We start from the raw sequence: 56,414 nt of genomic DNA on the forward strand, positions 1-56,414 counted from the left end.
GCGGCCGTCGTCGTCCTTGGTCATCACGTACGTCGGGACGCCCTCGTCCCCGGGGCCGTCGGCCGGGTGGTAGAGCTGGCTGACCTTGACCGCGGCCACGTCCGGACGGAGGAACTGGAGGTGGGTGACGGTGTAGCTGACCCGGCCGTCCCAGCTCGCGCCGGGGAGTACCGCGCGGGTGAACTCGGAGATGGCGTCCAGGCCGATGAGGACCTTGCCGCCGCCGGTCGTCCACAGGGCGTCGGGATGGAAGAGGGAGAGGAAGGCGTCGGGGTCCTTGGCCTGCTGCGAGGCCTCGACGGCGGCCACCACCTGGTCGATGGCCTCGATGTCGGCGGTCCGGGCTGCGTTTTCGGTCGTCATGTGGATCATCATCGAACGTCAAGGGCAGTTGAGGTCAAGGCCCGGCTCATAGGCCGGTACGGACCCTGCCGTGGCCCTGCCGGCGCTCTGCCGTCACGCGGGGACGATCTCGGCGCGGTCCTCGACCGGGGTGTAACCCAGGCGCAGGTAGACGCCGTTGCTGGTGGGGTTGGCCAGGTCCGTGAAGAGCAGGACCTCGGTGGCGCCGGCCGCGTACGCCGCTTCGCTCACCGCGTGCGTGACCCCGGCGGCGTAGCCGCGGCCGCGGTGCTCGGGCGGGGTGTAGACGGGGCCGACGCGGGAGACCCGGCCGATCGGGCGGGAGAAGCCGGCCAGCGAGACGGGAGTCCCGGCGTGCTCCCACAGCCGGATCCCGCCGTAGGAGATCCGGTCGCGCAGCACGTCCTCGGAGACGCTGCCCGGAACGCCCGCCTCCGCCCTGAAGGCCGTGATCCACTCCAGCAGCAGCGGGAGGTCCGCCCCGGTGGCGGGCCGGGCCCGCCCGGCCGGGGCGGGATCCGGGGCGACCAGGCCGGCCAGCCGGTACAGGCGCAGCTCCTCGGCGATCCGGGTGGGCCGCCCCCAGGCCTCGGCCAGCGCTTCCGCGTCCGGGCGGCGGGCGTTGAACCCGTGCGCCCCGGCGAGCAGCGGTTCGCCGGCGAGCGCGGCCCCGAGCGCCCGGACCGCTTCCCGGGGCAGCACGCCGAGCACGACCGGGAACGGCGGGGTGCACAGCAGGCCGCCGGCGACGGCGCCGTCGGGCCCCGTCCACCAGCCGAAGAAGGGGGTGCCGTCACCGTAGGCCCCGGCCCCGCGGCGCCGCAGCCCGTCGGCCACGGTCAGAAGAAGGGTGTTGGAGACGGGCCGCGCGGCCGCGGCCGGGCCCGCCGCGGCCAGATAGGCCGTCAGGTCCGTGCTGAAGGTCCAGGTCATGGCCCATCGTGGCGCGGCGCGCGGCCCGCCCGCACCCGGATTTCTCACGCGGGCAGCCACCCCGGCCACCACGGCGGCACGTTGTCGGGCCCGCACTCGGCCAGGTTTCCGGGATAGCCGCCGAGGGTGCCGCGCACGGCGAAGTACATGACCGTCAGCACGGCCAGTACGAACAGGACGGTGCCCAGTTGCAGCACCACGGGCTGCTGTTCGAGCAGGTGGGCCACGAACAGGGCGATCACCGCGAAGGCCACGGCCAGCGGGAGCAGCGTGAAGTTCAGCTCCATGAGGCCGCCCGGGCCCGCTCCGGCGTCGCAGTACCTCTGGGCGTGGGCGGCCAGCGAGATGGCGGTGCAACCGGACGCGAGTCCGGCGAGCGCTGCCGGGCCGAGCGTGAGGAGACGTCTCCTCGGGGAGGGGCGCGCAGCAGGTGTCGTCATGTGTGCCTACGACGTCCCCCCGGCCGGTCACGGTTGCGCGAAGCGCTCCCCGGCATCACGCAGCCGCTCGTGCAGCTCGGTGAAGACCGCCGCCGCCCGGTCGCCCGGCCAGTCCGCCGGGAGCAGTTCCCGCGGCAGGCCCGGGTCGGCGTACGGGAGGCGCCGCCAGGTGTCCAGGGCGAGGAGGTAGCTCCGGTAGGCCTCCTCCGGGGTCGGCTCCGGGCCCGGCCGGAGCGCGCGCAGGACGGGTTCGTGCAGGTCGAGGAATTCCTCGTGCTGCTTGGCCAGGGCCGCCAGGTCCCACCAGCGGGCCACCGCCTCGGCGGTCGGGGCGAAACCGAGGTGGGCGCCGCGGAAGAGTTCCACGTACGGGGTCAGGTGCAGCCGCTCCAGGGTGTGCGCGGTCTCCTCGGCCAGCCGGGCCGGGGCGATCCACACGCCCGGCGCCACCGCGCCGAAACCGAGCCGGGCCAGCCGCGAGCGCAGCAGATGCCGCTTGTTCCGCTCCTGCTCCGGGACCGAGAACACCGCCACCAGCCACTCCTGCGACAGCCGCGGGCTGCCGTAGATCCGGCGGTCGCCGTCGTCCAGCAGCTGCCGCGCCTCCTCGGAGAGCCCGTACGCCGCCGAGCCGTCCGCCGCCCGCTCGGGCAGCAGGAAGCCGCGCCGCTTCAGCCGGGACACCGACGAGCGGACCGACGGGGCGTCCACGCCGGCCGCGCCCAGCAGGCGGATCAGCGCGGCCACCGGGACCGGGCCCTCGAAGGCCCGCCCGTAGGCTCCGTAGAACGTGACGATCAGGGATCGCGGAGTGTGCTGCTCGACCACGGGTTCACTCTAGGGGGTGTCTTGCCTATCAGGCCGGATCAGGGAGCGGGGTCCGGTGCCGCACATCGCAAGACGACCGAGGACAACGCGGCGAGGCGCGGCACCGGGCACCGCGAGCCCGGCCTGATCGGCAAGACACCCCTAGATCCTGTCGGGCGGATCGGGCCGGGCGCCGGGATCGCGCAGCCGGAAGCGCTGCAGTTTGCCCGTCGCGGTACGGGGGAGGGCGGGGAGGAAGACGAAGGAGCGCGGGCACTTGTGCGGGGCCAGTTCCGCCCGCATGAAGGTGCGCAGGACCTCCTCCGTCAGCACCGCGCCGTCGCGTGCCACGGTGTACGCCACCACGATCTGCCCGCGCCGCTCGTCCGGGAGTCCCACCACCGCCGCCTCCACCACGTCCGGGTGGCGCAGCAGGGCTTCCTCCACCTCGGGGCCGGCGATGTTGTAGCCCGCCGAGACGATCATGTCGTCCGCCCGGGCGACGTAGCGGAAGTAGCCCTCCGGATCGCGGACGTAGGTGTCACCGGTCAGGTTCCACCCGCCCTGTACGTACTCTCCCTGCCGGGGATCGGCCAGGTAGCGGCAGCCCACCGGGCCGCGCACGGCCAGCAGCCCCGGCTCGTTGTCCGGGACCGGGCGGCCGGCCCGGTCCACCACCCGGGCCTCCCAGCCCGGGACCACCCGGCCCGTCGTCCCGGGCCGGATGTCCTCGTCGGCGGCGGAGATGAAGATGTGCAGCAGCTCGGTCGCCCCGATGCCGTTGATGATCCGCAGGCCGGTGCGCTCGTACCAGGCCTGCCAGGTGGCGGCGGGCAGGTTCTCCCCGGCCGAGACGCAGCGCCGCAGCGCCGACAGGTCGTACATGCCCACGTCGTACGGGCCCAGCGCGTCCAGCATCGTCCGGTACGCGGTGGGCGCGGTGAACAGCACCGTCACCCGGTGCTCCGCGAGCGCGGGCAGCAGCCTGCGCGGCACCGCCTCCTCCAGCAGCAGCGCCGAGGCCCCGGCCCGCAGCGGGAAGACCACCAGTCCGCCGAGGCCGAAGGTGAAGCCGAGCGGCGGGCTGCCCGCGAAGACGTCGTCCGGGCGGGGCCGCAGCACGCTGCGGGAGAAGGTGTCGGCGACGGCGAGCAGGTCACGGTGGAAGTGCATGCAGCCCTTGGGCCGCCCGGTGGTCCCGGAGGTGAAGGCGATCAGGGCGACGTCGTCCGCCGAGGTCGGGGCGGCCGGGAACGGGTCGGGGTGTCTCTCGGCCAGCCGGAGCAGATCGTCCGGGGCGGCGCCCCCGTACACGGTGATCCGCAGCCCCGGCACCTCCGCCTTGACCAGGTCGTCCAGCACGTCCGCGTGGCACAGGGCGTGCCCCACCCGAGCCATCGCGCACACCGTGGCCAGCTCCTGCGCGCGCTGCTGGGGCAGTACGGTGACGGCCACCGCGCCCGCCTTCATCACCGCGAGCCAGCAGGCCGCGAGCCAGGGGCCGGTGGGCCCGCGCAGGAGCACCCGGTTGCCGGGGACCACGCCGAGGTCGGCGGTCAGGGTGTGGGCCAGGCGGTCCACCCGCTCGCGCAGACCGCCGTACGTCCACACCTCGCCCGTGGAGCTGCGGAAGGCCGGGCGGTCGGCGCCCGCCGGACCGAACCGGGCGATGGTGGCGTCGAGCAGCTCGGCCCCGCAGTTCAGGCGGTCCGGGTAGGCCAGTTCGGGCAGATCGAAGAGGAGCTCCGGCCAGGTGTCCGCGGGTGGCAGATGGTCACGGGCGAAGGTGTCGGTGTGAGCGGAAGGCTTGAGGTCCAAGGCGGGTCGCCCCCCTTGCAGCGGTCCGGGGTGGGGTGGAGCCGGCCGTGCGGTGGTTCCTCCGGCCACAGCCGGAAGGTCCTTCCAGGAGCGTATCGTGATGGTGACGGCAGTCAACAGGACGCGATAGATGCGGGGATATTCGGATGACCGGATTCGCGCTCGGGGTGGACCAGGAGGAATGGTGCGGGCAGTTGCGCGCACTGGCGGTGCAGCGGTTGCGGCCACTGGCCGAGAAGGGGGAACCGGGGCGGGTCAACCGGCCGCTGCTGGCGGCACTGGGGGAGCTGGGCCTGCTGGAGCGGGTGTTCGCCTCGGGCGCGCTGGAACTGTGCCTGCTGCGGGAATCCCTCGCCTACGGTTGCACGGAGGCCGAGACGGCGCTCGCCCTGCAGGGGCTCGGGGCCTACCCGGTCCTGCGGGCGGGGAGCGAGGAGCAGCGGGAGCGCTGGCTGCCGCAGGTGCGCGCCGGGCGGGCGGTGGCCGCCTTCGCGCTGAGCGAGCCGGGGGCGGGCTCGGACGCGGCGGCGCTGGCGCTGGCGGCGACGCCCGGTCCGGCCGGCGGGGGAGGCTGGCGGCTCAGCGGTGAGAAGTGCTGGATCTCCAACGCCCCCGAGGCGGATTTCTACACCGTGTTCGCCCGAACGGGCGAGGGGCCGGGGGCGAAGGGGGTCTCGGCCTTCCTGGTCCCGGCCGACCGCCCCGGACTCTCCGGCGCACCCCTGGACATGCTCTCCCCGCACCCCATCGGCTCCCTCGCGTTCGACGGGGTACCGGTCGGCCCGCGGGACCTGCTCGGCGAACCCGGGCGGGGTTTCCGCGTCGCGATGGACACCCTGAACCTCTTCCGGCCGAGCGTCGGCGCCTTCGCGGTGGGCATGGCCCGGGCCGCGCTGGACGCGACGCTCGCGTACACGGCGGACCGGACCGCGTTCGGCGGAACGCTGAGCGATCTGCAGGCGGTGGCGCACCGGGTGGCCGAGATGGCCACCCGCACGGAGGCGGCCCGGCTGCTGGTGTACGCGGCGGCCGGGGCCTACGACCGGGGGGCCGGGGACGTCCCGCGCCGGGCGGCGATGGCGAAACTGCTGGCCACGGAGACGGCCCAGTACGTGGTCGACCACGCGGTCCAACTGCACGGCGCGGTCGCCCTCCAGCGCGGCCACCTGCTCGAACACCTCTACCGGGAGGTACGGGCACCGCGGATCTACGAGGGGGCGAGCGAGGTGCAGCGCACGATCATCGCGAAGGAGCTGTACGGGGCGGTGGCGCCGCGATGAGCCTGGAGCGGATCAACCCGGCGGAGCTGTCGCCCGCGACGGGTTTCTCGCACGCGGTCGCGGCGACCGGCACCCGGCTGGTGTTCCTGGCGGGCCAGACCGCCCTGGACGGCGGGGGCAAGGTGGTCGGCGAGAGCCTGCCGGAGCAGTTCGAGGTCGCCCTCGCCAACCTCCTGACGGCCCTCGCCGCGGCGGGCGGCACCCCGGCGGACCTGGCCCGGGTGACGGTGTACGCGGTGGACGTGGCGGCGTACCGGACCCACGCGGCCGAACTGGGCCGCATCTGGCGGCGGTCGGCCGGCCGCGACTATCCGGCGATGGCCGTCATCGGCGTGGTCCGCCTCTGGGACGACCAGGCCCTGGTGGAACTCGACGGCGTGGCGGTCCTCCCGTAACGGTGGGGCGGCCTGGCCGTGCCGTGCCGTGGTCCGGGCGGCGGGACGGCCGGGGCCGCCGGAGGCGTGGACGCGCGCTCGTCCTGCGGGGACACTCCGCCGTGTCCGCCCTGGACCCCAGGGGCATTGCATGTTCGAGATCGGTCCGGTTCGCCGGTCTTGTGATGTGATGTCATGTCTCGTTCTGGGGATGGTTGTTCCCCGGAACGCAGTGCAGGCACGGCGCCGGTGATCATGTGGTTGTCGAGACCCATGAGAACCGAGCGAGACCGTGCCTGCCCGAACAGCATCGCCCATGCCCGCCGGGCTGGGACACCTGACCCTCCAGAATCGCGCTGTCACCCGACAGGATGCCGCTGACCTGCGGCGCTTCCTGATCTGGGTGCCCGACCCACGCAGTCGGCGGGGGCGGCGGTATCCGATGCTCCCCCTGTTGTGCGCGGCAGCTTCGGCCGTGCTGGCCGGTGCCCGTTCCCTCATCGCGATCGGGGAGTGGATAACGGACGCCCCGCAGTCGGCCCTGGAGGTCCTCGACTTCCCGGCCGAGCCGCTCACCGGTGTCCATCCCGTCCCTCACCCGGCGACCGTCCGGCGCCTGCTCCAGCGGCTGGACGCCGACGCTCTGGACGCTGCCATCGGAGCATTCCTACAGGCCAGAGGAGTACACCCGAGCGAGTCCGAGCGATCGGCGAAGCCGGTGCCGCGGGCGATCGCGGTCGACGGCAAGACGGTCCGCGGCTCGCGCACCGTCACAAGCACCGCGATCCAGCTGCTGGCCGCAATGGACCACCACGGCGTGGTCCTGGCCCAGCGGCAGGTCGCCTCCAGAAGCAACGAGATCCCCGCCTTCGCCCCGCTGCTGGACAGCATCGACCTGAGCGACAACGTGATCACCAGCGATGCCCTGCACACCCAGCACGCCCACGGCACGTACCTCCGCGAGCGCGGCGCCCACTACCTGGCCATCGTGAAAAAGAACCACCCCGGGCTGTATGCCCAGGTCAAAACGCTGCCCTGGGCGGACATCCCGCTGGACCACCGCACCCGCGACCGGGCCCACCACCGCGACGAGATCCGCCGACTCAAGACCGCCGCCTTCCACCACCTCGACTATCCCGGCGCCCGCCAGGCGATCCAGATCGTCCGATGGCGCCGCGACCGCTCGACCGGGAAGCTCACCATCGAACGGGTCTACCTGATCACTAGCCTGGACACCTACGACGCCACCGCCGTCCAGCTCGCCACCTGGATCAGGGGCCACTGGGGCATCGAGAACCTCCTGCACCACGTCCGAGACCGGACCTTCCGCGAGGACGACTCCAAAGTCCGCACCGGCCACCTGCCCCGCACCATGGCCGGCCTGCGCAACCTCGCCATCGGCATCTTCCGCCAGAACGGCCACACCAACATCGCCGCTGCCCTCCGCCACACCGGCCGCGACCACACCCGACCCCTGCGAATCCTCGGCCTCACGTGATCAATCCGGACAGACCGCAACCATGCAATGCCCCTGAGATACATACGGCGTTCCCTCAGCGGCCATTCATGATCCCTAAGCTCACGCCTCGTGAAGAACGTGAAGAGGACGATCGTGTTGCTCGCCTTGATAATGAGCTACTTCCCGCTGACCCCGACGGCGTTCGCGGCGGCCAAGTCGCCCGCGCAGGTAGCCGAGGACTGCGCCGACCCGAGGCCCACGCAGGCCGGGGACATCATCTACTGGGACCCCGAGTGCTACCTCACCTTCAAAAGCAGCAAGCAAGTATGGGGCGAGGCCACCATGCCCGACAAGCTCGGCAGTGGGAAGAGCCCCATCGCCTACGGCTGCACCAGTAGCGGCAGCGTGAGCGTCGCCGGAACCAAGAGCTCCTCCACCAGCTTCTCCTTCGGCCTCGACATCGGCGGGAAGAAGAAGTTCGGTGACTGGGAGGCCTCCGTCGGGCCCAAGCTCGGTTGGAGCTGGACCTGGAGCACCAGCGACACCCATACGCACACCGCCGCGGTCCCCCTGGGCAGCGTCGGCTGGATCGAGGTCAAGGAGCCGCTGATCGAGGCGGTCGTCGACATCGATGCCCGCTACGACGGCAACAAGAACGAGCTCGTCAAGAACGCGGTCGTCCGGGTGCCGGACACCAGCCGGTCCTTCGCCTGGTTGTATCAGAGCCGCAAGATGACCGACACGGAGCTGAGGGACATCTGCGGGCAGGACCCGCCGACCACCAAGACCTACGACATGTGGTCGGCCGGCGGCAAGGCTCCCTACAAGAACCTGCTGAGCGGCAAGTGCCTGGCCATCGGCCCCACCGTCCCCAACGGCGGGCTCGTGGTGCAGCGCACCTGCGACGGCGGGGCCGCGCAGAAATGGAACGCCGTCAAGGCGAGCAACGGCTATTTCACCATCCGCAACAACAACGGCTACTGCCTCACAGTCCCCTACAACAACGGCACCCCGCCCGGCCAGAACACCCAGCTCATGTGGTGGGGCTGCGAGACCCGCTGGGACTCGGGCAACCAGCTCTGGTCGGTCAACCCGACCAAGATCAGCGGTACCTACACCTTCACCAACCAGTGGACGGGGCTCTGTCTCGCGCCGCACTCCAGTGAGATGACCAAGAACGGCGGCCGGGTGACCATCCGCAAGTGCGCGTAGCGGGATCGGTTTACCCCTCCTATGGAGTCCTCTGCGGAGTGGAGAAGACTCCGTAGGAGGGGCCCTATGGACTCTTCTGCAGGAGCGGACCGGACTCCACTGGAGTCTATTCCGAAGCGGACTCCAGTGGAGTGGAGTCCGCAGTGGAGCGGCTCGGCTGGGAAGTCGAGGACCTCCAGGGCCGACTGCGGGGCGTCCGTTATCCACTCCCCGATCGCGATGAGGGAACGGGCACCGGCCAGCACGGCCGAAGCTGCCGCGCACAACAGGGGGAGCATCGGATACCGCCGCCCCCGCCGACTGCGTGGGTCGGGCACCCAGATCAGGAAGCGCCGCAGGTCAGCGGCATCCTGTCGGGTGACAGCGCGATTCTGGAGGGTCAGGTGTCCCAGCCCGGCGGGCATGGGCGATGATGTTCGGGCAGGCACGGTCTCGCTCGGTTCTCATGGGTCTCGACAACCACATGATCACCGGCGCCGTGCCTGCACTGCGTTCCGGGGAACAACCATCCCCAGAACGAGACATGGCATCACATCACAAGACCGGCGAACCGGACCGATCTCGAACATGCAATGCCCCTGCCCTGGACCCCGCCTGGAAAGGACCTAGTGCTGTGGCCGGAAAGGTTTGCCGGGTTGCGGCGTCAGGTGCGGTGCATCGCAAGGCGGAGGGCCGCGGCTCGTACCGGACGTACTTGCGCGGTCCGACAACGCAGCGAGGTGCCGTGCCGGGCGTCGCAACCCGGTGAACCTTGCCGGTCACAGCACTAGTTCCGTGCGCGGATACGGCGGTACTCGTCCGTCCGGACGCCGCCCACGCCCCAGTCCTCCAGCTCCACCTCGTCGATGAGGACGAAGGTGGTGGCCGGGTCCTTGTCGAGGACCTGGACCAGCAGGTCGGTCACACCGGCGATGATCTCGGCCTTCTGGGCGGCGGTGGCGCCTTCACGGGTGATCCTGACGTTGACGTACGGCATGGTGAGGGATGTCCTTCCGGTGCGGGTGGGTGGGTCCGGGATCAGGCGCGGCCGGTGACGTGGCCGCCGTCCACGCGCAGGGCGTGGCCGGTGACGAAGGTGGCGCCCGCGAGGTAGAGCACCGCCTCGGAGATCTCCGTGACCTCGCCGACCCGGTTCAGCAGGGCGAGCCCGCCGAAGGAGTCCACGTCGGATCCCGCGTGCAGCGGGGTGCGGATGATGCCGGGGGACACGAGGTTCACGCGGATGCCGTCGGCGGCGAGTTCGGCGGCCAGGCTGGTCGTCAGCGCGTGCACCCCCGCCTTGCTCACCACCGGCGCGGAGGACGGGAAGCCCGCCAGCGCGTGGTCCACCAGGACGGTGCCGATGTTGACGATGCTGCCGCCCCGGCCCTGCGCGCGCAGCGCCCGTACCACGGCCTGGGTGGTGAGGTAGGTGCCCTTGAGGTTGCCGGTCAGGAAGCCGTCGAGGTCTTCCTCGGTGACCTCGGTGAAGGGCTTGGGGGCGAAGGTGCCCGCGTTGTTGACCAGGACGTCGATGCGGCCGAATCGGTCCAGGGCGGTACGGACGAGGGCCTCGCCCGTCGTCGGATCGGCGATGGCGCCCGCGACCCACGCGGTCCGCCCGGGGTGACCGAGGGTGGCCGCGGCCTTGGCGAGGCGGTCGGCGTCCCGGCCGTTCAGGACGACGTTGGCGCCGCTCGCAAGGAAGGCGCGGGCGATGTCCAGGCCGATGCCGCTGGAGGAGCCGGTGACCAGAGCGGTGGTGGTGGTGTCGTTGATGTCCGTGTGCGTGTCGGTCATGGCGCTGTGCCTTTCGTCGGTGTCGTCCGTCGGGGTCCCGACCGGCTGACACCACGAACCTAGGAGCGCCCAACTCATAACACCACGACGAAGATTGGAGCGTGTGATAATCCCTGGTTATGGATGTGGATCTGCGTGACCTGGAGCTCCTGGCCGCCACCGCCGAGGCCGGCTCGCTGACCGCGGCCGCCGAGCGGCTCTACGTGAGCCAGCCCGCCCTCAGCCAGCGGCTCACCCGGCTGGAGGCCCGCCTGGGCATGGCCCTCTTCGACCGCAAGGGCCGCCGCCTGGTCCCCAACGCCGCCGGCCGCCGGCTGCTGGTCGCGGCCCGCCACGTCCTCGGCGAACTGGACTCGGCGGCCCGGGACCTGCGCGAGATCCGTGACGGACGCGACCGGCGGGTCCGCTTCACCGCGCAGTGCAGTACGACCTTCCCGTGGCTGCCGCCGGTGCTCCGCGCCTTCCGCGAGCGCGCTCCGGACATCGACGTGCGCATCGAGACCGTCGCCGACGACGCGCCGATCCCGGCCCTGCTCGCCGACCTCGTCGACGTCGCGCTGGTCACCAAGCCGGACCTGCAGATGGACCGGGTCTCGCTGACCAGACTGTTCGAGGACGAGATGGTGGCGGTGGTGCCCGCCGGCCACCCGTGGGCCTCGCGCGCGCACCTGACCGCCCGTGACTTCGACGGCGCCGACCTCGTCCTCTACGACTTCTACGACCAGAAGCGGATCCCGTCGATGCCGCTGCCGATCCCCGTCGGGGCCCGGCCGGCCCGGATCACCACCATGCCGGTGGTGACCGACCTGGTGATCGAGATGGTGGCCGGCGGCCAGGGCGTGACCGTGCTGCCCAACTGGGTGGCCGCCCCCTACGCGGCCTCGCACGGCCTCGCCCTCGCCGGCATCGGCGCGCGGCCACTGACCCGTACCTGGTTCTGCGCCACCCGCACCGGACCGCGCCCACCCCACGTGGAGGCCTTCGTCGAGGAGCTGACCGCCCGGCTCACCACCCCGCACAGCGTCTAGTGCTGTGCAGTCTCCAGGAGCCGGCCCATCCACTCCTCGATGCCGGACACCGTGCGCGGCAGCGCACCCGACATCAGGCGCGCGCCGTTCGCCGTGATGACCAGGTCGTCCTCGATGCGGACGCCGATGCCCCGCAGCTCCGCCGGGAGGGTCTCGTCGTCGGGCTGGAGGTACAGGCCCGGCTCCACCGTCAGGACCTGCCCCTCCTCCAGCACGCCGTCCAGATAGGTCTCCGCCCGGGCCTTCGCGCAGTCGTGCACGTCGAGCCCCAGCATGTGGCCGCTGCTGCACAGCGTGTACCGCCGGTGCAGGTCGCCCTCCGCGTCCTTCAGGACGCCCCACTCCGCCAGGCCCTCCGCGATCACCCGCATCCCGGCCCGGTGGAAGTCCCCGAAGCTCGCCCCCGGGCGCAGCGCCGCGATGCCCGCCTCCTGGGCGGCCAGGACCAGCTCGTACACCTGGCGCTGGACGGGGGAGAAGCGGCCCGACAGCGGCAGGGTGCGGGTGATGTCGGCCGTGTAGAGGGTGTCCGTCTCCACGCCCGCGTCCAGGAGCAGCAGTTCCGCCCCGTTCAGCCGGCCGTCGTTGCGGATCCAGTGCAGGGTGCAGGCGTGGGCGCCGGACGCCGCGATCGTCTCGTACCCGGTGCCGTTGCCCTCCGCCCGGGCGCGCAGGCCGAAGACCCCCTCGATCCACCGCTCCCCGCGCGGATGCGCCAGCGCGCGCGGCAGGGCCCGTACGACGTCCTCGAAGCCCGCCGCCGTGTGGTCGACGGCCAGTTGGAGCTGCCCGACCTCCCACGCGTCCTTCACCAGGCGCAGCTCCGAGAGCGCGGAGGCGAGTTCGGCGTCGCAGGACGCGGTGCGGCCGGCCGGTGAGCCGAGCCCGTCCAGGTGCGCGCAGCGGATGCCCGTGAGGCGCTCGGCCTCCGCGAGGTCCGGCCGGCGGCCCACCCAGAACTCCCCGTACCGGCGGTCCCGGTAGAACTCCCCGTCCCCGTCCGCCCGCGGCGAGCGCGGCCGCAGGTACAGCACGGCTTCGTGGGCGTGCGGGCCCGACGGCTCCATGACCAGGACGTGGCCCGCCTGGTCCTCGCCGGTGAGGCCGGTCAGCCAGGCGTACGCGCTGTGCGGGCGGAAGCGGTGGTCGCAGTCGTTGGAGCGGACCTTCAGCTCCCCGGCCGGGACGATCAGCCGCTCGCCCGGGAAGCGGGCCGAGAGCCGCGCCCGGCGGGCCGGGGTGACGGCGTGGCCGGGGACCCGGTCGGAGTCGGGCAGCGGGGTCGAGGCCCAGTTGCCCGTCATGTACCGGGACAACTCCGGGGACACCGGGCGGTCGTGACTGCCCGTGTTGAGGCGGGCGGACGCGTCGGTCACGAGGACTCCCTCAAGAAAGATGCGAACTGGTGGGCGCACAGGTCTTGTCAGTGCAATTTCACATTACTATGTTACAGCTCACATCGCGGCACGTTAACCCCCGTCAAACGCCGTGTGACGCAGGGCAGTTCACGCACCACCCCCCACCTCACCTCTCCAATCAGGAGTTCTCGGTGCTCAAGCACAGAGCTGTGCGCTCTTCCCTTCTCGCCTCCGCCGTAGCCGTGACCCTCCTCGCCACCGCGGGACAGGCCACCACGCAGGCCGCCGGGTTCACGGCCCCGGCCACCTTCACCGGCGCACAGGCCGCCCCCGCCGCCCCCGCCCCCGGCCCCACGGGGAACCCGTTCGACGAGGTCGACCGCCTGGCCGACGCGAAGGACAACACCCCGGCCCCGGCGCCGGCCCCCGGCGGGCAGAACATCGCCGGGCAGGTCCCCGGCGCGGCCACGCCCGCCTCCGCGCCCGCCGACGACCTGCAGAAGCGCGGCAAGGCGGTCAAGGCGGCCCCCACCGCGAAGAGCGTCGCCGCGGGCGTCCCCTGCACCCTCGACGGGATCACCGGTCTCACCCCGGAGCAGTTCGCCGACTTCCTCGGCGACCAGGCCGTCCTCGCCGACGGCTGTCTGCGCGGGCTCATCTGGACCTGGGACGCCCGCCTGGCCCCGGTCATGTCGGACGCGCACGTCCAGGCCGTCTCCCGCCGGATATCCGGCCTGGCCGCCGCCCACGACGGCCGTAACTCCTCGCACCTGGAGGAGATGTTCACGTACCTGCACGCGGTCGCCTACCACGACTACTCGCGCACCGAGATCGACGTCACCGACGCCCCCACCGTCGACGCCATGCGCCGCGCCATCGCCGACTTCGGCGCCGCCGCCCACACCTTCGACGCGACCCCCGCCAACGCCCGCACCCTGCGCGAGGCCCTCTACGCCGGCAGCGCGCCCGGCCTGCGCCAGCACCAGCTCGGCCTCATCAAGAAGGTCCTGGCCACCATGGACCCGGCCCACCCGGCCACCCACCTCGACGCCGGCTGGGGCGGCGCCGCCCTCGCCGCCCTGTCCGTCTCCTACCTGGGCGTCTACCCGGGCAACCAGGACGCCGCCTTCCACTCCGCGGTGGCCGCCGACGCCTCCTACCGCGACGCCTTCAAGGCCTTCTCCACCTACACGCACCTCAAGGACACCGGCAACGCCTGGGTGGTGCGCGACGCGCTGAGCGAGTACGCCCGCTTCGGTCAGGTCGAGGGCCTGCGGGACCGGGTCGTCGCCGACCTCGGCGCGATGCTCGGGCCCGTCCGGACCGCCTTCGGCGACGGCAGCGAGCCGTGGGCCAAGCTCGTCTCCTGGCTCAACGTCTTCGAGGCCTGCAAGCCGTACGGGGTGTGCAAGGAGGACATCGAGAAGCAGCTCTTCCCCTACACCTACACCTACGACAACGGCGCCATCAAGGTCCGCACCGCCCTGGACCGGGCCACCGTCGACCAGCTGTACTACGCGAGCAAGCAGGTGAAGTCCCAGTACCACCGCGTGCTCGGCACCGACCAGCCGCTCGCCGGCGACCCCAACACCACGCTGAACATCGTGCTCTACGCCTCCCGCGCCGACTACGTGAACTACCACCCGATCCTGACCGGCTACGGCACCAACAACGGCGGCATCTACATCGAGAACGGCGCCACCTTCTACACCTACCAGCGCCGCGTCCCGCAGGACTCCTCCCTCACCCTTGAGGAGCTCTTCCGCCACGAGTACACGCACTACCTCAACGGCCGCTTCGCCGTCCCCGGCTTCTTCGGCCAGGGCCCCTGGTACGAGAGCGACCGGACGACCGCCATGGACGAGGGCACGGCCGAGTTCTTCGACGGCGCCACCCGCGACAACGGCATCGCCGTCCGCAAGTCCCTCGTCAAGAGCGTCATCAGCGACACGGCCGGCGGCGGCCCGCGCATGAGCGTCGAGCAGCTCCTGAACGCCACCTACGACGGCGACGGCTTTCGCTTCTACAGCTACGCGGGCACCTTCTTCGAATTCCTGTGGACCGAGAAGCCCACGTTGCTGCGCGAGATGTACACCCACCTGCGGGCCGACGACGTGGCGGCGTACGACGCCTGGCGCCACCGCATGGGGGCGGACACCTACCTCCAGCGCGACTACGACCGCTTCCTGGACGCGCAGATCGCCAAGGTCGACCAGCTCTACGTGCCGAACACCTCCTTCACCCCGAACGACCGGCTGCGCGACGCGGCGCTCGCCTCGGTGAAGTCCTCCTTCGCCACGGCCACGTACAACACGCCGGACTGCGTGGAGAACGGCGACCCGGGCAAGCGCCGCTTCACCTGTACCGGGCGGATCACCGCGAACCTGAAGAGCTGGCGCAACGACGACCAGAACTTCAAGGACATGTCGGAGACGGTCGACTACTTCATCCTCGACCGGGCGGGCGCGGCCTCCAACAACCTCGCCGACATGAACTGTTCCTTCGGCCCGGTGGAGATCTGGACCAACAAGGTCGCGGGCAGCTCCAGTTACAGCTGTGAGGGCCCCCTCCGCAGCTGACCGGCACCTGCCCGGCGCCGGACCGGTCCCGCAGCCGAGGGGGGTGCGGGACCGGTCCGGGCATCTGGGCAGGCCCTAAAGAATGTGACATATTACTGCCGTGCTCAAGAGACACTCCCTGGACGCCGTGATCATCGGCGCCGGCGTCGTCGGGGCGGCCTGCGCCTACTACGCGGCCCGCGCCGGACTCTCCGTGGCCGTGGTCGACCGGGGCCCCGTGGCGGGCGGCACCACCGGTGCCGGCGAAGGCAACCTGCTCGTCTCCGACAAGGAGGCGGGACCCGAACTCGACCTCGCCCTGCTGTCCACCCGCCTGTGGACCGAACTCGCCGCGGTCCTCCCGCCGGACATCGAGTACGAGCCCAAGGGCGGGCTCGTCGTCGCCCCCGACGAGCGGACCGTGAAGGCCCTGCGGCACTTCGCGGAGGGCCAGCGCGCGGCCGGCGCCGACGCGGTCGAGGTGGCGGCGGACGCCCTGCACGACCTGGAGCCGCACCTGGCCCCGGGCCTGGCGGGCGGCTTCCACTACCCGCAGGACGCCCAGGTCCAGCCCGCCCAGGCGGCGGCCCGGCTCCTGGCCGCGGCGCGCGCCCCGGGTGCGGCCGGAGCCCCGGCCGCCGAGGTGTACCTCGGCGAGGAGGTGACGGAGATCCTGCTGGACCGGGGCGCCGTACGCGGGGTGCGCACGCGGCGCCGCGAACTCCTGGCCCCGGCCGTGGTGAACGCGGCCGGCACCTGGGGCGGCCACATCGCCTCGCTGGCCGGGGTCACCCTGCCCGTCCTCCCGCGCCGCGGCTTCGTCCTGGTGACCGAACCCCTGCCGAGGGTGGTCCGGCACAAGGTCTACGCCGCCGACTACATCGCGGACGTCGCCAGCGGCTCCGCCGCCCTGCAGTCCTCGGCGGTGGTCGAGGGCACCCCGTCCGGCCCGGTCCTCATCGGCGCCACCCGGGAGCGGGTCGGCTTCGACCGCACCCTCTCCACGGAGGCCCTGCGCCGCCTGGCCGCCCAGGCCGCAGCGCTCTTCCCCGTCCTGGCCGACGTCCGGGTGATGCGCGCCTACCACGGCTTCCGCCCCTACCTGCCCGACCACCTCCCGGCGATCGGCCCGGACCCGCGGCGCCCCGGGCTGCTGCACGCCTGCGGCCACGAGGGCGCGGGCATCGGCCTGGCGCCCGCCACCGGAGCGCTGATCGCCGCCGCCCTGACGGGGGCCGAACCGCCGCTCCCCGCACACCCGTTCCGCCCGGACCGCTTCGCCGCGGACCCGGCCGCCACCGACACCCCCGAGGAGCAGCACTGATGCGCAGCCCCCGCTCGCTCGTCGGCGGCAGCCCGGCAGCCGCGCACGAGATCACCTTCGACGGCCGGGAACTGCCCGCCCTGCCCGGCCAGAGCATCGCCGCCGTGCTCTGGGGCGCGGGCATCCTCGCCTGGCGGACCACCCGGGAGGGCGGCGCCCCGCGCGGCGCGTTCTGCGGGATCGGCAGTTGCTACGACTGCCTCGTCACCGTCAACGGCCGCTCCAACCAGCGCGCCTGCCTGGTCCCGGCCCGGCCGGGGGACACCGTCACCACCCAGGAGGGAACCGGCCATGCCGACCTCGCCGTCTGAGCCCGCCGGTCGCGCGGGCCGCGCGGATCCCACGGGTCTGGCGGATCCCGTCGCCGCGCCTGCAGCCGCGCCCGCGCCGGGCCCTGTTGCGGCCCCCGCGCCGAAGTCGCCCGCCGGGTCTGCGGATGCCGTTGCCGCTCCCGCGCCGACGTCCGGTGCCGCTTCCGGGCCTGCTTCCCGGCCCGCGGCCGGGCCGGCGGCGGCGTCGCCCGCCGGGCACGCGTCCGGCGCCGTGCCGGTGCCTGCCGCCGTGCCCGCGTCCGGGCCGGCCCGCGTCGCCGATCTCGCGATCGTCGGGGCCGGTCCGGCCGGACTGGCCGCCGCAGTCACCGCCGCCCGCCTCGGGCTGCGGGTCACGCTCCTCGACGCGGGCGACCGCCCCGGCGGGCAGTTCTACCGCCACCCCGCCCCGGGCCTGGGCGCGGCCCGCCCCGAGGCGCTCCACCACGGCTGGGCGGAGTTCGCGACCCGCGAAGCCGCCCTGCGCGCCCACGAGTCGGCCGGCCGGATCACGTACCTCCCGCTCCACCACGTGTGGGCGGTCGTCCCGGGCGGGGCGGCCGAGGCGGCCAAGGCGCGTGGCGGGCCTGCCGCGCCCGCCACGGAGTGGATCCTGCACGCCGTCGCAGGTCACGCCCCCGAGGAGCGGGCAACCGCCGTCACCGCCCGGGCCGTGCTCATCGCCACCGGCGCCTACGAGCGGCAACTGCCCTTCCCCGGCTGGACCCTGCCGGGAGTGGTCGGGGCCGGCGGGGCGCAGGCCATGCTCAAGAGCGGGCTGGTCCTGCCGGGCAAGCGGGTGGTCGTCGCCGGGAGCGGGCCGCTGCTGCTGGCCGTGGCCGGGTCGCTCGCCGCCGCCGGAGCGGCCGTGCCCGCCGTGGTGGAGGCCGCCGCCTACACCGCGTACGCGGGCCAGGCCCCCGCGCTGCTGCGCAACCCCGGCAAGCTCGTCGAGGCCGCCGTCCACGGCGGGGCGCTGGCCCGCCACCACGTCCGGCTCCTCACCCGGCACGCCGTCACCGAGGCGCACGGCACCGACCGGGTCGAGGCCGTCACCGTGGCCCGGCTCGACCGCACCTGGCGACCGCTGCCCGGCACCGCCCGCCGGATCCCCTGCGACGCCCTGGCCGTCGGCCACGGACTGGTGCCCCAGCTGGAGCTGGCCACCGGCCTCGGCTGCGCGACCCGCCCCGGCCCGGACGGCGCCGTCGCCCTCGTCCTCGACGCCGAGCAGCGGACCTCCGTCCCCGGCATCTGGTCGGCGGGCGAGACCGGCGGTATCGGCGGGGCCCAACTGGCCATGACCGAGGGCGAACTGGCCGCACACTCCATCGCGGGTACGCCGCCCGGAGCCCGCCTCACCCGCCGCCGCGCCCGGCTGCGCGCCTTCGCCGACGCGATGGCCGCCGCCCACCGCCCCGGCGAGGGGTGGACCGGCTGGCTCCGCGACGACACCGTCGTCTGCCGCTGCGAGGAGGTGCCGGCCGGACGGATCCGCGAGGCCGCGGGCGATCTCGGCGCGCGGGACGCCCGTACGGTCAAACTCCTCACCCGGGCCGGTATGGGCTGGTGCCAGGGCCGGATGTGCGGCCCGGCCGTCGCGGCCCTGGCCGGGGAGGAGCCCGCGCCCGACCGGCGGCCGCTGTCCTGTCCGGTTCCGCTGCGCCACCTCGCCGAACTTCCGCCCGCCGGGCACTGATCGGCGCGCAGGGGCCCTTGTGGCCACACCGCACCCGCTAGTAAAATGTCACACATCACTCTAGGGAGCTCTCACATGACCCACGCGCACACCCCCGCGCCCCGCACCCGCCCCTGGCACGGAATCATGGTCGCCACCGCGCTCCCGCTGCGCGAGGACCTCACCGTCGACCACGACGCGTACGCCGAGCACGTGGCCTGGCTGATCGCCAACGGCTGCGACGGCGTGGTCCCCAACGGCTCCCTCGGGGAGTACCAGACCCTCACCGACGAGGAGCGGGCGCGCGTCGTGCGGACCGCCGTCGAAGCGGCTGGCGACGGCGCCCGCGTGATGCCCGGCGTCGCCGCCTACGGCAGCGCCGAGGCCCGCCGCTGGGCCGACCAGGCCGCCGAGGCCGGGGCCGGCTCCGTACTCCTGCTGCCCCCCAACGCCTTCCGGGCCGACGAGGACGCCGTACGCGCCCACTACGCCGAGGTCGCCCGCGCCGGGCTGCCCGTCGTCGCGTACAACAACCCCATCGACACCAAGGTGGACCTGACCCCGGACCTGCTCGCCCGGCTGTACGCCGACGGCTCCATCGTCGCCGTCAAGGAGTTCAGCGGCGACGTGCGCCGCGCCTACGAGATCGCCGAGCTCGCCCCCGGCCTCGACCTGCTCATCGGCGCCGACGACGTCCTCCTCGAACTCGCCCTCGCGGGCGCCGTCGGCTGGATCGCCGGCTACCCCAACGCCCTGCCGCGCTCCTGCGCCCAGCTCTACCGGGCCGCCGTCGCCGGGGACCTCGACACCGCCCTGCCGCTCTACAAGTCCCTGCACTCGCTGCTGCGCTGGGACTCCAAGACCGAGTTCGTCCAGGCCATCAAGCTCTCCATGGACCTGGCCGGGCGCCCCGGCGGCGCCACCCGCCCGCCGCGCTTCCCGCTCACCGGCGAGACCGAGGCCGCCGTCCGCGCCGCCACCGAGAAGGCCCTCGCCGAGGGCCTCAACTAGTCGTCCGGGGGACCGCACATGCGTACGCGCCACGTCTACCACGCGGTGGACTCGCACACCGAGGGCATGCCGACCCGGGTCATCACCGGGGGAGTCGGGGTGATCCCCGGCGCCACCATGGCCGAGAAGCGGCTCCACTTCATCGAACACATGGACCACGTCCGGACCCTGCTCATGTACGAGCCGCGCGGACACTCCGCGATGAGCGGCGCCATCCTGCAGCCCCCGACCCGCCCGGACGCCGACTACGGCGTCCTCTACATCGAGGTGTCGGGCCTGCTCCCCATGTGCGGGCACGGCACCATCGGGGTCGCCACCGTCCTCGTCGAGACCGGCATGGTTCCGGTCGTCGAGCCGGTCACCACCGTCCGGCTCGACACCCCGGCCGGGCTGGTGAGCGTCGACGTCCGGGTCGAGGACGGGGCGGCCACCGCCGTCACCCTCACCAACGTGCCCTCCTTCAGCGTCGGCCTCGACCTCAAGGCCGAGGTCCCCGGCTTCGGCACCCTCACCTACGACCTGGCCTACGGCGGCAACTTCTACGCCTTCGTCGAACTCGACGCCCTCGGCCTGCCCTTCGACCGCGCCCGCGGCGACGACCTGATCGCCGCCGGGCTCGCGGTGATGGACGCGATCAACGCCGGCCCGGACCGGCCCGTCCACCCCGAGAACCCCTCCATCGCCGGCGTCAAGCACGTCTACCTCGCCGCCCCCGGCTCCGACGCCCACCGCTCCCGGCACGCCATGGCCATCCACCCCGGCTGGTTCGACCGCTCGCCCTGCGGTACGGGGACCAGCGCGCGGATGGCCCAGCTGCACGCCCGCGGCCTGCTGGAGCTCGGCACGGACTTCGTCAACGAGTCCTTCATCGGCACCGAGTTCACCGGCCGGCTGGTCGGGGAGACCACTGTCGGCGGCCTCCCGGCCGTGGTCCCGACCGTCACCGGCCGGGCCTGGATCACCGGCACCGCCCAGTACTTCCTCGACCCGACCGACCCCTTCCCCGGAGGGTTTTTGCTGTGATCACCGTCCGCACGGTGGACTACCACACCGCCGGCGAGCCCTTCCGGATCGCCGACTGCGCCCTGGAAGGGATGCCTCCGGTCCCCGGGGACACCGTCGCCGAGCGCTGCGCCACCGTCATCGGCCCGGGAGGCTCCGGGACCGCCCCGCGCCGGGGCGCGCTGGACGACGTACGGCGCCTGCTCGTGCAGGAGCCGCGCGGGCACGCCGGGATGTACGGCGGGTTCGTGGTCCCGGCCGACGACGACGGGGCCCACTTCGGTGTGCTGTTCTGGCACAAGGACGGCTACTCCACCGCCTGCGGCCACGGCGCCATGGCCCTCGGGGTCTGGGCCGTGGACACCGGCCGGGTCGCCGCCCCGGACGACGGGGACGCCCCGGTGCGCATCGACGTACCGTCCGGGCGGGTCACCGCCACCGTCCACCGCGGCGGGGGCCGCACCACCGGGGTCACCTTCCGCAACGTCCCGGCCCGGGTCGGGGCCCGCAAGGTCCCCGTCGCCACCTCGTTCGGGCTGGCCGAGGCGGACATCGCGCACGCCGGGGCCTGTTACGCCACCGTCCGCGCGCGCGACCTCGGCCTGGACGTCTCCCGGGCGGCGCTGCCCGCCCTGGTCCGGGCCGGACAGGAGATCCGGGCGGCGCTGGCCGCCCACCCCGCCACCTGGCACCCGGACGGCCCGCTGCTCTCCGGGGTCTACGGGGTGATCCTCCACGAGGAGCTGCCCGACACCCCCTCCGGGCCGCACCAGCGCAACGTCACCGTCTTCGCCGACGGGCAGATCGACCGGTCGCCCTGCGGCTCCGGGACCTCGGCGCGGCTCGCGCTGCTCGCCGAGGACGGGCGGCTCGGCCCGGGGGAGGACCTGCTGCACGAGTCGGTCACGGGCACGGTGTTCACCGGGCGGATGCTGGACGGCGGGGTCACCGAGGTCACCGGCACCGCCCACCGCACCGGCGAACACGCCTTCGTGGTGGACCCGCACGACGCGCTCGGTACCGGATTCCTCCTGTGACGGGCATCCCCCAGCTCGCCGCCGGGCGGATGGCCGCCCTGCTCACCCCGGCGGCGGCCGCCGACGCCGTGGCCGCCGCCCTGCTCGGCGGCCTCGACCCGGAGAGCTGCCCGCCGCGTTCCGCGATCGAGGTGCCCGGCGGGGGCGAACTGCTGCTGATGCCGGCCGCGTCCGGCTCGTACACCGGGGTGAAGATCGCCGGGGTCGCGCCCGGGAATCCGGCCCGCGGACTGCCCCGGATCACGGGCTCCTACCTCCTCCTGGACGGGCCCACCCTGCGCCCGCTGGCCCTGCTCGACGGCGCGGCGCTGACCACCCTGCGCACCCCGGCGGTCTCCGCCCTCGCGCTGCGCCACCTGGCGCCTGCCGGGCGGCCGCTGCGCCTGGTGCTCTTCGGCTCGGGGCCGCAGGCGTACGGACATCTGGAGGCGGCCCTGGCCGTACGGGAGTTGGCCGAGGTCGTGGTGGTGGCCCGGGACCCCGGGGGCGCGGAGCGGCTCGCCGCGTACGCCCGCACCCTGGGCCCGGCCGCCCGGACCGGCACCCCGGAGGAGGTGGCCGACGCCGATCTGGTGATCTGCTGCACCACGGCCCGGGAGCCGCTCTTCGACGGGCGCCTCGTCGGGCCGGGCGCCACCGTCGTCGCGGTCGGCTCGCACGAGCCGACGGCCCGGGAGACGGACACCGCCCTTGTGCGACGGGCGGCGGTGTACGTGGAGTCCCGGGCGGCGGCCCTGCGCGAGGCGGGGGACCTCCTCGTCCCGGAGGCCGAGGGGGCCATCGGGCCCGGTCATATCACCGGCACCCTCGCCGACCTGGTGGGCGGGCGGATGCCGGCGGCCGGGCCGCGGAGTTGTCCACAGCTCTTCAAGAGTGTGGGCATGGCCTGGGAGGATCTGGCTGTGGCGGTCGCGCTGTTCGAGGCCGCCGGAGTGTGAGCAGCGCAACGTGACATTGTACGCTGTTGCCCTCCTCGTCGGTGGTGTCGGGGGTCTCGGAGGAAAAGCAATGGGTGACCTGAAGCAGCACAGTCTCATCAAGGCCCAGGAGCGCCTCCGCGACCAGGTCGGCCACGCCCTCCGAGCCGCGCTGATAGCGGGTGAGCTGCGCCCCGGCAGCGTCTACTCCGCACCGGGCCTCGCAGCCGAACTGGGCGTCTCGGCCACACCCGTCCGCGAGGCCATGCTCGACCTGGCCCGGGAAGGACTGGTCGAGCCGGTCCGCAACAAGGGCTTCCGGATCACCGAGGTCAGCGAGCGCGACCTGGACCAGTTCACCGAGCTGCGGACGATGATCGAGGTACCGACCATCGGGCGGATCACGAAGATCGCCACGGCCGAGCAGCTGGAGGCGCTGCGTCCCGTCGCCGAGGAGATCGTCACCAGCGCGCGCGAGCACAACCTCATCGGCTATCTGGAGGCCGACCGCCGCTTCCACCTCTCCCTGCTGGCCCTCGCGGGCAACGACCGGCTGGTGGAGACGGTCGGCGACCTGCGCAAGCGGTCCCGGCTCTACGGCCTGACCGGCCTGGACGAGGCCGGCAAGCTGGTCTCCTCGGCGGAGGAGCACATCGAGCTGCTCGATCTGATGCTGAGCGGCGACGCCGAGGCGGCGCAGGAGTGCATGCTCCGCCACCTCGGCCACGTCCGCTCCCTGTGGGCCCAGGGCCGTGACGAACCGGTCGGCCGCGTCCCCGGAGGCCTCGGCTCCGGCCTCCAGTAACCCCCCCCGGCAGCAGGCGGCGGATCAGCAGGGCGGGCGGCCGCCGCCGCGGGCCGGCAGCGGCCGGTCCGCCGAGATGATCGCCGCCTCCGGGCGCGGCACCGGCGTGCCGTCGGGCAGGAGCAGCACCGGCGGGTCCACCACGGCGCCCACGGCGGCCGCCGCGCTGCTCGCGTTCGCCGCCGTGACCCGCCCCCTGGGCTGCGGGGTCAGCACCGCCGTCTCCCGCACGTACGCCACGAAGCTCTCGAAGTCCCGCTGGTGCCGGTAGGGCTCCTGGAACTCGGAGAGGGCCGGATAACCGTCACTCGCGAGGAGCGTGTACGAGGGGGCCGCGAGCCGGTAACTGCGGCCGGGGTCCAGCGGGACGCCGTCGATGAAGACCTCCGCGGGATGCACCCGGTCCCCGACCGGACCCCGTGCGTCGAAGCTGTAGCGGACGTTGCGGGAGACGGCGAGGGGAGCGAAGCGCAGTTCGCCGCTCTCCGTCGTCGTCCACTGCTCCTCCAGCGCGTCGTGGATGCGCTGCCCGGTCACCCACGCGCTGACGATCGGATCGCCGAACCCGATGGCCCGCCAGGCGCTGCCGAAGGTGACGGTGCCGCCCGAGGCCGGGTCCAGGACGAGGTCCCCGGAGATGACCGCCTGGCCGACCCGGGGCGCCACGGCGACCACGGCGAGCTGGGCCGGGACGTTGGGGTGGATGTTGGCGTCGTTCTCGGGATCGGTGGGCCTGCCGCCCGCCCAGAGCGCCCAGTCGGCGGCCAGGTTGCCCATGGTGCTCTCGCCCGCCGTGTTCCGGGCGCGCAGGAACGAGCCGCTCTGCCGCCCGACCGCGGTCCGGTCGCGCGCGGCCGCCTGCCCCGCCCAGTAGGTGACGACCTCCTGCAGCTCCGGATGAGGGGCGACGTCGCGGGTGTTGGGGTGGTTGGTCGACACGGTCAGTTCCCGGACCACCCGGCCGGTGAGCGGGTCGAGCCGCAGGTTGATCTCGTTGATGACCTGGCCGTAGCAGCCGGCCTCGACGAACGGGCGGGGGACGCCGTCCGGGTCGGGGACCATCATGTTGAACCGGGTGTGCCAGTGCCCGGTGACGATCGCGTCGATGTCCGGGGAGACCCGCAGCGCGAGGTCGAGGGCCGGCCCCGAGGGGTCGGCGCCGCTGTTGAAGTCGGCTCCCGCCACCGCCCCGTCGTGCAGGCTGAGCACGATCGCGTTCACGCCCTGGCTCTTGAGCAGGGCCGCGTAGCGGTCGGCGGTGGCGACCTCGTCGAGGGTGGCGAGGCCCGGCTGGTAGGAGCCGGGGAAGCGTTCGCTGCCCACGGCGGTGAGGTGGATGAACCCGATGGGCAGCTCCCGGCCGTCGGCGGTGGGTACCCGCTCGATGTTGTAGGCGGGCAGGACCGTCCGCCCGTCCTGGCCCCGGACGAGGTTGGCGCTGTAGTAGCGGAAGTCGGCGCCGTGGAAGCGCAGGCCGGAGGAGTCGGTGAAGGAGGTGTCGCGGCCCTCCACCGGGAACGGGATGCCCTGCTCCATGTGGCGCTGGAGCATGGCGGGAGATTTGTCGAACTCGTGGTTGCCGGCCGTCGCGAAGTCGAGCCCCATGCGGTTGAGGGCCTCGATCGTCGGCTCGTCGGCGAAGGCCGCGGCGTCGAACTCCCAGCCGGAGAAGGCGTCTCCGGGGGTGAAGAAGAGGGAGTTGGGGTGCCCGTCGCGGAGCCGTTCGAGGTGCGCGGCCATGTACGCGACGCCGCCGACGGTGTAGCTGCGGCCGCCGTTGCCGGCGATGACGGAGTTGCTGCCGGGTGCGCCCTGCAGATAGCCGTGCAGGTCGGTGACGTTGAGGAGCTGGACGTCGACGTACTCGGCGGCGGTGGCGGCGTCCCGCGCATCGGCGGTGGCCCGTGCGGGGACCCCGAGCGCGAAGGTCGCCGCCACGGCCCCCATCGCGGTGAGGAAGTCCCGCCGCCCCGGTTCGCGCGGCCCGGGTTCGCGCCGTTCATGCTCCCGCCGCCCCTGTGCCGGCGGTCCTGGCTCCCGGCGCCGTGAACTCCTGCTCGGCTGCGTGGCCTTGGCCTGCGTGATCACACCCGGCATGTTCCCGCCCACCCGGCCGGCTGTCGCGCCGACGCGCCGCCCGGCCGTTTTGGACACGGCTGGATAACGGCGGCACCAACCCCTTGTCAGTGCAATTTCACATTACTATGTTACCGGTCACATCCTAGAGCGCGGCCCTTCACTGGAGTGACCATGACCAAGCGCACCCAACTCGCCCTCGCCACCGCCCTGGTGGCAGCTCTCGCACTCGGCGCCTCGGGCTGCTCCGACACCAAGAAGGGCAAGGACGGCGCCGCCTCCGGGGTGAACCCCGCCGCCGCCAACGACGGCAAGATCCTCGGCGGGACCCCGGCCAAGGGCGGCACCCTCACCGTCCTGTCCAACCAGGACTTCGCGCACCTGGACCCCGCCCGCAACTGGACCATGCCGACCATGGACTTCGGCACCCGGCTGCTCTACCGCACGCTCGTCACCTTCAAGGCCGAGCCCGGCAAGGCCGGCAGCGAGCTGGTCCCCGACCTCGCCACCGACCTCGGCACCCCCTCCGACGGCGGCCGCACCTGGACCTTCACCCTCAAGGAGGGCGTGAAGTACGAGGACGGCACGCCGGTCAGGGCTCAGGACGTCAAGTACAACGTCGAGCGCTCCTTCAGCCCCGACCTCACCGGCGGCCCCGACTACGCCGCCCAGTACCTGGCCGGGACCGAGGGCTACAAGGGCCCGCTCCAGGGGCAGCACCTGGACTCCGTCAAGACGCCGGACGACCGCACGATCGTCTTCGAACTGAAGCGCCCGGTCGCCGAGTTCTCCGCGACCGCCACCCTGCCGACGTTCGCCCCCGTGCCCCAGTCCCAGGAGAAGGGCACCCAGTACGACGCCCGCCCGTTCTCCTCCGGCCCGTACAAGATCGAGTCGTACGACCGCGACAAGAAGCTGGTCCTGGTCCGCAACGAGCACTGGGACCCGGGCACCGACACCGTCCGCAAGGCCTACCCGGACCGCTTCGTGGTGGTCATGGGCCTCAAGGGGGGCCAGATCGACGACCGGATCATCGCCGGCGAGGGCGCCGACGCCTCCACCGTCCAGTACGCCGACATGCGCCCCGAGAGCGCCCCCAAGGTGCTGCCCAAGCCGGAGATCAAGGCCCGGCTGCTCGCCGAGTCCCAGGGCTGCACGGAGATGCTCCACCTGAACAACTCCCGCGCCCCCTTCAACGACCCGAAGGTCCGCGAGGCCATGCAGTACGCCGTGGACAAGGAGGCCGTCATCACCGCGGGCGGCGGCCCGGCCCTCAACGAGATCGCCACCGCCTACCTGCCCCCGGCCCTCTCCGGCGGCAAGCAGGCCGACGTCCTGAAGATCGCCCCGGCCGGCGACCCCGCCAAGGCCAAGGAACTCCTCAAGGCCGCCGGCAAGGAGACCCTGAAGGTCTCGCTCGCCGTCTCCACCGGCGACAAGGGCAAGGCGGAGGCCATCCAGCAGGGCCTGTCCCGCGCCGGCGTCGAGGTCGTCATCGACACCGTCGACCCAGGCGCCTACTACGACGTCATCGGCGACCTCTCCACCACCCCCGACATGACCCTCACCGGCTGGTGCCCCGACTACCCCTCCGGCTCCACCTGGATCCCGTTCGTCTTCGACGGACGCACCATCAAGGAGAAGGGCAACCAGGGCAACTACAGCCAGTTCCGCGACGAGGAGGTCATGAAGCGGATCGACGAGATCAACGCCATGGCCGACGCCAAGCAGGCCAACCAGGCCTGGATCGACCTCGACGCCGCCCTGATGGCCAAGTCCCCGAACGTTCCGCTCCTCCTGGAGCGCAAGCCGCTCCTCGTCGGCACCAACATCGCGGGTGCCTTCGGCCACCCGGTGTGGACCGGCACCATCGACTACGGGACCGTCGGCCTCAAGGACCCCTCGAAGAGCCAGGGCTGAGGGCCCGAAGGATCCCCGCAGCCATGACCACCACCGCACCGGTCCCGGACGACCGGGCACCCCTGGGCCCCGACGGCCCCCCGGCCCCGGGTGCCGCCCGCGCCCCCGGCAGCGCCCCGGCCCCCGGCACAGTCCCGGCCTCCGGCACGGCCCCGGCTTCCGGCAGCGCCCCGGCCTCGGGCACAGTCCCGGCCTCCGGCAGCGCCCCGGCCTCCGGCACAGTCCCGGCCCCCGGCACAGCCCCGGCCCCCGATGCCGCCACGGTCCTGCCCGCGGCAGCGCCCGGCAGCAGCCCCTGGCAGCTCGCCCGGCAGGAACTGCGCCGCCGCCCCGCCGTCCGCGTCAGCCTCTGCGTCGTCCTCCTCTTCGTCCTCATGGCCGTGACCGCCCCCTGGCTGGGCGCCCTCGGCGGCTGGTCCCCGAACGAGTTCGACAAGACCGCCATCGACCCCTACCTCGGGGGACAGCCCCTCGGCAGCCTCGGCGGGATCAGCCCCGAGCACTGGCTCGGAGTCGAACCCGTCACCGGCCGCGATCTGTTCGCCCGCGTGATCAACGGCGCGCAGGTCTCCCTCCTGATCGCCTTCGCCGCCACCGCCATCGTGGTGGTCGCCGGCACCGCCGCCGGGATCGCCGCCGGCTACTTCGGCGGCCGCACCGACACGATCCTGTCCCGGCTGATGGACCTGACCATGTCCTTCCCCTCGCTGATCTTCATGATCGCGATGCTGTCCGTGGCCAAGGACGTCAACCGGATCGCCTTGATGACCACCGTCATCGGGGTCTTCGGCTGGCCCGGCGTCGCCCGCGTGGTCCGCGGCCAGACCCTCTCCCTCAAACACCGCGAGTACGTCGACGCCGCCCGCGTCGGCGGCTCCGGCCCCTGGCGGATCCTGACCCGCGACATCCTCCCGGGCGTCTCGGGCCCGGTCATCGCCTACACCACCCTGCTGATCCCCGGAATGATCAGCACCGAAGCCGCCCTCAGCTACCTCGGCGTCGGCGTCCGCCCGCCCACCCCCTCCTGGGGCCAGATGATCGCCGAGTCCGTGGCCTACTACGAGACCGACCCCATGTACTTCGTCATCCCCAGCGTCTTCCTCTTCCTCGCCGTGCTCGCCTTCACCCTGCTCGGCGACGCCCTGCGCGACATCCTCGACCCGAGGGGCGGCCGCAGTTGATCCTCTACCTCGGCCGCCGGCTGCTCGCCCTCGCCGGCGTGCTCCTCGCCATCGCCGCCGTCACCTTCCTCATCTTCTACGTCCTGCCCGCCGACCCGGCCGCGGCCGCCTGCGGCAAGACCTGCAGCGCCGAACGCCTGGCCGACGTACGCACGTACCTGGGCCTCGACCAGCCCCTGTGGCGGCAGTTCACCGACTTCCTCACCGGCATCTTCACCGGCCGCACCCTGGGCACCGGCCAATACGCCGTCGCGTGCGACTTCCCCTGCCTCGGCTACAGCTACGAGAACTCGCTGCCCGTGTGGGACCTGCTGATGGACCGGCTCCCGGTCTCCGCCTCCCTCGCCGTCGGCGCCGCCGTGCTGTGGCTGCTCCTCGGCCTCGGCGCCGGGGTCACCGCCGCCCTGCGCAAGGACACCGCCACCGACAAGGTCCTGATGGTCGGCGCGGTCGCCGCCGCCTCCCTGCCCGTGTACTTCACCTCCGTGATGCTCATCTACGGCGTCATCCGCGTCGCCGGCCTCCTGCCCTACCCCACCTACCAGGCCTTCACCGACAACCCGCTCGCCTGGGCCTCGAACCTGGCCCTGCCCTGGATCGCACTCGCCCTGCTCTACGCCGCCATGTACGCGCGCCAGAGCCGCGGCTCGATGATCGAGGCGATGGCCGAGCCGTACATCCGCACCGCCCGCGCCAAGGGCATGCCCGAGCGCACGGTCGTCGTCAAACACGGGCTGCGCTCCGGCATGACCCCGATCCTCACCATCTTCGGCATGGACCTCGGCGGACTGCTCGCCGGAGCCGTCATCACCGAGTCCATCTTCGGACTCCCCGGCATCGGGCGGCTGTTCTACGGCGCCCTGGTCAACTCCGACCAGCCCGTGGTCCTCGGCGTCACCCTCCTCGCCGCCTTCTTCATCGTCGTCGCCAACCTCCTCGTCGACCTCCTGTACGCCGTCATCGACCCGAGGGTGAGGTACTGAATGGCCGCGGCCGCTCCGCTTCTCGAAGTACGCGACCTGCACGTCACCTTCACCACCGGGCGCGGGACCGTACGGGCCGTCGACTCCATCGGCTTCACCGTCGAGGCCGGACGCACCCTCGGCATCGTCGGCGAGTCCGGCTCCGGCAAGTCCGTCACCTCGCTCGCCGTCATGGGCCTGCACCGGGGCCCGGTCGAGGTCGGCGGATCCGTCGCCCTCGCCGGACGGGAGCTGACCGGGCTGCCGGAAAGGGAACTGTCCAAGGTCCGAGGCCGCCGGATGGCCATGATCTTCCAGGACCCGCTCTCCAGCCTGCACCCCTACTACACGGTCGGCGAGCAGATCGCCGAACACTTCCGCGTGCACTTCAAGGCCGGCCGGGCCGCCGCCCGCAAACGCGCCGTCGACATGCTCGGCGAGGTCGGCATCCCGGAACCGGCCCGCCGGGCCGGGGAGTACCCGCACCAGTTCTCCGGCGGCATGCGCCAGCGCGCCATGATCGCCATGGCCCTGGCCTGCGAGCCCGATCTGCTGATCGCCGACGAGCCGACCACCGCCCTGGACGTCACCGTGCAGGCGCAGATCCTGGAACTGATCGCCCGGCTCCAGCAGGAACGCGGACTCGGGGTCGTCATGATCACCCACGATCTGGGTGTCGTCGCCCGCGTCGCCCACGAGGTGCTCGTCATGTACGGCGGCCGGGCCGCCGAACAGGCCCCGGTGGACGAGCTGTTCGCGGACCCCGCCCACCCCTACACCCGGGGCCTGCTCGACTCGCTGCCCCGCCTCGACACCGCCGACGACGTCCCCCTGCCCTTCATCCCCGGCTCCCCGCCCTCCCTGCTCGCGCCCGCCCCCGGCTGCGCCTTCGCCCCACGCTGCCCCGTGGCCGCCGCCGGCCCGGACGACCGGAGGGCGCGCTGCGCGGGCGAGCGGCCCGAACCCGCCCCGTACGGTGCGCGGGGGCGGCTGGCCGCCTGCCATTTCGCGGGATCCGCCGCGACCTCACCGGGCGGCTCCGCGCCCGGATTCCCTTCGACCGCCCCGGGGGTGTCCCGATGACCGTCGGAGCCGATCCTTCCGCGAACGCCGCAGTCCAGGGCGCGGCCCGGGCCGCGGCCGAGGCCGCCACAGGGCCCGCCCCGGCCGCACCACTGCTGTCGGTACAGGACCTCACCATGACCTTCCCCGGCCGGCGATCCGTGACCGGGCGCCGGGGGGCGCCCGTGCGCGCCGTCGACGGGGTCTCCTTCGACCTGGCAGCCGGCCAGACCCTCGGCCTGGTCGGGGAGTCGGGCTGCGGGAAGTCCACCACCGGCCGGATGCTGGTGCGGCTGCTGGAGCCCACCTCGGGCCGGGTCGCCTTCGAGGGCAAGGACATCAGCCGCCTCTCCCCGTCCGCCATGCGGCCGCTGCGCAAGCACATCCAGATGGTCTTCCAGGACCCGCACTCCTCCCTCAACCCCCGCCAGACCGTGGCCCGGATCATCTCGGACCCGCTGCTGGTGCAGGGCTGGAGTGCGGGGGACGCCCGGCGCCGCGCCGCCGAGCTGATGGAGCTCGTCGGCCTGATCCCCGAGCACATCGACCGCTACCCGCACGAGTTCTCCGGCGGCCAGGCCCAGCGCATCGGCATCGCCCGCTCGCTGTCCACCAGCCCCCGGCTGATCGTCGCAGACGAGCCGGTCTCCGCGCTGGACGTCTCCGTCCAGGCCCAGATCGTCAACCTGATGGAACGGCTGCGCGCGGAGCTCGGCCTCGCCTACGTGTTCATCGCGCACGACCTGTCGGTGGTCAAACGGGTCAGCGACCGGGTCGCCGTCATGTACCTCGGCAGGATCGTCGAGATCGGGGACAAGAAGTCCCTCTACGAGAACCCGCAGCACCCGTACACCCGGGCGCTGCTGTCCGCCGTACCGCTGCCCGACCCGGCGGCGGAACGGCGGCGGGAGCGGATCGTGCTGCTCGGCGACCCGCCGAGCCCGGCCGCTCCACCCCCGGGCTGCACCTTCCACCCGCGCTGCCCCAAGGCGCAGCAGATCTGCCGCACCGACCGCCCGCCGCTGCGGCCCGCCGCCGCCCGCGAGGTGGCCTGCCACTTCCCTGGTGACTGACGGGGACCCATGGGAAGCGGCGGTGCCCCGGAGCCGAAGGCGTCTTCGGGGCACCGCCGTACGGTGCTGGCCTTCTCGGGGAGCCGTCGCAGACGGTGACGGTGTCGTTCGATTGCAGGGGACCCTGCGTAGCAAGGTCATTCTTCCCGCGCCGAACCCCAGCCGGGCAGCCGGCCGAGCTCCGGCCCGACCGGCCAGCGCGAGCCCCACTCGCTCCAGGGCGTGGTTGAGTCGCGTGGTGAACCGTGCGTGCGGGGCGGCCGGCCGGGAGAACGGCTCGGCGAACGTCCGGTGCGGACAGTCCGCCGACCCGCAGATGAAACGTCGAACCGTCAGCCGGATCACAAAGTCGATTCAGACCGCGCTTCCCGCTGCGCTTGGACTCACCGTCTCCGGCGCCGTGCGCTGCCCAGCCGGGCTGGGCGGGTGTGTAGACGGGGAGACACGGGTCACCAGGCAGTACGAGGTCGTGTTGAGGCGTGCCCTGCTGCACCGGGCAACGGTCGTGAAGGGTGTTGCGTCTGCGGGGGTGTGAGCCGGTCCGGCGTTGGGCTGGATCTGTTAAGGGGGGTTTGTGGAGAAGGACGTGGAGCGGGAGCACAACGCGGATGCGGCACCGAACGCGTACGAGCGAGTCCTTGCAGAGGACCGGAGGGTGATACGGGAGGCACTGCGTACCAGCCGCGGCGGGGCGCACTTCGGCTTGGCGCTGACGGCCTTGGCACTCGGTGCGGTCGGGTACTTCGAGGGCCCGAAATGGCCGTTGATCATCAGCGGCGTGTTCGCGGTCTGGTCCGCGCTGGCACTCGCCGTCGTCCGCCGACGCGGCGGGCGGGGTTGGAAGGCGATCGAGCGTGCCTACATCGCGACCTTCGGCTGGGCCGAGTGGCTCTGACCTGACCGGTGTCGGGCCTGGCGGTCACTCGTGCACACCTCGACCCACGCCTGCCTGGCCGGCGCCCCCGGTTCCCCAACCGGCGGCCGGTACTGGGGCACGAAGACACGGTGCTTCGCCGCGTTCAGGCCGTTCGCACAGTGCCCCGCGGTGAGCACCAGACTCTTCCCCTTGCTCCGCACGACGCTGCCGGTGCAGTAGGTGGCGTTTCCACCGACCGGTGTGCCGTCGAAGAAGAACGTCCCCACCATCGGGAGGCCGTCGAAGTGCGCGGCGTGGGGTGTGTCCCGCGGTGCAGCGGCTGGCGAGTTGGGTGCTGACGGAGCTTTGGGCCCGGCGCCGCGGGCGGCGTCGATCGGCTTGGCCTGGGCCATCCGCTCAGCTGTCCAGTACTGCTCGACCGCGGTCGAGGCCGGGGAAGCAGGGGGCGAGGTGGGGGTGGGGGTGGACGCGGAGGGCGAGGGGGGCGAGGGGGGGCGAGGGGGGGCGAGGGGGAGCGGATACCGGTGGTGCGGCCGGAAGGGGAAGCTGCGAGGCGGAGGGCGTGGAGCGGGGTTAGCCCGAAGGGCCGGGTGCGGGGGGCGACGGCGAGGATGAGGCCGAGGGCGAAGGGAGCCTCGTACCGGCCGGAGAGGGGGCCGCCGACGCCGCCAGGGCAGCGGGGGCGGTGAGTAGCACGGTGCTGGTGCCGAGCGCGAGTGCGGTCAACCATTTTGATCTCAATGACTTGCTTCCTGAGCGCAGTGATGACGCCTGTCATCGCTGTGTGTTAGTGCGTCAGTTCGACGAAGAGGGCAGAGTGGGCAGCGGTGTGAAAGATCGTCAACAAGTCCAGACAGGCGACAAATGAAGCGATTACGGGCGTGGATCGGCGCGGCAGTCCTGACGATTCCGCTGTTCATGTCACTCGGGGCGGAGGGCGTGCAGGCCGCTCCGCTTACGGATGTGCCATTGCCGCTTCAAAGTGGCGCCGACCAGTCGGTTCGGCCTGGAGAGCAGGTCAGCGTCTCGGTGGGCGTGCAGGACGCCGCCGGCAACGGCGACAGGGTCTTCTCCGAAGCGTTCACCGCCGATGGCCGGATGAGGATGAACGATCCGCACGTTACCGCGGTCATGACGATCTCCTGCACCGCTGCGCCCGGGGCCTACGAGGTGCGCATCGGATCAGGCGGGGACCGGAACCCCTCCGAGGTCACGCGGCTCTGGGGGAGCGTCCGGGTGGCTCCGGCCGAAGAGACGGAGCGGGCTGCGTGCGCGAGGCGGGTCTCCGAGCTGCCGCCCGAGCCCCAGGAGGAGCACTGGCCCGCGGATGTGGAGTGGCCCGCGAGCCCATGGGACGTACGGTCGGTGCGGGCCGGCGGGGAGATGACGGCCACCGACGGCCTGGGGATGGGCGGCGACGGAGGTGTCACGTTGACCTCGTCGGCGTTCACGCGACCAGTGGTCATGTACGGAGCGAGGAGGGTCTCCGCGGTCGTCCGTATCAGGTGCGACGCGAAGCCGGGTCTGTACACGGTGGTCTGGCGAGAGAAGTGGGCGCCGTCAAAGGTCTGGGCCCGACTGCGGGTGGAACCCGCAGCCCCTGACTGCCACGACCCTGCCCCCACGCCGGCCGACATGGTCAAGGGCGCGGCCCCCTGGCTGGCGGCAGGCATCTGCGCTGCCGCGCTTGCGGTAGGGGTACGTGCCCTGAGGCGGAGGCGGCGTGCCCATCCTCGACGGACCGCGGCCTCGTCACCGTGACCACCCCGGCCAGCGCTGAGGGGAAGGTGACCGTGGCGGCCTCTGACGGCTCGGCAGTGACGATGGCCTTACCCGCAGCGGTCAACGCCGCAGGTACCCCCTCGGCGGCCGGCACCACCGTTTATCCCAACGCGGCCGCGCACACCGACCTCGCCACCCAGGCCACCGTAGACGGCGGCGCCCGCGCCCTGGTCACCCTCAAGAACGCCGCCGCCCCCACCACTCAGCGCTTCGACCTCGGCCTGCCCGACGGCGCCTCCCTGATCGCCGATGGAACCGGTGGCTACGACATCGTCACCTCCGCAGGCGGCGCAGGCGTTGTCGTCCGCGGGCACATCGACGCTCCCTGGGCGAAGGACGCGAACGGCAAGGCAGTCCCCACGAGCTACAGCCTCGACGGCAACACCCTCGTCCAGACCATCCGGACCAGCCCGGACACCGCCTACCCCGTGGTGGCCGACCCCCACTACACCTGGGGCATCATCTCTGGCACCGTGTACTTCAACAAGAGTGAGACCAAGGTCCTCGCCCTCGGCGGAACTGTTGTGTCCTGGCTGCCGCACCCGCACCCGCACCCGGCCGCGGTCGTCGGGGGCCGATCCCTCACGGGGATCGCGGGGTACGCAGTCGCGACCGATCAATGCATCAAGTTCAAGGTCAACCCCGCGCTGGCACCCATTTCTCCGGCGGCAGCCGTGGCCGGAAGCGGCACTTACAAGGGCAGTGCGGGCGACGGATACTGCAGGTAAACAGACTGGCAGCCAAGTGATCCCGAAGGGGGGAGTGCGGCTGATCCTGGCGGCCGAAGAGACACATCTCGGCTTCCGATTCTGAAAGGTTGCGGAATGAATACTCTAACTATTCTGGCGTCGGCCGCTTTCGGCTCCACCGCATATCTCACGACTCTCTCGACGGTGAAATGGCTGAACCAGCTAACTCCGCGCGTTAAAGTCATGGGCCTCGTTGTGACCGGCTTGGTTCTGTGCGCAGTTATCGGGATTATCGCGTTCGCGAGCCAGAGCGTCGTGCTCGGATTCATCGTGGGCGCCGGCCTGACACCGCCCGTACACCGGTGGATCCTGCAACGACGCAGGCACGTCGCCTGTCCTTGACCTTCCGACTCATGGCCATGCAGCTTCTGCCGCCGGCCTTGGTGACCGAAGGCTCCCGCGCAAGCCTTGAGGGCTTCGGCGTTGGCGAATATGTGTCGGCCGTCGCCGGTCCCAGCCAGCACACGAACGCCGGTTGCGCACTTCACGCGGGACGACAACTCCACACACGAGGCATGGGCGCAGGCGGGAAACGGAACCTGCAACGGCGGATTCGATCTCAGCAGCACCAACCGGGTCAAGAAGCACCGCTCACAGCAGATTCGTGACTGGGCAACCGATTCCTACGGCCCCTGGAAGTACCGGCCCTGATCCAGCACATGCTCATCGCGCGGAGCCGGGATGTTCGGTACACCCGGCTCCGCGCTGCCCGGCTGACAACGAGGAAGCATGAGAACCGGCCTGCACGATCGAAAGACGGCCGCAGTAGAAGTGAAAGACCTGCACTACAGCATCGGTGATCGCCGTCTTCTGAACGGGCTCTCCCTTGGTGTTGCTGCCGGGTCATCCGCAGCGGTGACCGGCCCCAGCGGCTCGGGGAAGACAACTCTCCTCTGCTGCCTCAGCGGTCTGATCGCCGCCTCGTCCGGTGTCATCCGCATCGCCGGCGTCGACATCTCCCAGGCGTCTGCAGGCGAGCGGTGGCGTCGTTCCGGAGCGACAGAAACTTCTACCTGAGGGTGGCCCTCTGGAACCTCTCCGTTCCCCTCGTTGTCGTGGGAGCAGGCGCCGGAGTGGCTACGTACCTACTTGGCCAGATGCTGCTCTCCATCGGCGACGGAGGTGAACTCTCCGCCGGGCGCGTGGCCGCCGGCTCCCTCGGTATCGCCATCGGCGGTGTCATCATCGCCGTCATATGCGCTGAGATCGCGACACGCCGGAGCCGGATCTGGCGCCCCACAAACGACTGACGCAACAACTCCTCACCCCCTGTCCGTGCCTCCGGCCTGGGAGCAGGCGCAGGTTCGGGCGGGTGTGGGGGGCTGCTCGTGGCAGTGGCGGGCGATCGAGATTTCGGCGCGGGACAGGTGCAGAGGTAGAGGGCTCGGGCGGCGCGCACGTTGCAGGCGGCGTCCAGGACGAGCTTGCGGTCCACCTCACTTTCTCAGGCCGGGCGGACCAGGTGGTTGTCGTGGGCGAAGACCACGGCCTGGATCCGGTCGCGGAGTTCGAGCTTGTGCAGGATCCGCCCCAGATGGGACTTCACGGTCGCCTCCGCGAGGTACAGCGCGGCCGCGATCTCGGCGTTGGACAGGCCGCGGCCGACCTCGACGAGCACCTCGCGCTCACGGGCGCTCAGCCGGTCCAGCCGCTCGTCGCGGACGGCGGTGCCCCCGTCGGGCAGGTGCGGACGGAAGTCCTCCAGCAGGCGCCGGGTGATGCGCGGGGAGAGCACCGCGTCGCCCGCCGCGACGTTGCGGATCGCGGTGAGCAGCTCCTCCGGCCTGGTGTTCTTCAGCAGGAAGCCCGAGGCTCCGGCGGCGAGACCGGCGAAGGCGTACGCGTCAAGGTCGAAGGTGGTCAGGATCAGCACTCTGCTCTGCGGGGAGACCTCGACGACCTGGCGGGTCGCCTCGATCCCGTCCGTCCCGGGCATCCGGACGTCCATGAGGACGACATCGGGCCGCAGCTCCCGGGCGAGGCGGACGGCCTGGGCGCCGTCCGCGGCCTCGCCGACCGGTGTCATGTCGGGCTGGGCCTCCAGGACCATGCCGAAGGCCATCCGGAGCAGCGCCTCGTCGTCGGCGATCAGGATGCGGATCGTCATGCGGAGGCCGCCCCGCCGCCGTTGAGGAGGAGTCGGGTACGGACGCCCCAGCCGCCGCCCGTAAGCGGTCCGGCCTGCAGCGTCCCCCCGTAGGCGGCCGCGCGCTCGCGCATGCCGGGGATGCCGTGGCCGGGCGGTGCGGCGGCGGGCCGCGCCGGGCGGGGGCCGCTGTCGGTGACGTCCACGCCGACGGCCTGGGCCGAGCACTCGACCAGGACCGTCGCGCGGGTGCCGGCGGGTGTGTGCTTGAGGGTGTTGGTCAAGGCTTCCTGCACCAGACGGTAGACGGTGAGTTGTGCGGTGGCGGGGACGTGGGTGTGGCCGCCGCGGACCTCCAGACGGGTCGGCAGCCCGGCGGCGCCCATCTGGTCGGCGAGGGCCTCCAGCTGGGCGATGCCGGGCGGCGGGTGGCGCTCCGCGTCCCGCTCGCCGGTCCGCAGGACGCCCAGCGAGCGCCGCATGTCGGTCAGCGCCTGCCGGCCCGTCTCGGAGATCTGCAGCATCGCGGCGGTGGCCCGGTCCGGGGACCTGTGCTGGGCGTAGACGGCGGCGTCGGTGAGCGCGACCATGACGGACAGGTTGTGGGTGACGATGTCGTGCATCTCGCGGGTGATCCGGGCCCGCTCCTCGGCGACGGCCAGCCGTGCCTGCTGCTCCTGGTGCAGCGCCAGCCGTTCGGCCCGTTCCTGCACGGTGGCGAGGTAGGCCCGGCTGGTCCGCACGTTCACCCCGAGGACGGCGGCGGCGACGACCGTCGCGGAGAGCGCGACGAAGGGGGTCAGGAACGCGCCGTCCGTTGCCCAGCGCAGGCAGGCCAGCACGGCTCCGCCCTCCACGACGGCACCGGCGAGGAGCGTGCCGCGCCGGCCTGTGTGCGTGGCCGCCGTGTAGAGGGCCACCAGCAGGGCGATGTCCGCGGGCAGTTGGACGTCCATCAGCCACTGGACGAAGGCCGCGGCCGCCACGGCGCCGAACACCGCGAGCGGGGCCCGGCGCCGCCACAGCAGGGGGAGCGCCAGGGCGGCGGTGAGCGCCGCGGCCACCGGCAGCTCCCGCGCCGGGTAGGCGGTCACGACGTGGAGGAGGAGAAGGATCGGCAGCGCCGCGTCCCACACCAGGGGCGGTACCCGGTCCCGGTGGCGCACCGTCACACCTCCCCGTCGATCGGTCGTCGTGCCGGCCCGACCGGGACCGTCAGCGCGTACAGCCGGAGCCTAGGCCGCGGGGCGGCGGCGCGCATGAGCCCACCGTCCGACCGCACCCTGCCGGGGTACGACCACAGGAGGAGGCCCACCACCTCCCGCGGTCGCAGAGCGGCCGCCGGACGGGCGTGACCGGTTGCCACTCCGGTCGCACCGCGGCCCGCCCGGGTTGCGACCGGAGTGGCAACCGGCGGCGACCCGGGACCGATGCGGCGGCGCGGACCCGGCGTCGAGCATGGCCGGGTGACCGAAACCATCACGGGGCTGTCGATGTCCCTTCCGGAAGTCCTCGTCCTGCTGGGTGCCCTCGCGCTGTTGGTGGCGCGCTGGCTCCCCCCGGCCGCCCGCCGGCCCGTCACGACCGGGGCGGGGGCGGTGCTCGTGGCGTCCGCGACCGTGCTGGGCGTGGTGGGGATCCGCTGGCAGCTGCTGCCGGTCCTGGCCGGCGCCGCCCTGGCGTCGGCGTTCGCCCTCCCGCCCCTGCTGCGACGCCGTACCGGACGACCGGCGTGGCGGGCCCGCTGGTGGCTGGCCCTGCCGGGATCGCTGGCCTGCGCCGGCCTGATCGCCATGGGCCCGGTGGCGGCCTGGGCCTTCCCCGTGCCCGAGTTCCCCGAGCCGTCGGGCGGCTTCGCGGTCGGCACCCGGGTGGTGCAGTGGACCGACCCGCTCCGCCCCGAGAGCTTCACCGCCGATCCGGAGGACCGGCGCACGGTCGTGGCCCAGCTCTGGTACCCCGCGCAGAACAGCCCCGCCGGCACCCAGCGGGCCCAGTACCTGGGACGCACGGAGCAGGAGGCGCGCACCGTCGCCGAGGCCCTCGCCGGCGGGGTCGGCCTGCCCGGCTTCCTGGTCGACGGCGTCCCGCGGGCTCGCAGCCGTGCGGTCGTCGACGCCCCGGTGGCCGGTGGGGGAGAACGGTTCCCGGTCGTCCTGTTCTCCCCGGGGTCGGGCGGGGTGCGGACCCAGAACACCGCCTGGGCGGAGGAGCTGGCCGGCCACGGCTACCTGGTCGCCGCCCTCGACCACCCGTACGACTCCGCCGTCGTCGTCCTCGCAGACGGCCGCACGATCCGCGCCACGACCGCCTCCAGCGGGGACCGGGACCGGGACGAGGAGCTGGCGGCGGGCTGGACCGCCGTCCGGGCCGCCGACCTCGGCTTCGTCCTCACCCGGCTGGAACAGCTGGACCGGGGCGAGACCGCCGACCCGCTGACCGGACGCCTGGACACCGGCCGCGCCGCGGTGGCCGGCCACTCCCTGGGCGGTGCCGCCGCCCTGCAGGCGGCCCGGCAGGACCGCCGGTTCGGCGCAGTCGTCGACCTGGACGGCTACCCCCACGGCCCCACCGTGCCCGCCCTCGGTCAGCCGGCGCTCGCGCTCACCCAGGAGATCACCGCCGGCACCGACCCGCGCTACCTGCCCCGCCTCACCGACGCCCTCGAGCACAGCACCGCGACGAGCTACCGGCTTGCCGTCCCCGGCGCCGGGCACCTCACCTTCATGGACGGCCCGCTCTATCTGCCGCCGGTGCCGTCGATCGTCGGCACCCTGGGCCGCACCGAGAGCCCGCGCGTCGTCGCCGGAGCCACCCTCGCCTTCCTGGACGCCGTCCTGCGAGGCCGCCCCGGCGACCCGGCCGAAACCCTCCGGGCCTACGGGAAGGTCTACACGGTCTCACCATCAGGGGCTCGGGGGACTTCGGGGCTGACCCCGTGATGGGCCGAACACGCGCCAGCGGCCTGCAAGCTCTTCCAGCCCGGCGGAGCTCGCGTTGGCCAGCGCCCCGGTCAACCGCTGCGGCAGAGCGAACACCTCAACGCCGTCGTTCATGGGGGCAGTGACCCTTTCCGGGCACGCCCACCCAAGGAGCTGCTCAACCGGCGGGGCCTCGGCCGAAGGCTCCTCGAAGTACATGTCCCATTCGGCACCTTGCGATTCGGGCGCCGCAGGTCACGCTTGCTGGAACCACATGGTCACACTGCTTGCAACCTGCGGTGAATTGCCCTTCATGTTGGAACCCGCGTCGACATACCGGTTCGAGACGCGCGGGCGAAGCCGCCTCACCCGGCGGCCGATGACCGCCGTGAACATCACCAGGGCACTACGCCAGCGTCTTCGAAGAACTTGCCGGTCGGGCCGTCGTCGGGCAGGGTCGCGAGTTTGATGGCGATCGCCGCGCCCTGTTCGGGGGTACGCACGCCGCGGAAGCCGTTGAGGTCGGTCGCGACATAGCCGGGGCAGCCGGCATTGATCAGGATGTTCGTGCCGCTCAGCTCCCGGGCGTACTGGAGGGTCACGGCGTTCAGGAACGTCTTCGACGGCGAGTACGCCGCAGCCACCGGACCCGCCGTCTGCTCAGTAGCAGTTCCCGACTGCCGGGTGAGGGAGCCGACACTGCTGGACATGTTCACGATCCGCGGTGAGGCGGAGTGGCGCAGCAGCGGCAACATCGCATTGGTGACTCGGATGACGCCGATCACGTTGGTCTCCACGACCGTCCGGATGGTGGCGGGATCGACCCGGGTGGGCTCCTGCGGCATGCCGCCGGCGATGCCGGCGTTGTTGACGAGCACGTCGAGGCGCCCCGCCTGCTCCTCGATCAGCCGTGCGGCGGCGGTCGCGCTCGCGTCGTCGGTCACGTCCAGCGGAACGCCGAACGCGTCGACGCCGGCCGCGCGCAGTTGCTCCACCGCTGCCTCACGGCGCTGATCGTCCCGGGCGCCGACGCCGACGCTCCAGCCGAGGGCGCCCAAGCCCGCGGCGATCTCGTAGCCGATTCCCTTGTTCGCGCCGGTGACCAGCGCAATCGTTCGTTCGCTCATGGGGACCATGCTGCTCTCGGACCCCGGCGGGGGTCCAAGACCGATCGGGTAGACAGCGATACCGTCAGGGTATTGATCCGGAGTACCGTGGCGGCATGGAGACGCGGGAACTGCGATATTTCGTCGCTGTCGCTGAGGAACTGCACTTCGGGCGGGCCGCGCAGCGGCTCGGGATCGCGCAGCCGCCTCTGTCACGGGCGATCCAGCAGCTCGAACGCCGCCTCGGGGCAGCACTGCTGGATCGGACCAGCCGCGCCGTCACGCTGACCGCGGCCGGCTCGGTGCTGTTGGCCGAGGGCCGGGCGGCCCTCGACGCGGTCGACGCCGCCGAGCGCCGGACCCGCCGCGCAGGCCTTTCCGCGACCGGCCGTCCCGGCCTGGCCCTGGTCACGAAGGCCAGCGCGTCCAGAGAACTGCTGGCCAAACTGCTCGACGCGTACGCCGCCGAACCCGGCGCGGTCCCCGTCGACGTCATCCTGTGCGGCCCTGCCGAGCAGCAACGACTCCTGCGCGAGGGCCGGGCCGACGTGGCGCTGCTGCACCGGCCGTTCGACTCGACAGCCGGGTTCCACACCGAAGAACTCAGCACGGAGGGCCAGGTTGTGGTCCTGCCGGCCGGGCACCCGCTCACCGTCCGCGCCCATGTGCACATGGCCGACATCACCGCCCTGCCTGGCCTGCCCCTGCCACGCTGGCCCGACCCCGACGGCACCTACCCGCCCGGCCCCGGCCCACAAGTCCGCGACCAAGCACAGTTGCTGCAGCTCGTCGCGCTCGGCCGCGCGTGCGCGGTCGCACCGGAGTCATGCCGAGCCCAGCTGCACGATGACCTCGCCGCCGTGCCCGTGCTGGACGCGCCAGCAGTTACCACCGTCATTGCCTGGCCCCCGCACAGCCGGTCCAGAGCCGTCGCCGACCTTGTCCGGACCGCGATACGTCTCCAGTAGTTCCCACATGCCTGGCCAGGTTCCACCTATCGTGGCCCGGCTCGATGATGGCGGCCCGCCGAGCTGAGGCGGGTGACGGATATCGAAGCCAGGTGACATCTGTCTCGACCAGTCACATGCGGCTGAAACCCCGCTCTGGAGGGCCGTGGGACCGTACGGTGACGGATACGGCGCGCCTGATGACCGGGCTCGGCCTGTCGGTGGAGCTCCTGGCCGTCGCGGTCACGGCCGTCTGCGTGAACACGGGCCGGCTGCGGCGCTGGTGGTACGCACCGGTGGCAGCTGTGGTCCTCACCGCCCTGATCCGGATGGTCTTGGCCCCGAGGCCCTGACCTGACCGCCCGGCCGGACACCCCCCCCCGCCGGTAGCGGGCCGGCGGGGGAGACCGGACCTAGGCCAGTTCGCGGCGGAAGAACTCCAGTTCCAGCGCCATCAGCTTCTCCCGCGTGCCGCCCGGGGTCATGTGGGTGACACCGGGGAGGGCCAGCAGCTGGTGCGGACGGCCCGCGTCCGTGAGCGCCTGGGAGAGGCGCAGGGTGTGGGACGGGTGGACGTTGTCGTCGGCCAGGCCCGTGATCAGCAGCAGCGGGCGGGACAGTTCCGGGGCGTCCGGGATGAGGGAGTCCCGCTCGTACGCGTCGGCAGACGGGGGCTGGTCCTGCGGGAGGCCCAGGTACCGCTCGGTGTACGCCGTGTCGTAGTGCCGGAAGTCGGTCGGCGCGGCCCCGGCGGCCGCCGCGTGGAAGACGTCCGGGCGGCGCAGCACCGCCATGGCCGCGAGGTAGCCGCCGTACGACCAGCCGCGCACCCCGACCCGGCCGAGGTCGAGGTCGGTGTGGCGGGCGGCGAGCGCGTGGAGCGCCGCGACCTGGTCGTCGAGGGTGACCTCGGAGAAGCCGCGGTACATGGCGTGCGTGTAGGCGGGGGAGACGTACGGGGTGCCGCGGTTGTCGATGGTGACCACCGCGAAGCCCTGGTCGGCCCACCACTGGCGGTGCTGGCGGCGGCGCTGGTCGGCGGTGACGTCCTGCATGCCGGGGCCGCCGTAGCCGTCGACCAGGACGGGCAGCCGCCGGCCGGGGACGTGGTCGCGGGGCAGTACGAGGGCGGCGGGGATGCCGTGCTCGGTGACCCGCTCCAGGATCGCGTCCACCCGGTAGGGCAGCGGCTCGGACAGGTCGGCGGGGGTGAACTCCCGCCCGTCGGGGGTGCGCACGGTGCGCCGTACCCCGTCGGCGTCGGACGAGGTCAGCAGCAGGGTCCCGGCGGACGCGGCCACGGTGTGCACGCCGGGCCCGTCGGCGACCGGGGTCAGCTCCCCGGTGGCCGGGTCCAGCAGCAGCACCTGCTGCTCGGACGGGTCGCGCAGGCCCGCCTCGATCAGCAGTCGGCCCTCGTGGACCCCGGCCACGGCGCGGACCTGGATCCCGTCCCCGGTGAGCAGTTCGCCGTCCACCGCGAGGGCGCGGGCGGCGCCGTCCGGGGTGTCGGCCGAGGTCAGCATCCGCCCGTCGGCGAGGCGGGCCGGGGTGCCGGGGACCAGGGGGTCCACCCACTGCGGGTGCGTGGTGCGGGACAGCTCCCGGGTGCGGCCGGTGGCCGGGTCGGCGGAGAGCAGCAGGACGTTCTGCTGGAGCCGGTCCTGGACGGTCAGCAGGATCTCGGTGGCGGACTCCCAGCCCGCGTCGGAGACGTACGGGTAGGTGTCGGCGTCCCAGTCGAGCCGTATCCGGGTCCCGCCGTCGCCGAGCACCCACAGCTGGACGTCGGCGTTGGGCCCGCCCGCCTCGGGGTAGGCGAAGTCCTCGGCCGGCAGCTCCGGGTGCGCCGGGTCGGCGAACCAGCGCCGCTGGAGGGCGGATTCGTCGACGCGGGCGGCCAGCAGGGTGACCCCGTCCGGGGACCACCAGTGGCCCCGGTGGCGGCCCAGCTCCTCGGCGGCGGCGAATTCGGCGAGGCCCCAGCGGGCCCCGTCGTCCGGGCTGATCCGGCCGCCCGGGGCGACGTACAGGACGTCGTCGGTGACGTACGCGGTGCGCGAGCCGTCGGCGTTCGGCCGCGGGTCCAGCGCGGGTCCGGCGGCCGGGATCTCCTTGGGCGTTCCGGCTCCGCCCGCGGCGACCTCGAAGAGCCGCCCGTACAGCGCGAAGACGGCGTGCAGGCCGTCGCCGGAGAGGGCGTACGAGCCGATGCCGGCGGCGACGAGCCGGGTCCGCTCGCGCAGTCGGCGCTCGGCCGCCGGGAGGGGGCCGGGCTCGGGGCACAGGTCGCGGGGATCGGCGAGCCGGGTCTCGGCGCCGGTGGTGGTGTCGAGCACCCAGAGCGAGTCGAAGGCGTCGGTGGGGCCCGTCGACCGGAGGAACCAGAGCAGTCGGCCGCCGTCCCCGAAGGAGAAGGCACGCGGGGCGCCGTAGGTGAAGCGGGCCGTGCTCGCGGAGAGCCTGAGGAAGTCATCCATGATCGTAGTGTGACATGTGAAATGTCACCATTACTAGGCTGTTCGAGTGGTGACCCCAGAGGCGCGGGCTTAGCGTCGAAAAGGTGGATCCGAACGCATCGCCGAGCAACAGCGGGACCGAAGGCAAGGTCCGGGGAAGCGGCAGCGCACTCGCCCTGTTCGTCATCGCCTCCTGCCAACTCATGGTGGTTCTCGACATCACGATCGTGAACATCGCGCTGCCGCACATCCAGACCGCTCTCGGCTTCTCGACCGAGAGCCTTTCCTGGGTCGTCAACGCCTACACCCTCGCCTTCGGCGGACTTCTGCTCCTCGGCGGCCGCACCGGCGACATCCTCGGCCGCAAACGCGTCTTCATCTTCGGTGTCCTGCTCTTCGGGCTCGCCTCGCTGCTCGGCGGACTCGCCCAGAACGAGGGCCAGCTGATGGCCGCACGCGCCCTCCAGGGCGTCGGCGGCGCCATCGCCTCGCCGACCTCCCTCGCGCTGATCACCACCACCTTCCGCGAAGGCCCGGCCCGCAACCGGGCGTTCGGCGTGTTCGCCGGCGTTTCGGCCGCCGGCGGCGCGATCGGACTCCTCGCGGGCGGCATCCTCGTCGAATGGCTCGACTGGCGCTGGGTGCTCTTCGTCAACGTCCCCATCGCCATCGTGATCGCCGTGATGGCCACGAAGGTCCTGCACGAGTCCGAACGCCATCCGGGACACTTCGACTTCGCGGGCGCGCTGCTGTCCACCCTGGGCATGGTCTCGCTCGTCTACGGCTTCATCAGGGCGTCCCAGGAGGGCTGGCGCGACCCGGTCACCCTCGGCTCCTTCGGCGCCGCCGTGGTCCTGCTGACCCTCTTCATCCTCAACGAACGGCGCTCGCCACAGCCGATCACCCCGCTGCACATGTTCGCCGACCGCAACCGGGCCGGGACCTACGGCATCATGCTCATGCTCGCCTGCGCGATCTTCGGCATGTTCTTCTTCCTGACCCTCTTCGTGCAGATCGTGCTGGGCTTCAGCCCGATCCAGGCCGGCCTCGCCTTCCTGCCGGTCAGTGCGGTGATCGCCGTGGGCGCCGCGATCACCGCGAAACTGCTGCCGAAGTTCGGCCCCAAGCCCTTCATGGTCACCGGCGCACTGTCCTCGGCGGCCGGACTCGCCTGGCTGACACAGACCGACGTCAATTCGACGTACCTCGGCAGCATCCTGGGCCCGATGCTCCTCTTCGCCCTCGGCATGGGCCTGCAGTTCGTCTCCCTGACGCTGATGGCCCTGTCCAACGTCGCCGACCGGGAGTCGGGAGCGGCCTCCGGACTGCTGAACACGATGCAACAGGTGGGCGGCTCGCTGGGCCTGTCGATCCTGGTGACCGTCTACGGCACGGCGAGCCGCAACGAGGCCAAGCTGCAGATCCCGGACTTCCTCAGCACCGCCGGCCCGGTGCAGAAGGCCTTCTTCCAGCGCACCGGGCAGCTCCCGAAACCGTGGGGCGACCAGGTCCTCACCTCGGGCATCAGCGCGGCCTTCGTCGTGGCGTCCCTGTTCACCCTGGTCGGAGCGCTGATCGCGCTGTTCGTCATCCAGGTCCGCCCCTCGGACCTCGCCCGCCTGCAGGGCAACCACAAGCCGGCGGCGGACCGGACCTGAGGTCCGGGGGCCTTCGGCCCTGCTACGCCGCGGTGACGCGGGCCGCGAAGGCGTCCAGGTTGTCGGACATACGGGTGAGCCGCTCGTCCAGCGTCAGGGACTCCTCGTACCGCCCGGCGCGCAGCTTCGGCTGGCGCTTGCCTCGTACGTACAGGGGGCAGGCGAGGTCCGCGCAGATGTACGTGCCGACCGTGTTGCCCTCGCGGCCGCGGGCGCCCGCCAGCGGCGCGGCCAGCAGGGTGACCCCGGAGGAGGCATGACCGGTCAGGCAGATCTGGCACAGGCTGGACTTCACCACGCTGGTGCGGCCGACGGCCGGTACGCGCAGCGAGATCCCCAGCGGACCGCCACCGCCCTCCCGGGGCAGCACGAGATGGGCCCGCAAGGGCGCTCCCGGGTCCACCCACCCCAGGAAGTCCAGGTCCTTCCAGGGCAGTTCGGCGAAGTCGAGCGGCAGCCGCAGCCGCGCCGCCTCGCCCTTCGTGCAGTTCACGAAGGACGAGCGGATCTGTTTCTCGGTGAGTGGTTCCACGGGCATCGACCCTACGACCCGCCCTGACCTGCCCGCATCCCAATATCCGGCCCGGAGCCCGGAGCCCGGAGCCCGGAGCCCGGAGCCCGGAGCGTGGGGCGTGGAGCGTGGGGCGCGGAGCCCGGAGCCCGGGGCGCGGCCCGCAGCCGGGCCGCGTCCGGACGGCCGTCACCCGTCCAGGCGACGGATCCGGCAGCGCGCCGGGCCGTTCGTCCGCAGGGTGATCCCGGCGCCGACCGGGATCTCGGTGTCCACGGCCTCGAACTCGTAGGCCCGCAGGATCATCGCCAGCGCTGTCACCGACTCCAGCATCGAGAAGTGCTGCCCGATGCACGCGCGCGGCCCCCCGCCGAAGGGGAACCAGGCGTAGCGCGGCCGCGCGGCCTCCGCCTCGGGCGTGAAGCGCTCGGGGTCGAAGCGGTCCGGGTCCGGCCAGTAGGCGGGGTGGCGGTGCGTCACCCAGGGCGCCAGGATCACGTCCGCGCCCGCGGGGACGGTGTGCTCCCCGATCCGGGTGGCGGCGACGGCCTTGCGTCCGATGACCGGCGCGGCCGGATAGAGCCGCATGGCCTCCTTGAGGACCTGGGTGAGGTACGGAAGCCGGTCCAGGTCGGCGGCGCCGGGCGTACAGTCGCCCAGCACGCGGGAGATCTCCTCGCGGGCCCGGGACTGCTCCTCGGGGTGGCGGGCCAGCAGGTGCAGGGCGAAGCAGAGGGAGGTGGCGGTCGTCTCGTGCCCGGCGAGCAGGAAGATCAGCACCTGGTCGCGCAGCTCGGCGGCGTCGAACTCCCCGTCGTCCGAACTGCGGGCGCCGGCGAGCAGCGTCAGCAGATCCTCGCCGGGAGCGCCGGCGCCGGTGTCGGCCCCGGCCTCGGCCCCAGCCCCGGCGCGCCGGCGCTCCGCGATGATCCGGTCGCACACCCCGTAGAGCTCGTCCATCGCGGCGGCCGCGCGCCGGTTGCCGGGGGTGGGCCATGCGCGCGGGATGTTGGCGGGTGAGTAGCCGCGGCGCAGCACGTACTCGGTGATGACCGGGAAACATTCGGTCACGACGTCGGCGGTGGCCTCGACGTCGGTGCCGAAGAGGATGCGGGCGACGGCGCGCAGGGCGAGGTGCGTCATCTCGTCGGAGACGTCCACGATGCCGCCCGGGGCTTCGCTCCAGGCGGTGAGGACCGACGCGGTCTCGGCGGCGATCACCTCGGCGTAGCCGTCCACCCGGCGCCGGGTGAACAGCGGCTGCACGAGCCGGCGCTGGCGCAGGTAGTCCTCGTCCTGACTGGTCAGCAGCCCGTTGCCGAAGGACTCCCGGACCTCCTGGTAGAAGTGGTTGTCCTTGCGGAATCGGGCCGCGTCGGAGGCGAGCACCTGCTGGGCACCCGCGGGGGAGAAGACGCAGTACAACTCGGCGCGCATCCCGGGCGGACCGGCCGTGATCCGTACCAGGTCACCGTGCCGGTGCTGGGCCCGCAGATAGGTACCGAGGGAGTCGGACTTCAGGTCGAAGAGCGACCCGACCAGCGGCACCCCCGCAAGTCCGGGCACCGCCTTCCCCGTATCCGCTCCGGAGTTCGTTCCCACTGCCATGGCCGCCCCTTCGTCCTACGGAAGGCCGATTCTGCCGCGCCCGCGCGCACCTGGCGAGGACGGCGTCCCTTCAGGCCGATGAGTGGCCGGATGACCACCCCCGCCGCCCGCGGCCAGGCCCGTTCCGCGGGGGGATCAGCAGGGGCGCGCGGCCGCGATGGAGACCGGAGCCTGCACTCCAGGCCGGGTGTGGGGACGACGGACGGCGACGGATTCGGCGTCGGGGTCGGGTGCTACACGCAGGAGGACACGGCCGGCCCGGCGACCTTCAGGCGGCGTAGGAACCGGCGGTCTGTGGGCGGTCAGTAGCCCCAGCGCTGGCCCACGCTGTCGTCGTCACGGCAGTGGATCGTGCGCCCGTTGGCGTCCCGGCCGGACGTACCGACATCGGCCTTCCGGCATATCTGACCGGCCCTGTAGCAGTTGCCGGCGTTGGAGCGGGGATAGCAGTCGGTGCTCGCCTTGGTGGGCGCCGGCGCGGGCGCCTGGGTGCGGGTACGGGTGGGAGCCGGCGGGGCGGGGGCGGCCTTGGTGGGCTCCGGCGCCTTGGTGGTGGGCTCGGCGACCGGGACCTGAGGGGTCGGCGCCGCCGTGGTGGGGTCGGCGGCCGGGGTCGCACTGGCGCTCGGACTCGGGCTGGCCGACACGGCGGAGGGGCTGGGGCTCGCACTGACGGTGACGGCGGCGCTGGTGCTCGGGGTGGTGGCCGGCGCGGCCGGGTCGCAGGCGGCGAGCGACAGAACGGCGGCTATGACGGCGAGGGCGCCTCTGCAGCGCTTCTTCACCGTCATCGACTTGCTGCGGGGCGGCATGGTCATCGGGAACTCCTGGGTCGTAAGTGCTCGTTGAGCGGCGTTCAAGATACCCAGAAGGTTGAATTCGCTACCAGTGTTGACGAGGGGTGAGATGGAGGCACGAGCGGTTCGGCGCGTCAGGGTCCGTCGCGCCGCTTCAACTCGGTTGATGGCGCACAGGTCTCTGTAAGACGCTGGTCACCGGCGTTCGCGCGAGGCCGCGGATGCGTCCCCGCCGGCGCAACTCGAATGTCGAACGCCTCGGAGCGAAGAGAGAGTGCCGCCGATGACCGAGTCCCCACTGGTCCGCCCTGTTCCTGTCAGCGGATTTCCCGAATGGCTGCCTGAAATCCGCATGGTCGAGCAGAAGTGGCTCGACCTCATTCGGTCGGGTTTCGAGAGGTACGGATTCTGCTCGATCGAGACGCCCTCGGTGGAGCCCCTTTCCGTACTCACCGCCAAGGGCGAAACTTCCAACGAGGTGTATGCGCTACGAAGGCTGCAGGAAGATGCTGATGACGCCAGTGACTCCCGGATCGGCCTTCACTTCGATCTGACCGTGCCGTTCGCGCGCTACACGGCCCAGCACTTCAACGAGCTCGTGTTCCCGTTCAAGCGCTATCAGATGCAGCGAGTATGGCGCGGTGAGCGGGCTCAGGACGGGCGATTCCGTGAATTCACTCAATGTGACATCGACGTGATCAATGTCGACCACCTGCCGCTGTACTTCGATGCCGAGCTGCCGCGCGTGATCCACGAGATCATGACCAGTCTGAATCTGCCCGCCTGGACGATCAACATCAACAACCGGAAGGTCCTTCAGGGCTTCTACGAGGGGCTCGGCATCAGCGATCCGTCGGCCGTGATCCGTGCTGTCGACAAGCTGGACAAGGTCGGTCCCGAGGGCGTCGCGAGGATTCTCTCCGGCGAAGTCGGCCTGTCCGCACGGACCGTCGATTCCTGCCTCGCGCTCGCTCGGATGCGCGGCACCAGCTCGGCCGTCGTGGACGACATCAAGGGCCTGGGGGTGACGTCCGATCTGCTCACCGAAGGCCTCGGCGAGCTCGGCTACGTGCTGGATTCCCTCGGCAACCTTCCGTCCGGCAGAGTCGTCGCCGACCTCTCGATCGCTCGCGGGCTCGACTACTACACGGGAACGGTCTACGAAGGGAAGTTCGTCGACTGGCCGGGCTACGGCAGCATCTGCTCCGGCGGGCGCTACGAGAACCTGACCGGATCCTTCATCCGGCGCAGCCTTCCGGGCGTGGGAATGTCGATCGGACTGACGCGCATCTTCGCCAAGCTCCTGGCGGAGGGGCTCCTGGAGACGCGTGCGAAGTGCCCCAGCGACGTTCTCGTGGTCGTCCCGCGGGCCGATCGCCTGAGCCAAGCCGAGAGCACGGCCGCGCGCCTCCGCGGGCGGGGGATGAACGTCGAGCTCTACCACCAGGCCGACAAGGTGGCCAAGCAGGTCCGCTACGCATCGCGGAAGGGCATCCCGTTCGTCTGGTTCCCGCCTTTCGAGGAGGGGGCGGCGCACGAGGTGAAGAATCTGGCGACGGGCGAGCAGACGGCGTCCGACCCCACGAGCTGGGTTCCGGCTCCGCGTTAGAGGCGTGCCGGTTGAAAGACGTCAGCGCAAGCTTGGGGGGTCGGCCGACAGGGTTCAGGGCCGGGGCTTGCGGTGGCGTCCGGTGCCCGGAGCCAAGGGGTTGCGTCCGGTGGTGGGGCCGGTCGCCTCGGGCCGGTCGGCCCGCGCGGCTTCGGGGGTGGGGCTGAGGGCGCGGCAGGCCGCCGCGTAGTCCTCCACCGTCGTCAACGCCTGCCAGGCAAAGCCGTCCCACTCCAGGATCAGACGCGGGGCCTCGGGGTCGAGGTGGGCGGCGCGCTGCGGGCCGGTGCCGAGGGTGATGGCCTTCTTCTCGCCGGGCTTGCGCAGGCGGCCTTGGCGCCGTGCGGCCCACTGGGCAAGGGGTTCGTCTTCCACGTCTTACCTCCCTGGAGCAGGGGCAGCACCCTACCGAATCCGGACAGCACGCCGCCCTGCTCCAGGCATCCGGTCGGCTTGTGCGGACCTGGCGGAGCGTACCCGGCGACTGCTGGACGGTGGCGGCATCTCAGAGAGATCTCGCTGTGAACTGGGCAGCGTGCATACGTTCTTCGTGATCGAACCTGACAGACCGGAGGCCACCACATGGCAGACGAGACGGGAACGCACAAGCCCCCGCCAGTCCCGGTCTCCGGGTTGGCGGGGGCTTCGTTATGCCTCGACAGCCATATCCGGCTTTTTAGATGTCTCTGAAGATCTCGATCTGGGCGCCCACCGAGTTGAGGCGCTCGGCCAGTTCCTCGTAGCCGCGGTTGATCACGTAGACGTTGCGCAGCACCGAGGTGCCCTCGGCCGCCATCATCGCCAGGAGGACGACCACCGCCGGGCGCAGGGCCGGCGGGCACATCATTTCCGCCGCGCGCCAGCGCGTGGGGCCCTCGACCAGGACGCGGTGGGGGTCGAGGAGCTGGAGGCGGCCGCCGAGGCGGTTCAGGTCCGTCAGGTAGATGGCCCGGTTGTCGTACACCCAGTCGTGGATCAGGGTCTGGCCCTGCGCCACGGCGGCGATGGCCGCGAAGAAGGGGACGTTGTCGATGTTCAGCCCGGGGAACGGCATGGGGTGGATCTTGTCGATCGGGGCTTCGAGCTTCGAGGGGCGGACCGTGAGGTCGACCAGGCGGGTGCGGCCGTTGTCGGCGGTGTACTCCGCCGAGCGGTCGTGGTCCAGGCCCATCTCCTCCAGGACCGCGAGTTCGATCTCCATGAACTCGATCGGCACCCGGCGGATGGTGAGTTCCGACTCCGTGACGACCGCGGCGGCGAGCAGGCTCATCGCCTCGACCGGGTCCTCGGAGGGGGAGTAGTCCACGTCCACGTCGATGCTCGGGACGCCGTGGACGGTGAGCGTGGTGGTGCCGACGCCGTCGACCCGGACGCCCAGGGCCTCCAGGAAGAAGCACAGGTCCTGGACCATGTAGTTGGAGGAGGCGTTGCGGATGACGGTCACGCCGTCGTGCCGGGCGGCGGCCAGCAGCGCGTTCTCGGTGACGGTGTCCCCGCGCTCGGTCAGCACGATCGGGCGGTCCGGGGAGATCCCGGGTACGACCTTCGCGTGGTAGATGCCCTCGGTCGCGGTGATGTCCAGGCCGAAGCGGCGCAGGGCGATCATGTGCGGCTCGATGGTGCGGGTGCCGAGGTCGCAGCCGCCCGCGTAGGGCAGGCGGAACGTTTCCATCCGGTGCAGCAGCGGGCCCAGGAACATGATGATGCTCCGGGTCCGGCGGGCCGCGTCCGCGTCCATGGCCTCCATGTCGAGGCGGGCCGGCGGGATCAGCTCCAGGTCCACGCCGTCGTTGATCCAGCGGGTGCGCACGCCGATGGAGTTCAGGACCTCCAGGAGGCGGTAGACCTCCTCGATGCGGGCCACTCGCCTCAGCACCGTACGGCCCTTGTTGAGCAGTGAGGCGCAGAGCAGGGCGACGCAGGCGTTCTTGCTCGTCTTGACGTCGATGGCGCCGGACAGACGGCGGCCGCCCACCACGCGCAGGTGCATCGGGCCGGAGTAGCCCAGGGAGACGATCTCGCTGTCGAGCGCTTCGCCGATTCGGGCGATCATCTCAAGGCTGATGTTCTGGTTGCCCCGCTCGATGCGGTTCACTGCGCTCTGGCTGGTGCCGAGGGCGTCGGCGAGCTGACTCTGTGTCCAGCCCCGGTGCTGCCGGGCGTCACGGATGAGCTTGCCGATGCGTACGAGGTAGTCGTCTGCCATGGGGGCACGCTATCTCAGATATGAGATGACCCCTGCGCCGGGTGCGGCAAATGGGTGAATTGAGTGGAAGTTACCGGCCATCAGGTCCCATGACGGGGTGCCCGTACGCGTGATGGTCGACGATGCGGCCCAGCAGGCGGGTGAGCTGCTCCCGTTCCTGGATGGACAGCGGGGCCAGTAGTTCTTCCTGGGCCGCGGCGAGGATCTGTTCCAGTGTGCGCAGTTGCCGCCGACCGGGCGGTGTGAGGGTGATGACGTTGCGCCTGCGGTCCTCGGGGTCGGGGGTCCGCTCCACTAGTTCGCGTGCGGCGAGTTCGTTGATGACGGCGACCAGGTCGCTGCGGTGGATGCCGGTGCGGGCGCTGAGGGTGGCCTGGCTCGCCGGGCCGGACTCCTCCAGGGCGACCAGGGCCGCATAGTGCCATTTGTGGGCATCTGCCCCGCTCAGGCCCTCGGCCACCAGCCGCTGCGCGTGGGTGGAGGCCTGCCCCAGCAGCCGGCTGGGCAGTTCGCGCAGTCGTGCGGGGACGAGGGGTCCGTTCTCTTCCGTGGTCATGGGGCGAGGGTACCCCTTGCGTTAGTGGCGCTAACGATATAATTTCGTTCATGTCATAAACGTTAGTCAGGCCAACGATTATCGGAAGGGGCCTCCCATGCCCACGATCGGCGTACTCGACTCGACGATGTACTACGAGGACCACGGTGCCGCCGACGCCCGGTCCGGCGGTGTCCCCTTCGTGTTCCTGCACGGCAACCCGACCTCCTCCCACCTCTGGCGGGGCGTCCTGCCCCGGATCGAGGGCGGGGTCCGGGTCCTGGCCCCGGACCTCATCGGGATGGGCCGCTCCGGAAAGCCGGGCGGGGAGTACCGCTTCGAGGACCACGCCCGCTACCTGGACGCGTGGTTCGACGCCCTCGGGCTCGACGAGGTGGTGCTGGTCGGTCAGGACTGGGGCGGGGCGCTCGCCTTCGACCGGGCCGCCCGCCACCCCGGGCGGGTCCGCGGCATCGCCTTCATGGAGACGATCGTGCGGCCGCTGAGCTGGGCGCAGTACCCGCCCGCCGCGCGGGCCCGGTTCGAGGCGATCCGCACCCCGGGCGTGGGGGAGGAGATGGTCCTGGACCGGAACATCTTCATCGAGGACAGCATCCGGCAGACGGTGCTGAACCCCATGGGCGAGGCCGACCACGCCGTCTACGCCGCCCCCTACCCGACCCGCGAGAGCCGGCTGCCCATGCTGCGGTGGGCCCGCTCGCTGCCGATCGACGGCGATCCGGCCGATGTGCACGCCGTCGTCGAGAAGTACGACGCCTGGCTGTCCGACAGCCCGGACGTGCCCAAGCTGCTGCTCACCTTCGACGGCTCACCGGCCCTGATGGCCGGCCCCGAGACGGTCGCCTGGTGCGAGGAGAACGTCTCGGCGCTGGAGACCGAGTACTGCGGCCCGGCCGCCCACCTCTGCCCCGAGGACCGGCCCGAGGAGATCGCCGCCGCCGTCAACTCCTGGGCCGCCCGCCACGGCCTCGCGGCGGGCTGAGCCCGGCAACCCGGCCCGGCAACCCGGCCCGGCAACTCAGCCCGGCCGCGGCGCCCGGCCGCGGCGACCGGCCGCGGTGCCCCGCTCAGTGCTTGCAGGCGTGGTGCCGCCCCCCGGCGTGCACCGCCGCGTACGAGGCCGGGCGCGGGCCCGAGGCGGCGCCCGCCACCCGCGCTGAGGCCGCCCGGCCCGACGCCGAATCCGCGTCGTGCACCACACGGCCGCCGACCAGGGTCATCCGTACCCCCGTCCCGCTGATGTCGGCCACCGGGCAGCGCGTCACGTCCCGGTCCAGCACCACCAGGTCCGCCGCCCTGCCCGGCTCCACCGTGCCCGTCAGCCCCTCCTGGCGCAGCTGCCACGCCGTTCCCGACGTGTGCATCCGCAGGACCGCCTCCCGGCCGAGCCCCTCCAGTTCGCGGTACAGCGGGCCCGCCCCGAAAGCGCCCTGGCGGTCGATCGCCGTCCGCAGCTGGTTCCACACCTGGAGGGCGTCCACCGGCCAGTCGGAGCCGCCCGACAGCCGCGCCCCCGCCTTCTCCAGGCTCCGTGCCGGGTACATCCACCGGTGCCGCTCGGGTCCGATGTAGGGAAGGAGCGCCTCCATCGTCCAGGTGTCCTTCGCCGCCCACTGGAGCTGCATGCACGCCGTGACCCCCAGCTGCGCGAAACGCCGCAGGTCAGCCGGGTCAACGAGCTGCAGGTGCGCCACGGCGTTGCGCGCGTCCCGCAGGCCCGTCACCCGCTTGGCGTACGCGTACCCGTCCAGTGCGGTGCGTACCGCACGGTCGCCGAGTCCGTGGGCGTGCATCTGCCAGCCCGCCCGGTTGAAGGCGGCGCTGAGCCGGCCGTAGTCCGCCGCCGAGGTGTACAGCTCGCCCCGGTTGCCGGTCGGCCGGCCCTGCCCGTCGAGGTAGGGCTTCAGCAGTGCGGCGGTCTGCGCCGGGTACTCGATGACCCCGTCCAGGAACACCTTGACCATCCCGAACCGCAGCCCCCGTACGCCCTCGAACTCCCGTCGCAGGCCCCGCGCGTACGCCAGCGACCCCGCCGGGTCCTTGGTCTGCTCCGCCTCCAGCCGGATCGCCGGGACGATCCGCTGCGGCAGCTTCCCCGCCGCCGACAGTGCCTGGTACAGCTCCAGTTCGTGCCGTCCCACCAGCGCGTCCATCATCGTCGTGACCCCGGAGGCGGCCGCCAGCTCCAGCACCTTGGCGCAGGCCGCGACCAGGTCGGCCCGGGTGGGCTCCGGCACGTGCCGCCGTACCAGGCCCTGGGCGTCGTCCTTGAGGACGCCCGTCGGCCGCCCGTCCGCGCCCTTGACCACCTTGCCGCCGACCGGGTCGGGCGTGGCCGCCGTGATCCCGGCGATGTCCAGGGCCCGCTGGTTGGCCCACAGGTTGTGCCCGTCGCCGCCGACGAGGGCGATCGGCCGCCGGGTCGGGAGCGCGTCCAGCATCGTGTGGTGGGGGTTGGTGCCCACGGGGAGCAGCCCGACCGGGTTCCAGTCCTCGACCACCAGCCAGCGGTCGGGCTCCGCGCCCGCGCCGCCCGTCTCGGCGAGGAAGCCGGTCAGGATCTCCTGGAGCTCGGCCAGGGTGGTCTCCGCGCCCTCCAGCGAGGGGGAGAGCGAGCGCTCGCCCGCACCGAGCGGGTGGACATGGCCGTCGTGGATGCCGCTCATGACCGTGTTGCCCCGGGCGTCGACGACCTCGGTGTCCCGGCCCGCGTACCGGCGCAGCGCCGCGTTCGTCCCGGTGGCCAGGATCGTGCCGTCCCGGCCGACCGCGAC

The 56,414-nt window shown here is 72.3% G+C and carries 52 protein-coding genes (2 of these 52 cut by a window edge); 30 read left to right on the forward strand and 22 right to left on the reverse strand.

Annotated elements, in window-relative coordinates:
• From ACZ4YL_RS12450 to ACZ4YL_RS12470, 5 genes are all read right to left on the reverse strand, one after another.
• Positions 1-372: the 5' portion of an SgcJ/EcaC family oxidoreductase gene (locus ACZ4YL_RS12450; protein ID WP_468116275.1), read on the reverse strand. Its footprint begins 45 nt before the window's first position; only the first 372 of its 417 coding nucleotides appear in the window; the start codon lies at positions 370-372; its stop codon lies beyond the left edge, outside the window.
• Between the two features lie 84 nt (positions 373-456).
• Positions 457-1,296 (reverse strand): GNAT family N-acetyltransferase, encoded by an 840-nt coding sequence (locus ACZ4YL_RS12455; protein ID WP_468115985.1) that lies wholly within the window; start codon positions 1,294-1,296, stop codon positions 457-459.
• 44 nt (positions 1,297-1,340) lie between these two features.
• On the reverse strand, positions 1,341-1,736 hold the full coding sequence (locus ACZ4YL_RS12460; RefSeq protein WP_468115987.1) for a hypothetical protein: 396 nt from the start codon (positions 1,734-1,736) through the stop codon (positions 1,341-1,343).
• Positions 1,737-1,763: 27 nt separating this feature from the next.
• Complete coding sequence (locus ACZ4YL_RS12465) at positions 1,764-2,564, reverse strand: PaaX family transcriptional regulator (RefSeq protein WP_468115989.1); 801 nt, start codon at positions 2,562-2,564, stop codon at positions 1,764-1,766.
• Between the two features lie 141 nt (positions 2,565-2,705).
• On the reverse strand, positions 2,706-4,361 hold the full coding sequence (locus ACZ4YL_RS12470) for an AMP-binding protein (protein WP_468115991.1): 1,656 nt from the start codon (positions 4,359-4,361) through the stop codon (positions 2,706-2,708).
• Positions 4,362-4,507: 146 nt separating this feature from the next.
• Here ACZ4YL_RS12470 and ACZ4YL_RS12475 point away from each other — a divergent pair, with 146 nt between their 5' ends.
• From ACZ4YL_RS12475 to ACZ4YL_RS12490, 4 genes are all read left to right on the forward strand, one after another.
• Complete coding sequence (locus ACZ4YL_RS12475) at positions 4,508-5,641, forward strand: acyl-CoA dehydrogenase family protein (RefSeq protein WP_468115993.1); 1,134 nt, start codon at positions 4,508-4,510, stop codon at positions 5,639-5,641.
• Complete coding sequence (locus ACZ4YL_RS12480) at positions 5,638-6,036, forward strand: RidA family protein (RefSeq protein ID WP_468115995.1); 399 nt, start codon at positions 5,638-5,640, stop codon at positions 6,034-6,036. The genes ACZ4YL_RS12475 and ACZ4YL_RS12480 overlap by 4 nt, the downstream gene beginning before the upstream one ends.
• Before the next feature lie 295 nt (positions 6,037-6,331).
• A complete protein-coding gene (locus ACZ4YL_RS12485; RefSeq protein ID WP_468115997.1) occupies positions 6,332-7,513 on the forward strand; it encodes an ISAs1 family transposase in 1,182 nt (393 codons plus the stop codon).
• 90 nt (positions 7,514-7,603) lie between these two features.
• Complete coding sequence (locus ACZ4YL_RS12490; protein WP_468115999.1) at positions 7,604-8,686, forward strand: RICIN domain-containing protein; 1,083 nt, start codon at positions 7,604-7,606, stop codon at positions 8,684-8,686.
• Here the strand turns inward: ACZ4YL_RS12490 and ACZ4YL_RS12495 are convergent.
• From ACZ4YL_RS12495 to ACZ4YL_RS12505, 3 genes are all read right to left on the reverse strand, one after another.
• Positions 8,587-9,090, reverse strand: a complete 504-nt coding sequence (locus ACZ4YL_RS12495) for a transposase family protein (RefSeq protein WP_468116001.1) — start codon at positions 9,088-9,090, stop codon at positions 8,587-8,589. The genes ACZ4YL_RS12490 and ACZ4YL_RS12495 overlap by 100 nt on opposite strands.
• A gap of 362 nt (positions 9,091-9,452) precedes the next feature.
• A complete protein-coding gene (locus ACZ4YL_RS12500) occupies positions 9,453-9,662 on the reverse strand; it encodes a tautomerase family protein (protein WP_266378321.1) in 210 nt (69 codons plus the stop codon).
• Positions 9,663-9,703: 41 nt separating this feature from the next.
• Positions 9,704-10,465, reverse strand: a complete 762-nt coding sequence (locus ACZ4YL_RS12505) for an SDR family NAD(P)-dependent oxidoreductase (protein ID WP_468116003.1) — start codon at positions 10,463-10,465, stop codon at positions 9,704-9,706.
• 119 nt (positions 10,466-10,584) lie between these two features.
• Here ACZ4YL_RS12505 and ACZ4YL_RS12510 point away from each other — a divergent pair, with 119 nt between their 5' ends.
• Positions 10,585-11,493: a LysR family transcriptional regulator gene (locus tag ACZ4YL_RS12510; RefSeq protein ID WP_468116005.1), complete on the forward strand. Its 909-nt coding sequence runs from the start codon at positions 10,585-10,587 to the stop codon at positions 11,491-11,493.
• Here the strand turns inward: ACZ4YL_RS12510 and ACZ4YL_RS12515 are convergent.
• Positions 11,490-12,869 carry an aminopeptidase P family protein gene (locus tag ACZ4YL_RS12515; protein WP_468116007.1) on the reverse strand — a complete coding sequence of 460 codons (1,380 nt, stop codon included), beginning with the start codon at positions 12,867-12,869 and terminating at the stop codon, positions 11,490-11,492. The genes ACZ4YL_RS12510 and ACZ4YL_RS12515 overlap by 4 nt on opposite strands.
• A 173-nt stretch (positions 12,870-13,042) precedes the next feature.
• Between ACZ4YL_RS12515 and ACZ4YL_RS12520 the strand changes: the two genes are divergently transcribed.
• From ACZ4YL_RS12520 to ACZ4YL_RS12560, 9 genes are all read left to right on the forward strand, one after another.
• A complete protein-coding gene (locus ACZ4YL_RS12520; protein WP_468116009.1) occupies positions 13,043-15,430 on the forward strand; it encodes a collagenase in 2,388 nt (795 codons plus the stop codon).
• Between the two features lie 100 nt (positions 15,431-15,530).
• Complete coding sequence (locus ACZ4YL_RS12525) at positions 15,531-16,733, forward strand: NAD(P)/FAD-dependent oxidoreductase (RefSeq protein WP_468116011.1); 1,203 nt, start codon at positions 15,531-15,533, stop codon at positions 16,731-16,733.
• Positions 16,733-17,044, forward strand: coding sequence for a (2Fe-2S)-binding protein (locus ACZ4YL_RS12530; protein WP_301365603.1), 312 nt, complete (start codon positions 16,733-16,735; stop codon positions 17,042-17,044). The genes ACZ4YL_RS12525 and ACZ4YL_RS12530 overlap by 1 nt, the downstream gene beginning before the upstream one ends.
• 250 nt (positions 17,045-17,294) lie before the next feature.
• Positions 17,295-18,743, forward strand: coding sequence for an FAD-dependent oxidoreductase (locus ACZ4YL_RS12535; RefSeq protein WP_468116013.1), 1,449 nt, complete (start codon positions 17,295-17,297; stop codon positions 18,741-18,743).
• A gap of 75 nt (positions 18,744-18,818) precedes the next feature.
• Entirely contained in the window at positions 18,819-19,733 is a 915-nt protein-coding gene (locus tag ACZ4YL_RS12540; RefSeq protein ID WP_351154474.1) for a dihydrodipicolinate synthase family protein, read from the forward strand.
• An 18-nt stretch (positions 19,734-19,751) separates the two neighbouring features.
• Positions 19,752-20,756 carry a proline racemase family protein gene (locus ACZ4YL_RS12545; RefSeq protein ID WP_468116015.1) on the forward strand — a complete coding sequence of 335 codons (1,005 nt, stop codon included), beginning with the start codon at positions 19,752-19,754 and terminating at the stop codon, positions 20,754-20,756.
• The gene (locus tag ACZ4YL_RS12550) at positions 20,753-21,772 is read left to right on the forward strand and encodes a proline racemase family protein (RefSeq protein WP_468116017.1); all 1,020 of its coding nucleotides are present in this window, start codon (positions 20,753-20,755) and stop codon (positions 21,770-21,772) included. The genes ACZ4YL_RS12545 and ACZ4YL_RS12550 overlap by 4 nt, the downstream gene beginning before the upstream one ends.
• A 29-nt stretch (positions 21,773-21,801) precedes the next feature.
• Positions 21,802-22,710: an ornithine cyclodeaminase family protein gene (locus ACZ4YL_RS12555; protein ID WP_468116277.1), complete on the forward strand. Its 909-nt coding sequence runs from the start codon at positions 21,802-21,804 to the stop codon at positions 22,708-22,710.
• Positions 22,711-22,780: 70 nt separating this feature from the next.
• Positions 22,781-23,494, forward strand: a complete 714-nt coding sequence (locus ACZ4YL_RS12560; protein WP_030719658.1) for a GntR family transcriptional regulator — start codon at positions 22,781-22,783, stop codon at positions 23,492-23,494.
• A gap of 24 nt (positions 23,495-23,518) precedes the next feature.
• Here the strand turns inward: ACZ4YL_RS12560 and ACZ4YL_RS12565 are convergent, their stop codons facing one another.
• Positions 23,519-25,441 carry a bifunctional metallophosphatase/5'-nucleotidase gene (locus ACZ4YL_RS12565; RefSeq protein WP_468116279.1) on the reverse strand — a complete coding sequence of 641 codons (1,923 nt, stop codon included), beginning with the start codon at positions 25,439-25,441 and terminating at the stop codon, positions 23,519-23,521.
• A gap of 303 nt (positions 25,442-25,744) precedes the next feature.
• On the opposite strand from ACZ4YL_RS12565, the gene ACZ4YL_RS12570 reads away from it, so the two are divergent.
• The 7 genes from ACZ4YL_RS12570 (at position 25,745) to ACZ4YL_RS12600 (ending at position 33,513) form a co-directional block, all read left to right on the forward strand.
• Positions 25,745-27,490: an ABC transporter substrate-binding protein gene (locus ACZ4YL_RS12570; RefSeq protein WP_468116019.1), complete on the forward strand. Its 1,746-nt coding sequence runs from the start codon at positions 25,745-25,747 to the stop codon at positions 27,488-27,490.
• A 23-nt stretch (positions 27,491-27,513) separates the two neighbouring features.
• Entirely contained in the window at positions 27,514-28,671 is a 1,158-nt protein-coding gene (locus ACZ4YL_RS12575; protein WP_468116021.1) for an ABC transporter permease, read from the forward strand.
• A complete protein-coding gene (locus tag ACZ4YL_RS12580) occupies positions 28,668-29,654 on the forward strand; it encodes an ABC transporter permease (protein ID WP_468116023.1) in 987 nt (328 codons plus the stop codon). The genes ACZ4YL_RS12575 and ACZ4YL_RS12580 overlap by 4 nt, the downstream gene beginning before the upstream one ends.
• Positions 29,655-30,716: an ABC transporter ATP-binding protein gene (locus ACZ4YL_RS12585; protein ID WP_468116025.1), complete on the forward strand. Its 1,062-nt coding sequence runs from the start codon at positions 29,655-29,657 to the stop codon at positions 30,714-30,716.
• 116 nt (positions 30,717-30,832) lie between these two features.
• Positions 30,833-31,768: an ABC transporter ATP-binding protein gene (locus tag ACZ4YL_RS12590; RefSeq protein ID WP_468116281.1), complete on the forward strand. Its 936-nt coding sequence runs from the start codon at positions 30,833-30,835 to the stop codon at positions 31,766-31,768.
• Positions 31,769-32,342: 574 nt separating this feature from the next.
• On the forward strand, positions 32,343-32,663 hold the full coding sequence (locus ACZ4YL_RS12595; protein WP_468116027.1) for a hypothetical protein: 321 nt from the start codon (positions 32,343-32,345) through the stop codon (positions 32,661-32,663).
• 667 nt (positions 32,664-33,330) lie between these two features.
• A complete protein-coding gene (locus ACZ4YL_RS12600; protein WP_468116029.1) occupies positions 33,331-33,513 on the forward strand; it encodes a hypothetical protein in 183 nt (60 codons plus the stop codon).
• A gap of 295 nt (positions 33,514-33,808) precedes the next feature.
• Here the strand turns inward: ACZ4YL_RS12600 and ACZ4YL_RS12605 are convergent, their stop codons facing one another.
• On the reverse strand, positions 33,809-34,111 hold the full coding sequence (locus ACZ4YL_RS12605; RefSeq protein ID WP_468116031.1) for a hypothetical protein: 303 nt from the start codon (positions 34,109-34,111) through the stop codon (positions 33,809-33,811).
• A 327-nt stretch (positions 34,112-34,438) separates the two neighbouring features.
• On the opposite strand from ACZ4YL_RS12605, the gene ACZ4YL_RS12610 reads away from it, so the two are divergent.
• The 3 genes from ACZ4YL_RS12610 (at position 34,439) to ACZ4YL_RS12620 (ending at position 36,426) form a co-directional block, all read left to right on the forward strand.
• The gene (locus ACZ4YL_RS12610) at positions 34,439-35,155 is read left to right on the forward strand and encodes a hypothetical protein (RefSeq protein ID WP_468116033.1); all 717 of its coding nucleotides are present in this window, start codon (positions 34,439-34,441) and stop codon (positions 35,153-35,155) included.
• Positions 35,156-35,905: 750 nt separating this feature from the next.
• Complete coding sequence (locus ACZ4YL_RS12615; RefSeq protein WP_468116035.1) at positions 35,906-36,193, forward strand: ATP-binding cassette domain-containing protein; 288 nt, start codon at positions 35,906-35,908, stop codon at positions 36,191-36,193.
• Between the two features lie 56 nt (positions 36,194-36,249).
• On the forward strand, positions 36,250-36,426 hold the full coding sequence (locus tag ACZ4YL_RS12620) for a hypothetical protein (protein ID WP_468116037.1): 177 nt from the start codon (positions 36,250-36,252) through the stop codon (positions 36,424-36,426).
• Between the two features lie 194 nt (positions 36,427-36,620).
• On the opposite strand, the gene ACZ4YL_RS12625 is transcribed toward ACZ4YL_RS12620, so the two are convergent.
• Together ACZ4YL_RS12625 and ACZ4YL_RS12630 are read right to left on the reverse strand one after the other, a co-directional pair.
• A complete protein-coding gene (locus ACZ4YL_RS12625; protein ID WP_468116039.1) occupies positions 36,621-37,283 on the reverse strand; it encodes a response regulator in 663 nt (220 codons plus the stop codon).
• The gene (locus ACZ4YL_RS12630; RefSeq protein WP_468116041.1) at positions 37,280-38,434 is read right to left on the reverse strand and encodes a sensor histidine kinase; all 1,155 of its coding nucleotides are present in this window, start codon (positions 38,432-38,434) and stop codon (positions 37,280-37,282) included. The genes ACZ4YL_RS12625 and ACZ4YL_RS12630 overlap by 4 nt, the downstream gene beginning before the upstream one ends.
• Before the next feature lie 258 nt (positions 38,435-38,692).
• Here ACZ4YL_RS12630 and ACZ4YL_RS12635 point away from each other — a divergent pair, with 258 nt between their 5' ends.
• Positions 38,693-40,204 carry an alpha/beta hydrolase family protein gene (locus ACZ4YL_RS12635; protein WP_468116043.1) on the forward strand — a complete coding sequence of 504 codons (1,512 nt, stop codon included), beginning with the start codon at positions 38,693-38,695 and terminating at the stop codon, positions 40,202-40,204.
• Positions 40,205-40,578: 374 nt separating this feature from the next.
• Here the strand turns inward: ACZ4YL_RS12635 and ACZ4YL_RS12640 are convergent, their stop codons facing one another.
• On the reverse strand, positions 40,579-41,310 hold the full coding sequence (locus ACZ4YL_RS12640) for an SDR family oxidoreductase (protein ID WP_468116045.1): 732 nt from the start codon (positions 41,308-41,310) through the stop codon (positions 40,579-40,581).
• 95 nt (positions 41,311-41,405) lie between these two features.
• On the opposite strand from ACZ4YL_RS12640, the gene ACZ4YL_RS12645 reads away from it, so the two are divergent.
• On the forward strand, positions 41,406-42,257 hold the full coding sequence (locus tag ACZ4YL_RS12645; protein WP_468116047.1) for a LysR family transcriptional regulator: 852 nt from the start codon (positions 41,406-41,408) through the stop codon (positions 42,255-42,257).
• A gap of 158 nt (positions 42,258-42,415) precedes the next feature.
• On the forward strand, positions 42,416-42,589 hold the full coding sequence (locus ACZ4YL_RS12650; protein WP_468116049.1) for a hypothetical protein: 174 nt from the start codon (positions 42,416-42,418) through the stop codon (positions 42,587-42,589).
• 60 nt (positions 42,590-42,649) lie between these two features.
• Here ACZ4YL_RS12650 and ACZ4YL_RS12655 read toward each other — a convergent pair whose 3' ends face one another.
• Positions 42,650-44,716 (reverse strand): S9 family peptidase, encoded by a 2,067-nt coding sequence (locus tag ACZ4YL_RS12655; protein WP_468116051.1) that lies wholly within the window; start codon positions 44,714-44,716, stop codon positions 42,650-42,652.
• Between the two features lie 83 nt (positions 44,717-44,799).
• Between ACZ4YL_RS12655 and ACZ4YL_RS12660 the strand changes: the two genes are divergently transcribed.
• Complete coding sequence (locus tag ACZ4YL_RS12660) at positions 44,800-46,353, forward strand: MFS transporter (protein WP_468116053.1); 1,554 nt, start codon at positions 44,800-44,802, stop codon at positions 46,351-46,353.
• 22 nt (positions 46,354-46,375) lie between these two features.
• On the opposite strand, the gene ACZ4YL_RS12665 is transcribed toward ACZ4YL_RS12660, so the two are convergent.
• The 3 genes from ACZ4YL_RS12665 to ACZ4YL_RS12675 form a co-directional block, all read right to left on the reverse strand.
• A complete protein-coding gene (locus tag ACZ4YL_RS12665) occupies positions 46,376-46,885 on the reverse strand; it encodes an FBP domain-containing protein (protein ID WP_468116055.1) in 510 nt (169 codons plus the stop codon).
• Positions 46,886-47,053: 168 nt separating this feature from the next.
• A complete protein-coding gene (locus ACZ4YL_RS12670) occupies positions 47,054-48,472 on the reverse strand; it encodes a cytochrome P450 (protein WP_468116057.1) in 1,419 nt (472 codons plus the stop codon).
• A gap of 302 nt (positions 48,473-48,774) precedes the next feature.
• A complete protein-coding gene (locus tag ACZ4YL_RS12675) occupies positions 48,775-49,290 on the reverse strand; it encodes a hypothetical protein (protein WP_468116059.1) in 516 nt (171 codons plus the stop codon).
• 262 nt (positions 49,291-49,552) lie between these two features.
• Here ACZ4YL_RS12675 and hisS point away from each other — a divergent pair, with 262 nt between their 5' ends.
• Positions 49,553-50,878, forward strand: a complete 1,326-nt coding sequence (gene hisS / locus ACZ4YL_RS12680) for a histidine--tRNA ligase (protein ID WP_468116061.1) — start codon at positions 49,553-49,555, stop codon at positions 50,876-50,878.
• Between the two features lie 54 nt (positions 50,879-50,932).
• Here hisS and ACZ4YL_RS12685 read toward each other — a convergent pair whose 3' ends face one another.
• From ACZ4YL_RS12685 to ACZ4YL_RS12695, 3 genes are all read right to left on the reverse strand, one after another.
• On the reverse strand, positions 50,933-51,253 hold the full coding sequence (locus tag ACZ4YL_RS12685; RefSeq protein ID WP_468116063.1) for a DUF6087 family protein: 321 nt from the start codon (positions 51,251-51,253) through the stop codon (positions 50,933-50,935).
• Positions 51,254-51,554: 301 nt separating this feature from the next.
• Positions 51,555-53,084: a helix-turn-helix domain-containing protein gene (locus tag ACZ4YL_RS12690; protein ID WP_468116065.1), complete on the reverse strand. Its 1,530-nt coding sequence runs from the start codon at positions 53,082-53,084 to the stop codon at positions 51,555-51,557.
• A 70-nt stretch (positions 53,085-53,154) separates the two neighbouring features.
• Entirely contained in the window at positions 53,155-53,640 is a 486-nt protein-coding gene (locus ACZ4YL_RS12695; protein WP_468116067.1) for a MarR family winged helix-turn-helix transcriptional regulator, read from the reverse strand.
• Between the two features lie 97 nt (positions 53,641-53,737).
• On the opposite strand from ACZ4YL_RS12695, the gene ACZ4YL_RS12700 reads away from it, so the two are divergent.
• Positions 53,738-54,622 carry a haloalkane dehalogenase gene (locus ACZ4YL_RS12700; RefSeq protein WP_468116069.1) on the forward strand — a complete coding sequence of 295 codons (885 nt, stop codon included), beginning with the start codon at positions 53,738-53,740 and terminating at the stop codon, positions 54,620-54,622.
• An 85-nt stretch (positions 54,623-54,707) separates the two neighbouring features.
• Here the strand turns inward: ACZ4YL_RS12700 and ACZ4YL_RS12705 are convergent, their stop codons facing one another.
• Positions 54,708-56,414, reverse strand: partial view of an amidohydrolase gene (locus ACZ4YL_RS12705; protein WP_468116071.1) — the 3' portion only. It continues 225 nt past the right edge of the window; only the last 1,707 of its 1,932 coding nucleotides appear in the window; its start codon lies beyond the right edge, outside the window; the stop codon is at positions 54,708-54,710.

The sequence above is a fragment of the Streptomyces sp. NPDC030021 genome, assembly GCF_055574035.1.

Excerpts from the sequence above, each read along its gene's own strand:
- ACZ4YL_RS12455 (WP_468115985.1), bottom strand. The coding sequence starts at position 1,296 with ATGACCTGGACCTTCAGCACGGACCTGACGGCCTATCTGGCCGCGGCG.
- ACZ4YL_RS12460 (WP_468115987.1), bottom strand. The coding sequence starts at position 1,736 with ATGACGACACCTGCTGCGCGCCCCTCCCCGAGGAGACGTCTCCTCACG.
- ACZ4YL_RS12475 (WP_468115993.1), top strand. The coding sequence starts at position 4,508 with ATGACCGGATTCGCGCTCGGGGTGGACCAGGAGGAATGGTGCGGGCAG.
- ACZ4YL_RS12480 (WP_468115995.1), top strand. The coding sequence starts at position 5,638 with ATGAGCCTGGAGCGGATCAACCCGGCGGAGCTGTCGCCCGCGACGGGT.
- ACZ4YL_RS12485 (WP_468115997.1), top strand. The coding sequence starts at position 6,332 with ATGCCCGCCGGGCTGGGACACCTGACCCTCCAGAATCGCGCTGTCACC.
- ACZ4YL_RS12495 (WP_468116001.1), bottom strand. The coding sequence starts at position 9,090 with ATGCCCGCCGGGCTGGGACACCTGACCCTCCAGAATCGCGCTGTCACC.
- ACZ4YL_RS12500 (WP_266378321.1), bottom strand. The coding sequence starts at position 9,662 with ATGCCGTACGTCAACGTCAGGATCACCCGTGAAGGCGCCACCGCCGCC.
- ACZ4YL_RS12505 (WP_468116003.1), bottom strand. The coding sequence starts at position 10,465 with ATGACCGACACGCACACGGACATCAACGACACCACCACCACCGCTCTG.
- ACZ4YL_RS12510 (WP_468116005.1), top strand. The coding sequence starts at position 10,585 with ATGGATGTGGATCTGCGTGACCTGGAGCTCCTGGCCGCCACCGCCGAG.
- ACZ4YL_RS12530 (WP_301365603.1), top strand. The coding sequence starts at position 16,733 with ATGCGCAGCCCCCGCTCGCTCGTCGGCGGCAGCCCGGCAGCCGCGCAC.
- ACZ4YL_RS12540 (WP_351154474.1), top strand. The coding sequence starts at position 18,819 with ATGACCCACGCGCACACCCCCGCGCCCCGCACCCGCCCCTGGCACGGA.
- ACZ4YL_RS12545 (WP_468116015.1), top strand. The coding sequence starts at position 19,752 with ATGCGTACGCGCCACGTCTACCACGCGGTGGACTCGCACACCGAGGGC.
- ACZ4YL_RS12555 (WP_468116277.1), top strand. The coding sequence starts at position 21,802 with ATGGCCGCCCTGCTCACCCCGGCGGCGGCCGCCGACGCCGTGGCCGCC.
- ACZ4YL_RS12560 (WP_030719658.1), top strand. The coding sequence starts at position 22,781 with ATGGGTGACCTGAAGCAGCACAGTCTCATCAAGGCCCAGGAGCGCCTC.
- ACZ4YL_RS12565 (WP_468116279.1), bottom strand. The coding sequence starts at position 25,441 with ATGGGGGCCGTGGCGGCGACCTTCGCGCTCGGGGTCCCCGCACGGGCC.
- ACZ4YL_RS12570 (WP_468116019.1), top strand. The coding sequence starts at position 25,745 with ATGACCAAGCGCACCCAACTCGCCCTCGCCACCGCCCTGGTGGCAGCT.
- ACZ4YL_RS12575 (WP_468116021.1), top strand. The coding sequence starts at position 27,514 with ATGACCACCACCGCACCGGTCCCGGACGACCGGGCACCCCTGGGCCCC.
- ACZ4YL_RS12585 (WP_468116025.1), top strand. The coding sequence starts at position 29,655 with ATGGCCGCGGCCGCTCCGCTTCTCGAAGTACGCGACCTGCACGTCACC.
- ACZ4YL_RS12590 (WP_468116281.1), top strand. The coding sequence starts at position 30,833 with ATGACCTTCCCCGGCCGGCGATCCGTGACCGGGCGCCGGGGGGCGCCC.
- ACZ4YL_RS12605 (WP_468116031.1), bottom strand. The coding sequence starts at position 34,111 with ATGACCACTGGTCGCGTGAACGCCGACGAGGTCAACGTGACACCTCCG.
- ACZ4YL_RS12615 (WP_468116035.1), top strand. The coding sequence starts at position 35,906 with ATGAGAACCGGCCTGCACGATCGAAAGACGGCCGCAGTAGAAGTGAAA.
- ACZ4YL_RS12625 (WP_468116039.1), bottom strand. The coding sequence starts at position 37,283 with ATGACGATCCGCATCCTGATCGCCGACGACGAGGCGCTGCTCCGGATG.
- ACZ4YL_RS12635 (WP_468116043.1), top strand. The coding sequence starts at position 38,693 with ATGCGGCGGCGCGGACCCGGCGTCGAGCATGGCCGGGTGACCGAAACC.
- ACZ4YL_RS12640 (WP_468116045.1), bottom strand. The coding sequence starts at position 41,310 with ATGAGCGAACGAACGATTGCGCTGGTCACCGGCGCGAACAAGGGAATC.
- ACZ4YL_RS12645 (WP_468116047.1), top strand. The coding sequence starts at position 41,406 with ATGGAGACGCGGGAACTGCGATATTTCGTCGCTGTCGCTGAGGAACTG.
- ACZ4YL_RS12655 (WP_468116051.1), bottom strand. The coding sequence starts at position 44,716 with ATGGATGACTTCCTCAGGCTCTCCGCGAGCACGGCCCGCTTCACCTAC.
- ACZ4YL_RS12670 (WP_468116057.1), bottom strand. The coding sequence starts at position 48,472 with ATGGCAGTGGGAACGAACTCCGGAGCGGATACGGGGAAGGCGGTGCCC.
- ACZ4YL_RS12675 (WP_468116059.1), bottom strand. The coding sequence starts at position 49,290 with ATGACCATGCCGCCCCGCAGCAAGTCGATGACGGTGAAGAAGCGCTGC.
- hisS (WP_468116061.1), top strand. The coding sequence starts at position 49,553 with ATGACCGAGTCCCCACTGGTCCGCCCTGTTCCTGTCAGCGGATTTCCC.
- ACZ4YL_RS12690 (WP_468116065.1), bottom strand. The coding sequence starts at position 53,084 with ATGGCAGACGACTACCTCGTACGCATCGGCAAGCTCATCCGTGACGCC.
- ACZ4YL_RS12695 (WP_468116067.1), bottom strand. The coding sequence starts at position 53,640 with ATGACCACGGAAGAGAACGGACCCCTCGTCCCCGCACGACTGCGCGAA.
- ACZ4YL_RS12700 (WP_468116069.1), top strand. The coding sequence starts at position 53,738 with ATGCCCACGATCGGCGTACTCGACTCGACGATGTACTACGAGGACCAC.